We start from the raw sequence: 55,125 nt of genomic DNA, 5'->3' as shown, positions 1-55,125 counted from the left end.
AATCGCGATGATCAGGTAGGTGGCCGCAACGGCGTATCCATTGCCGAAGGCCATGGCGAAGGCGGCGACGCCGCCCATGACGCCCAGCGGAGATGCTGTGGCGATGACCATCGCTGCGATGTGTCCCACGCCGAGGTTGCCCGATAGTCGGCCTCCCGCTTCGGCGGGTGCCTGAGTCGTCTCGTCACTCATCGAGGCTCCTCGATGAGCTGTGGGTTCTTGTCATAGGGCGCTCCCATCGTTACTAAGTCAGTTGTATGACTGGTTCGGAGCATAAAGGTAATGCGATGTAGATCACAAGGGGTGCGGCGCGGATCGTGAATCTCGGTGGCCGATGTCGATCGACCGTCGACGGCGAGCGAGTGCGGCTCAATCTCAGCGAGCGCAGTGACACCGCCGCGGCACCTGTGCTCGGGCTCCTGACCCTCGTTGCTCGGGCAGGCCGGTGGGGGTGCGGAGGTCGCCGCTCGTGTCGTTGATCAGGTGATCGAAGAAGGCGGGGCGCGGGAGCTGTCCCAGTTCACCTGCATGTCCGCGATCGGGACGGTGCAGTTGAGGCCGCTGCCGCCCATCGCCCCGGACAGGGCCCAGGCGAAGCGCACGAAGGAGAAGAGCGAGACATCGGCGGTTTTGGCTTCACCCGCGACTATCCGGTCGAAGAAACCGGAGCGCTGCTTCAGCTCGGCTGCGATTTCATGCGCAGCATGGGCTTCTCGCAAGGCAGGATGAAGTTCATCGGAGGGCACCTGGCGCGCCCATTCGCTGGAACTGGCGGCGAGCGGCGTACGAGGCATCCGTCTATAGCCGATCGACCGGTGAGGATCGTCAACATCGTGACGTCCGCCGGCGCACGGGGCGGTACCTGATCAACCTGATACGCATGCGATGAGGTTGATCAGGTACCGCTCACGAGGGGCGGGCAAGGAGAGGTTGGGCTCCTACTCGGGTAGACCGGTGGGGGTGCAGAGGTCGCCGAGGTCCCCGCTGGTGTCGTTGATCAGATGGTCGAAGAAGGCCGGGGCGCGGGTGCTGTCCCAGTTCACCTGCATGTCCGCGATCGGGACGGTGCAGTTGAGGCCGCTGCCGCCCATCGCCCCCGACAGCGCCCACGCGAAGCGCACGAAGGAGAAGAGCGAGACATCGTCGCCGACAGCGAGCGAGCTGCCGGTGTCGACCGCGGCGCCGTAGTAGCGCAGCGGATTGAGGACGGTCCAGGGCGACCGAGCCTTGGCGCCGATCGCGCCGATCACCTCGCGCTGGGCCTCTCCGCGCGCGATATCGCCGGCGGCGTAGGCCTTGCGATTGCGTGAGTACGCGAGCGCGGTCTCCCCGTCGACGGTCTGACAGCCGGCCTCGATGTCGAGTCCGGAGTCCTCGTCCTGCAAGGCGTTCTCCGGGCACAGCTCGATGCCGCCCAGGGAGTCCACGACGTCCACCAGGCCCTCGAAGCCGATCTCGACGAAGCCGTCGATGTGAAGACCGGTGTTCTGCTCGATCGTCTGCACGAGCAGCGGGGCGCCGCCGAAGGCATAGGCCGCGTTGATCTTCGTGCTCCCGTGTCCGGGGATGTCGACGATCGAGTCCCGCGGGAACGAGGTCAGCACGGTGGGGCCCCGTCCCGTGTGCAGCACCATGATCGAGTCGGTGCGCCCGCGGGCCTCCTCGCCCGGACGAGCATCCGACCCGACGATCACGTAGTTCGATCCGCGCTGCCCATCGGGGCGATCGCCGTCCGGCGTCGCCGGGACCTTGGTGACCTGAGCCCAGGCGATGAAGGGCACGGCGACCAGGAAGGCGAGCCAGAGCACCAGCAGCAGCCACAGATAGCGCAGCTTGCCCCGCTTCTTGCGCGGACGTCCCGCCGAGCCGCTGCCCGACCCCGGCGGCGGCAGCTGCGGGGGCGGTAGATCGTCGCCGCCGCGAGGAGAGGGCTCGGGAGCGGACGACCGTCGGCGATCGTCCTCATAGAGCCAGTCGTATTCGCCGGAACGGCCGTCGGAGGACATGGGTCGAAAATAGCCGAGCCGGTGACGGGGGAGAAAAACACTGCTGTGCTCGGCGCGTCTCGTGGCCTCGCCCGCTCACGGCGTCGATACTGGGCGGGACCTACGGACCCTTCCCCACCGTAAGGACGACGATGTCGAACGTGCCCTCCAGCGTCATGGGCGGTAGCTACAGCGACCCCGAGGCCGCCACCTCCCGTATCCGATTCCGGCGCTCCCTCACCCTCGCGGCCATGTCGGTCGTGATGCCCGGATCGGCCCAGCTGGTGCACGGCAATCGCACCGTCGGCCGGATCGCCGTGCGGGTCTGGCTGGGTGTCCTCGCCCTTGCCGCCCTCCTCGCTCTCATCGCCCTCACCTCGCGTTCGATGCTCTTCGAGTTCGCCACCAACGGCCTGATCCTGGGGGTCGGCCGCTGGCTGCTCATCGCGGGTGCCGTCGCCTGGGCGGCCCTCATCGTCGACGCCTGGCGGCTGGGACGCCCGCGCGAGCTGCGCCGCGGTCACCGAGCCATCTCCGCGGGCGTCAACGGCGTGCTGTGCTTCGTGGTGGCGGGGGTCATGTTCTTCGCCGCGCACACCGTCTCGGTCGTGGACGGATTCGCCGGCGCGGTCTTCGCCTCCACCACCTCCGTCGATCCCCATGAGGGCCGGTACAACATCCTCCTGCTCGGATCGGACGCCGACGACGACCGCACGGGGATGCGACCGGACTCCATCAACGTCGTGAGCGTGGACGCCGACACCGGACGAGCCGTCATCATCGGCCTGCCGCGCAATCTGGAGAACGTCCCCTTTCCGAAGGACTCGGTGATGGGGAAGGAGTTCCCGAACGGCTTCGACTGCGACGACTGCTATCTCAACGGGGTCAACACCTGGGCCGAGGATCACGCCGATCTCTTCGACTCGTCCTCGCCGGGCATCGGCGCGACGATGGAGGCCGTCGAGGAGGTCACCGGGCTGAAGCTCAACTACTACGCGCTCATCAACATGCACGGTTTCGAGGGTCTGGTCGATGCCGTCGGCGGTGTGACGATGAACGTGCGCGAGCGCACCGCGATCGACGGCATCGGCAATCCGATCAGCGGTTACATCGAGGCGGGCGAGCAGAAGCTCGACGGCTACGAGGCCTTGTGGTACGCCCGCAGCCGGGTGCTCAACGACGACTGGTCGCGCATGGGCCGGCAGAAATGCGTCATGAACGCGATGGCACAGCAGCTGAGCCCGCAGACGGTGGTCATGAACATGCAGAAGATCGCCGACTCCGGCGAGGCGATGCTCGAGACCGATATCCCGCGTCAGGATCTCAACATCTTCATGGACCTGGTGCTGAAGACCCGGGGCGAGCCGATCTCCTCGGTCTCGCTCGTGCCGCCGGAGATCAACACCGGCGATCCGGACTATCCCAAGGTGCACCGGATGGTCGAGGACGCGATCGCCGTCGCCGAGGGCCGACCGGAGGCGACCTCGCTGATGGTGTCGTCCTCGCTCTCGATGGCCGATCCGAATCCCGAGACCCTGGACCCGCGCAAGGCCAATCAGACCGAGGACCTCGACCAGACGTGTTGATGGGGTTCAGGGACACCGCCGCCGGGGCGGTCGATCGGTGACTGGCACACTGGGCGACGACCCGGAACCGCCCGAGAGGAGCACTGCCCTGGAACCGCAGGACGTGCGCCCCGGCCGCCGCCGGATGTCCCCGGATCGTGCACTGCGCCGAGCCCTCTCGCTGATGGCCGCCACGATCATCTGGCCCGGCAGCGCGCAGTTCCTCGCCGGTGCGAGACGTCTCGGGCAGGTCGTGATGGGGCTCTGGGCGCTGGCCGTCGTCGGCTTCCTGGTGGCTGTCCTGGTGATCCGTCCCGAGCGCGAGACCTTGATCGGGTGGGTGACCGACCCGGCGACCCTCGACATCGCCCGCTTCGGCCTCGCGATCGTCACGATCGGCTGGCTGGGGCTCTTCGTGGACGCGTGGCGGCTCGCGGTGCTGCCCGGCCTCGACCTCCGGCGCATGGCGGTCGTCAGCGTGGTGAACATGGTCGTGATCGCCCTCGCGAGCGGCATCGTGACGGTCGGCTGGAACACGGTCTCCGCCTCCCGGCAGGTCGTGACGCAGGTCTTCGATGCGACCGAGACGACGCCTCCGCTGCAAGGCCGGTACAACATCCTGCTCTTGGGCGCGGACTCCGGCGACGGTCGCGAGGGACTGCGCCCGGACTCCCTGAACGTCGTGAGCATCGATGCCGCTACCGGGGACAGCGTGATGATCTCGCTGCCGCGCAACCTGCAGAACGTCCCCTTCCCCGAGGGCTCGCCGATGCGGGAGGCCTACCCCTACGGCTTCAACTGCGGCGAGGAGTGCCTGCTCAACGCGGTGCACACGGCGGGGGAGGACCGCTCGGACCTGTACCCGGACAGCGCTGACCCGGGGCTGGACGCCACGATCGACGCGGTCGAGGGTGCCACGGGTCTGACGATGAACTACTACGTGCTCATCAACATGGAGGGATTCGCGTCGCTGGTCGACGCCGTGGGTGGGATCACGGTGAACGTTCCCACCCCGATCGCCATGTTCGGTGAGACCGACCGCAAACGCGATGAGTACCTCCCCGCGGGACGGCAGAAGCTCGACGGCAATGAGGCGCTGTGGTTCGCTCGCAGCCGGATCCAGAGCGACGACTTCGACCGGATGGCGCGGCAGAAGTGCCTGATGGTCTCGATGCTCGACCAGCTCAGCCCGCAGACCGTGCTGCTGAACGCGGGGAAGATCGCCGACTCGAGCGCCCAGATGCTGGCCACGAATCTCCCGGGGTCGGAGCTCGCGGCCTTCGCCGATCTGGCGCTCAAGGCACGCGGGACGCAGATCGCCACGCTGTCGGTGGTGCCGCCGGAGTACAACACGGCCAATCCCGATTTCGCTCAGATCCACGCCGACATCCAGGCGCTCATCGACGGCACCGTCGAGACTCCCGCGACGCCCGATCCCGCCGACGAGACCGCCGAGCCGACAGAGCCGGATCCGACCGAACCCGGTGAGACCGAGCCGACCCCGGACGCCAATATCACCGACGACCTCGCCGCCGCCTGCTGAAACCGCGACCCCCGGGGCGGTGACTTACGCACGTCTCGCGCCCTTGGGCGGTGGGTTACGCACGTCTCGCGGCCGTTGAGGAGTGCGTAGGCCACCGCTCGCGTCGTTGAGGGGTGCGTAAGTCACCGCTCGCGCGGCGGGTCAGGGCAGCTCGGCGTTCTCCTGGGCCGCGATCCGCGCGCGGTCCTCGTCGCCTCCGCCGACCGTGATCACCAACGAACCGGCGCTGAGGCAGGCGGCGACGAGCGCGTCGATCTCCTCGCCGAGTGCCGGCGTGTCCAGCAGGAGACGGCGCCCGTCCGGTGCCGACTGGAGGACCTCGGCATGCGAGCGCCGAGTGCCGTCGAGGTCGACGGCGAGATCGTCGGGGCCGGGGGAGTCGATCGTCAGCAGCAGGTCGGGCTGCGGAGGCACGACCTCGGCGATGTCGATGAATCCCTCGGGGCGATCGGCGAAACGCGCACCCAGCGGGCGCAGCGAGGCGGCCAGGCGGATGGGCTCGTCGGCATCGAGATCGGGGCCGACGACGGCGATATCGGCGGGCTGATCGGTGACCACCGCGCCGGCCGTCCAGGCGGCGAGGGCCCACACCGGCCGTAGCCAATGCGCGGGCAACCCCAGGCGCAGCCGGGCACCGGCCTCGATCTCGAGCTCCTCGGTGAGATAGTTGGTCGCCTTGGCGACCCAGTTGCCGAGCGTGATGCCGCTCAACTCGACCCGCTCACCGGTGGCGAGGTCGTAGAACGTGATGAGCGGTTGAGGGCTCGCGGGGGCGAGCGAAGCCAGGGTCGAGGACACCTCTCGACCGTACAACCTGTGGACGACACGCCGAAGATATCCCCAGGATTGCTTTTCAGCTTGACGTTTGGCAGGACCACGGCTGTAATTTCAGGTATGTCATTCGAGGTTTGGCCACCGCCCAGCGATCCAGAGCTGGCCTGGCAGGAGCGTGCCCTGTGTGCCCAGACCGACCCCGAGTCGTTCTTCCCCGAGAAGGGCGGCTCAACCCGCGAGGCCAAGCGCGTCTGCACGACGTGCGAGGTCCGGGACGATTGCTTGGAGTATGCGCTCGCTCACGACGAGCGCTTCGGCATCTGGGGCGGTCTCTCAGAGCGCGAACGCCGCAAGCTCAAGAAGCGCGCCTGACCCACGGCGCGCTTCTTCGCCTCGTCCACTAGCCTCGGCTGGGTGGACGAGGAGGAACAGCTGCCCGCGTGGCGCAGTTCGCCACCGCGTGTCGTCGCCGTTCTGGTGAGTCGCCGCGGTGAGCGCTGGCTGCCCCAGACCCTGGCATCGCTGGCGCAGCTGGAGCATCTGCCCGCCGAATGGGTCGCCGTCGATGTCGCCCCCCAGGAGGACGCCTCCGGCACCCTGCTGCGCGAGGCCCTCGGTGACGCACACGTCGTCGAGGCGCCCGCGGGCACCGGTTTCGGTGACGCCGTCCGCCTGGGGCTCGAGCACGCGAGCGGCCCGGCGGAGTGGATCTGGCTGCTCCACGACGATGCGATCGTCGATCCCGGCGCCCTCACGGCCCTGCTCGACGAGGCCACGAGCGCCGAGGACATCGCCGTCGTCGGACCGAAGATCCGTGAGTGGCCCTCCCTCCAGCGCCTGCTCGAAGTGGGCCGCACGGTCACCGGCACCGGTCGACTCGAGACCGGGCTCGAACCGGGCGAGCCCGACGCCGGCCAGCACGACTGGCCCCGCGATGTTCTCGCGGTGAACACCGCCGGCATGTTGGTGCGGAACGACGCCTGGGAGCGGCTCGGCGGTCTCGATCCGGCGCTCCCGCTCTTCTTCGACGATGTCGACTTCGGCTGGCGAGTCGCTCGTGCGGGCCTTCGGACCCGCACCGCGCCGCCGGCGGTGATCTTCCATGCCGAGGCGTCGGCACGGCGCACACGGCGCCGTCGGGTCGTCGCAGGGGAGCAGCGTCGTGCCGCCGTCTACACGGTGCTGGCCAACGAGACCGGCTTCCGGTTCTGGTGGCAGTCTGTGCGCTTCGTCCTCGGTTCCTTGCTGCGGATGATCGCCGATCTGGTCTTCAAGGACACACGGGGAGCGCGTGGAGAGGCCGCCGCGCTCCGCTCGGTCTTCGCCGCCCCGCGACGCATGCGGGGTGCCCGCCGTGACCGCGCCGCGACCGCCACGGTCGCTCGGCGCGACATCCGGCACCTGTTCCCCTCCGCCTGGCTGCCGTACCAGCACGGCTGGGATGTCATGGTCGAGAGCGTCCAGGCGATGGTGCGGCCCGAGGCGGTCCAGACGCTCGGACGTCGTGCGTCGTCCCTGGACGTCCTCAACGAGGAGATCGTCGTCGAGGACGCCGATCGCTGGTACCGGCGGTACCCCTGGGCCACGACGCTGCTCGTGCTGGTCCTGCTCGCGCTGATCGCCGCCCGTGGTCTCTGGACGGGCAGCGTGGCCTCACCTGTGCTGCCCGCCTCGCCGGACTCGGTCGCGGACTGGTGGCGCGACCTGATGGCGCGCACCGTCGACGGCGCAGGCCTTCCAGCAAGCTCGTGGCCGGCCCCGTATCTTCCCGTCATCGCGCTGGTGGGGCTGCCCTTCGCCTTCGCCCCCGGGCTGTTGCCATGGACGATCCTGGTGCTCGCCGTGCCCCTCGCCGCCATGACGGCACATCGCTTCGGCCGGCTCATCACCGATCATCGCGTCGCTCGCATGATCTGGGCCGTCTCGTACGGCGTGCTGGTGGCGGGCACCGGTGCCGTCGCGCAGGGACGCCTCGGCACCGTCGTGGCGCTCGTGCTCGCCCCGCTGCTCGCGAATGTCGTCACCCACACCCTGGTGACTCCGTCGTGGACCCGGGCCGCTCAGGTCGGGCTCTGGCTGGCCGTGGTCTCGGTCTTCGCGCCGGCCGGCTTCCTCATCGCGATCGTCGCCATCGCGGGTCTGCTCATCGTCGCTCGCCTCCGACCGCCGCGCGAGCTCGTGGCCGGCGTCGTCGCGGCCGCGCTCGTGGCCGGCCCGTCGTGGTGGGCGCGGTTCCTGCACCCGTCGCTGTGGTGGTGGGAGGCTGGTGTGCCGCGCGGCGTCGACACCACCGCGCTGGACATCCTCGGGGGCCTCGGCGGCGGTCCGGGCGCCACGCTGCCCTGGCTCTCCTTCGGCGTCCTGGTGCTCGGTGTGCTCGCGCTCGTGCCCCGCGCCACGCGGTACGAGGTGAGTGTGAGCTGGGTCGTCGCTCTCAGCGGACTCGTGATCGCCGCCATCGGGATGCTCGTTCCGGCGGTCGCCGGTCCGCCGGGCTCATCGGCCTGGCCGGGCCTCGGGTCTGCGATCTGGATCGCGGGTCTCGGGACCGCGGCTCTTCTCGCTGCCGGCGAGATCGCCCGCTCGGGCCGCCGGGTCGCGCTCGGGCTCACCGTCCTCGCCCTGGTGTTCCCGCTGGGCGCCGGTGCGTGGTGGGTCGCTCGCGGTATCGAAGGGCCGCTGGCGTCGACGGCCGAGCCGACCGTTCCCGCCTACCTGGCCGATCAGGACATCACGACGCTGATGGTCTCGGGCGATATCGAGGACGGCGTCACGATCGACGTCGTCCACGGCCGGGGACCGCATCTCGGGCAGGAGACCGCCCGGCCCGCGCCGGACCGTCGCGACGACTTCGCCGCAGTGGTCGCTCGCCTCGTCGCCGAGCCATCGTCGGCCTCGGTGCAAGACCTGGCCGATGCCGGCGTCCAGGCGATCTACCTGCCGGACGCGAGCACCGACGCCGCCGTGCGGATCAGCGCCGCCCCGGGGCTCGCCCCGGCGGGCAGCGACCGGCCCGGCTCGCGCGTGTGGACCGTCGAGGTGGAGCCGTCCGATGACATCGACACCCCTGAGGCGTCGGCGGCGCGTCCGGTCCTCGTCGGAGTCTGGCTGCTCGGCTGGGGAGCCCTGGCCATCGGGGCGATCCCCGGCCGCGGCCGCGCCGAGCAGGAGGAAGAGCTGTGAAGATCCAGATCACCCCCCGTTTCCTGGCACCGGTGGTGGCGGCAGCCGTGATCGTCGTCGCCGCGGTGGTGCCCTCGGTGTCCCGCGACGCCGACGAACGGTCGCCCGAAACGCTCGACGTCGACGCGACCACCTACACCTGTCCGTCCGGCGACGGGCTCTCCGTGCTGGCAGGACAGGTCTCGCCGGGCGACTCCGTCTCGGCGCGCGCATTGCCCGATGACGCCGAGATCGCCGACCTGGAGAACCCGGCCGTCTGGAGAGCCGCCGGAAGCGCCGGCGAGGCGGTGGCCGTCACCCAGACGGGCTCGGGCTCGGGGGCGGCCGGCTTCGTCGCCGGGAACGCTGACGGCAGCGGCGACGGCCTGGTGGTCGCGCCGTGCGCCACGCGTGCCGATGACGACTGGTTCACCGGCCTCGGCGCGGTCGACGGACACGATTCGCAGCTCGTGATCGTCAACCCGGGCGATGGTCCCGCGGTCGTGCGGCTCTCCGCATGGGGGGAGTCCGGAGCCTTGGCGATTGCCGCTGACGACACCATCACGCTCGACGCCGGGGAGGTGCGGCGTGTCGCCGCCTCGGATCTCGCGGCGGCCGAGACGACCATGGCCGTCCGGGTGCAGCGTCTGCGGGGTGAGGCCACGGCCCAGGTCCTCGACGCGGGCAGCTCGGACGTCCGGGGCAGCGAGCTCATGACGGCCTCGGCGGCTCCGGCCCGCGAGGTGGTCGTCGCCTCGGCGGACGGCGAGGGGGCGAGAGCGCTCCTGATGACCAACCCGGGGGAGGAGACCGCGAACGTGCGGGTCTCGGCCCTCGGTGCCGACAACGGCACGTACGTGCTGGAGGGGCTCGACGACGTCCCGGTCGAGCCAGGCACCGTAGCGCGCGTCGATCTCCCTTCCGTGGACGCTCCGCTCCTGGTGAGCGCGGACCAGCCGGTCACGGCCACGAGCCGGTGGCAGGGGGAGAACGACCTCGCCCTCGGGACGAGCCTCACCGCGCTCGAGGACCGTGGCGCGCTCCTCCCGGTGGTCGGCGACACGCGTCTGACCGTGGCGAGCGCCGGGCGGGCCGGGCAGGCGACCGTCGAGGGCTTCGATACCGAGATGAACTCGCTCGGGGAGCAGACGCTGGACATCCCCGAGGGCGGCAGTCTCGCGATCGGGGCGGGCGAGGTCGCCGACGGAGCGGCCTATCTCCTGGTGACCGGTCCGGGGATGTATGCCCAGGCGAGATATGCCGAGGGGGACGGGATCGCCCTGGCACCCGTCCTCGCCGCACCCACGGCCGTGCTCGCGCCGCATGTCTCCTGGGGCGGACGCTGGCACTGACCGCCTGCGCAGTCCTCGGTGCCAGCGGTGACCTACGCACCTCACGACCCGGTGAGCGGTGACTTACGCACCTCTCACGGCCAGTGAGGCGTGCCTCAGGCACCGCTCTCGCGGTCGAGGCGTGCGTAGGTCACCGCTCCTGCGGGCGCGGCGACGGAACCGTCGACCAGGTAGGCCTCCATGGGCGGGGGCGTGTGAGACGGGCCACCGTCCGAGGTGCGGGAGGGTGGTCGCGATTTTCGCAACATCGGTCTAGCCTTATTCGCATGGGCCACGGACACCAGCACACGAGCGGCGTCCAGCACCGCGGTCGTCTCGCGGCCGTGCTTGCTATCGCGATCACCGTCTTCCTGGTGCAGATCGTCGTGGCGACCCTCACCGGCAGCCTCGCCCTCTTCGCCGACGCCGGCCACGTGCTCACCGATGCCATCGGCGTGCTCATGGCGCTCATCGCGATCACCATCGGGCAGCGCGGTGGCGGACGTGATGCCCGATCGTCCTACGGCTTCCATCGCGCCGAGGTGCTCGCGGCCGGAGCCAACGGGCTCATCCTGATCGGCCTGTGCGCGGTCATCGTGGTCGGTGCCGTCCGCCGGCTCAGCAGCCCGGTGGACATCGACGGGGGTCTCGTCCTGGCCGCCGGTGCCGTCGGCCTGGTCGCCAATATCGTCGCGCTGCTGCTGTTGCGCAGCGGGGCGCGGGAGAACCTCAACGTCCGGGGTGCGTATCTGGAGGTCCTGGGGGACGCGCTCGGCTCGATCGCCGTGCTGGTCTCGGCCGCGATCATCGTGGCGACCGGCTGGTCCGCGGCCGACCCGATCGCCTCGCTGGTGATCGCCGCGCTCATCGTCCCGCGGGCGATCTCGCTACTGCGGGAGGTCTGCGAGGTCCTGCTCGAGTCGGCCCCGCGCGGAGTCGACCTGGCGGCTCTGCGTGACCACATCGTCGGTATCCCCGGCGTGGTCGATGTCCACGATCTGCACGTGTGGACCATCACCTCGGGCATGCCCGTCATGAGCGCACACGTCGTGGTCGCCGAGTCGGTCGATCAGATGAGCGAGGCGCACGAGGTGCTCGACCGGCTCCGTTCCTGCCTGTCGGAGCACTTCGATGTCGAGCACTCGACCTTCCAGATCGAGCCATTGGGCCACGAGGACTCCGAGTCCCACGTCCACGTCTGAGCCGTCGCCCGTTCCGCCCCCAGGGCGGTGACCTACGCACCCCTCGGCGTTGGGGCGGTGACCTACGCACCGCTCGCGGCTCTCGAGGGGTGTCTCACCCACCGTTGCCCATCGCGAGAGGTGCGTAACTCACCGCTCGAGGCACGCTGGGTTGAGCGGCGGTGAGATGGACACCTCTCACGGACGCTGAGAGGTGCGTCGTCCACCGCCCGGGAGACCGAGAGGTGCGTAACTCACCGCCCCGGGGGAGGACGTGAGCGAGCCCACCTCGACCCCGATTTGTCTCCCTCATGGCGCCTATGTCAAGATAGACAAGTTGCCTCGGCATGGTCGTGGTGACGTATGCGCTCAGGGATCTCACACCTGGCGACGGCGCATACGTCGGATCCGCGCTCGTGCTCGTCCGGCCAGCCGAACCCTCCGGGGGGCGGAGCCGGTCCAACCACCTAACTCGAGAAGTGTGTGAATCTGCGCGCGGTAGCGCTGCGACACGCCCGACCTCGGGGGACGGAGAAGGAGCGCAACGGTTACTCCTCCCACCCGGGGGCGAGTGAAGCGAAGACGAACGTAAAGGACGAGCAGAGCATGGCGGGACAGAAAATCCGTATCCGGCTCAAGGCCTACGACCACGAGGTCATCGACTCCTCGGCGAAGAAGATCGTCGACACTGTGACCCGCACCGGCGCGAAGGTGGCCGGCCCCGTGCCGCTGCCGACGGAGAAGAACGTGTTCTGCGTGATCCGTTCGCCCCACAAGTACAAGGACAGCCGCGAGCACTTCGAGATGCGCACCCACAAGCGGCTCATCGACATCATCGACCCGACGCCGAAGACCGTCGACTCGCTCATGCGGCTCGACCTCCCGGCCGGTGTCGACATCGAGATCAAGCTCTGAGGAAGGACACGCACGCCATGAGCAGCACCATCAACGCGCGCGGTCTCCTCGGCCGCAAGCTCGGCATGACCCAGGTCTGGGACGCCGACGGCCGCGTCGTGCCCGTCACCGTCCTGGCGGCCGGCACCAATGTCGTCACCCAGATCCGCACCCGTGAGGCGGACGGCTACAGCGCCGTCCAGCTCGGCTTCGGCGAGATCGACGGACGCAAGGTCAACAAGCCGCAGTCCGGTCACTTCGCCAAGGCCGGTGTGACCCCCCGCCGTCACGTGGTCGAGATCCGCACCGAGGCCGTCGCCGACTACACCCTCGGCCAGGAGATCTCGCCGGAGATCTTCGCCACGGGCGACAAGGTCGACGTCACCGCCACCAGCAAGGGCAAGGGCTTCGCCGGCGTCATGAAGCGTCACGGCTTCGCCGGCGTCTCCGCCTCGCACGGCGCCCACCGCAACCACCGCAAGCCCGGCTCGATCGGCGGCTGCGCCACCCCGGGCCGCGTCTTCAAGGGTCTGCGGATGGCCGGCCACATGGGCACCGACACGGTGACCACCCAGAATCTCACCGTCCACTCGGTCGACGTCGAGAAGGGAGTCGTCCTGGTCAAGGGCGCCGTCCCCGGCCCCAAGGGCGCCCTCGTCGTCATCCGCAACGCCGCGAAGGGAGCCTGACCATGGCACAGACGATCGACGTCGACGCTCCCGTCGACATCTTCGACGTGCAGGTGAACATCCCGCTCATCCACCAGGTGGTCACCGCGCAGCTCGCTGCGGCGCGCCAGGGCACGCACGACACCAAGACGCGTGGCGAGGTCGCCGGCGGCGGCAAGAAGCCGTATCGCCAGAAGGGCACCGGCCGCGCCCGCCAGGGCTCGATCCGCGCGCCCCAGTTCGCCGGCGGTGGCATCGTGCACGGCCCGACGCCGCGCAACTACGAGCAGCGCACCAACAAGAAGATGAAGGCCGCCGCTCTGCGCGGGGCCCTCTCCGATCGTGCGCGCGCCGGCCGCGTGCACGTCGTGGAGTCGCTCATCACCGGTGACAAGCCCTCGACCAAGACGGCCCTGGCCACGCTGCGCGCGCTCACCGCTCGCCCCCGTGTGCTCGTGGTCGTCGAGCGCGAGGATCAGCTGACCGCCAAGAGCCTGCGCAACGCCGAGGCGATCGCCCTGCTGTCCTTCGACCAGCTCAACACGTACGACGTGCTGCTGTCCGATGACGTGGTGTTCACCCAGGCCGCCTACCAGGCCTTCGTCGAGGCCCGCTCCGCCGAGGGTGTCGCCACCCTCAAGCTGAGCGAGCTGGCCCAGGCCGCCCCCGCGGCCCCGGCGCCGCAGAAGGCCGCGAAGCCCGCTGCCGACGCGCCGGCAGGGGACGCCCCCGCGGGTGCCACCAAGACCCAGCCGTACGGCCCGGGCTCGAAGGCCCCCCTCGCGAGCGGCAACGCTCCGAAGGGCCACGAGATCAAGGGCGATGCCGCCAAGGCGTACTTCGTGCCGGGTGGCGCGGGCTACGACGCTGCCGAGCCGGAGGTCTGGTTCGACACCGCCGAGTCCGCCGAGGCCGCCGGGTTCGCCCCGGCTCAGGAGGAGAACTGATGAGCAGCCTGCACTCGCACGCGCGCGACATCATCATCGCGCCGATCGTCAGCGAGAAGACCTACATGCTGATCGACGACAACAAGTACACGTTCGACGTCCACCCCGACGCCAACAAGACGCAGATCAAGATCGCCATCGAGGAGATCTTTGACGTCAAGGTCGTCTCGGTGAACACGATCAACCGCAAGGGCAAGGCCCGCCGCACGCGTAACGGCATCGGCAAGCGCAAGGACACCAAGCGCGCGATCGTCAGCGTGGCACCCGGCCAGAGCATCGACATCTTCTCGAGCCCGAGCTGAGACGAGGACCATCATGGCTATTCGCAAGTACAAGCCGACTACGCCGGGCCGTCGTGGCTCCAGCGTCGCGGACTTCGCTGAGATCACCCGCACGACGCCGGAGAAGTCGCTGCTCGAGCCGCTGCCCAAGAAGGGCGGCCGCAACAACCAGGGACGCATCACCACGCGTCACCAGGGTGGCGGTCACAAGCGCGCTTACCGCATCATCGACTTCCGTCGCTACGACAAGGACGGCGTGCCGGCCAAGGTCGCTCACATCGAGTACGACCCCAACCGCACGGCGCGGATCGCGCTCCTGCACTACGCCGACGGCGAGAAGCGCTACATCATCGCTCCCGACGGTCTGCGTCAGGGCATGAGCGTCGAGGCCGGTGTCGGAGCCGATATCAAGCCCGGCAACAACCTGCCGTTGCGCAACATCCCCGTCGGCACCGTGGTGCACGCCGTGGAGCTGCGCCCCGGCGGCGGCGCCAAGATGGGCCGCTCGGCCGGCGCTCGCGTGCAGCTGGTCGCCCGTGAGGGCAACCGCGCTCAGCTGCGTCTGCCCTCGGGCGAGATGCGGTACGTCGACGTTCGCTGCCGCGCCAGCATCGGCGAGGTCGGCAACTCCGAGCAGTCCAACATCAACTGGGGCAAGGCCGGCCGCAAGCGCTGGAAGGGCGTCCGCCCGACCGTCCGCGGTGTCGTCATGAACCCGGTGGACCACCCGCACGGCGGTGGTGAGGGCAAGACCTCCGGTGGCCGTCACCCGGTCAGCCCGTGGGGCAAGCCCGAGGGCCGTACGCGCAAGCGCAAGGCCAGTGACCAGATGATCGTCCGCCGCCGCAAGACCGGCAAGCGCTGAGCCCGGCGTAGGAACTGAGGAAGAGACATGCCCCGTAGTTTGAAGAAGGGTCCCTTCGTCGACGGCCACCTCGAGAAGAAGGTGGACGCGCAGAACGAGGCCGGTACCCACAATGTGATCAAGACGTGGTCGCGTCGCTCGATGATCCTGCCGTCCTTCATCGGACACACGATCGCCGTGCACGACGGCCGCAAGCATGTGCCGGTGTTCGTCACCGACTCGATGGTGGGTCACAAGCTGGGCGAGTTCGCCCCGACCCGCACGTTCCGTGGCCATGAGAAGGACGACCGAAAGGCGAAGAGGCGATGAGTGCAGCTACTCGCGAGAACATCAGCGCTCGCCGTGAGCGTCTGCTGGGCGACGAGCCCGGCGCGTTCGCCGTGGCCCGTTTCGTGCGCGTGACGCCCCTCAAGGCTCGCCGTGTCGCGGACCTGATCCGCGGCGCCCGTGTCGAGGACGCGCTCGCCACGCTCCAGTTCGCGCCGCAGGCCGTGGCCCAGAACTTCTACAAGCTGGTCGAGTCCGCGGTCGCGAACGCCGAGACCACCGAGGGCCTCGACACCGACGATCTGATCGTCAGCGTCGTGACCGTCGACGAGGGTCCGACCATGAAGCGCTGGCGTCCGCGCGCCAAGGGTGCGGCCAACCGCATCCTCAAGCGCACGAGCCACCTGACCGTGGTCGTGCAGCCCGAAGACTCCATTTCGAAGAAGGGTGGGAACTGAGCTATGGGCCAGAAGATCAACCCGCACGGTTTCCGCCTCGGCGTCTCGACCGACCACAAGAGCCGCTGGTACGCCGACAAGCTGTACAGCAGCTACGTCGGCGAGGATGTCAAGATCCGCAAGATGCTCACCAAGGGCATGGACCGGGCCGGCATCAGCAAGGTCGAGATCGAGCGCACCCGCGATCGGGTCCGCGTGGACATCCACACGGCACGTCCGGGCATCGTCATCGGCCGCCGTGGAGCCGAGGCCGACCGCATCCGCGGTGACCTCGAGAAGCTCACCGGCAAGCAGGTGCAGCTGAACATCCTCGAGGTCAAGCAGCCCGAGATGGACGCCCAGCTCGTCGCGCAGGGCGTGGCCGAGCAGCTGAGCGGTCGCGTGCAGTTCCGTCGCGCGATGCGCAAGGCGATGCAGACCACGATGCGCTCGGGTGCCAAGGGCATCCGGATCCAGTGCTCGGGTCGCCTCGGCGGCGCGGAGATGAGCCGCTCGGAGTTCTACCGCGAGGGCCGCGTCCCGCTGCACACGCTGCGCGCCGATGTCGACTACGGCTTCTACGAGGCCAAGACGACCTTCGGCCGTATCGGTGTGAAGGTCTGGATCTACAAGGGCGAGGTCGCCGGCACGCGCGCTGAGCGCGAGGCCGAGGCCGCGAAGCGCGCTGCCGCCCCCGGCAGCCGCCGTCCCGGCCGCGGCAACCGCCGCCCCGCCCGTCAGGACGCCGCTGCTCCGCAGCAGGCGCCCGCTGAGAACGCCGCCTCGGCCGAGGCGGCTCCCCAGGGAGGGACGAACTGATGTTGATGCCCCGCAGGGTCAAGCACCGCAAGCAGCACACGCCCAAGCGGCGTGGCATGGCCAAGGGCGGCACGGAGCTCGCGTTCGGCGACTACGGCATCCAGGCGATCGAGGGACACTTCGTCACCAACCGTCAGATCGAGTCGGCCCGTATCGCGATGACCCGTCACATCAAGCGTGGCGGCAAGGTCTGGATCAACATCTTCCCGGACCGTCCGATCACCAAGAAGCCCGCCGAGACCCGCATGGGCTCGGGCAAGGGCTCGCCGGAGTGGTGGGTCGCCAATGTCAAGCCCGGACGCGTCATGTTCGAGCTGTCGGGCGTCAGCGAGGACGTCGCCCGCGAGGCGATGCGCCGCGCCATCCACAAGCTGCCGATGAAGGCCCGCTTCATCACCCGTGAGACAGGAGACCTGTGATGTCGACAACGACAGCCGCAGAGCTGCGCGGTCTCAGCGCCGACGACCTGGCGAGCAAGCTGAAGGAGGCCAAGGAGGAGCTGTTCAACCTGCGCTTCCAGAACGCCACCGGCCAGCTCGACAACACCGCGCGACTGAAGTCCGTTCGTCGCGAGATCGCCCGCATCTACACGGTCATCCGTGAGCGCGAGCTCGGCATCATCGAAGAGGTTGAAGCATGAGCGATGAGAACAAGAAGGAAACGACCGTGAGCGAGCGTTCGACCCGCAAGGTCCGCGAGGGCCTCGTGGTGAGCGACAAGATGGACAAGACCGTCGTGGTCAGCATCGAGGACCGCATCAAGCACCCGCTGTACGGGAAGGTCATGCGTCGCAACACCAAGCTCAAGGCGCACGACGAGGCCAATGCGGCCGGCGTCGGCGATCGCGTGCTCCTGGCGGAGACGCGACCGCTGTCGGCGACCAAGCGCTGGCGCGTCGTGGAGATCCTCGAGAAGGCGAAGTAGGAGACAAGCGATGATTCAGCAGGAGTCGCGACTCAAGGTCGCCGACAACACCGGTGCCAAGGAGATCTTGTGCATCCGGGTGCTCGGCGGCTCGGGCCGGCGGTACGCCGGCATCGGCGACACGATCGTCGCCACGGTCAAGGACGCCATCCCCGGCGGCAACGTCAAGAAGGGCGATGTCGTCAAGGCGGTCGTCGTGCGCACCGTCAAGGAGCGCCGTCGTCCCGATGGTTCCTACATCAAGTTCGACGAGAACGCCGCGGTGATTCTCAAGAACGACGGCGATCCGCGTGGCACGCGCATCTTCGGCCCGGTGGGCCGCGAGCTGCGTGACAAGAAGTTCATGCGCATCATCTCGCTCGCTCCGGAGGTGCTCTGAGATGGCAAGCATTCGCAAGGGTGACCAGGTTCGCGTCATCGCCGGCAAGGACAAGGGCGTCGAGGGCAAGGTCCTCGAGGTCCTGACCGACCGCGATCGGGTGATCGTCGAGGGCGTCAACCGGGTCAAGAAGCACCGCCGCGCGACGCAGGCCGGTGGCGAGGCGGGGATCATCACCGCCGAGGCCCCGGTCCACGTCTCGAACGTGGCCCTGGTCGTCGAGGTCGACGGCGAGAAGACCACCACGCGCGTGGGCTTCCGCCGCGACACCGTGACCAAGACCCGGCCCGATGGGTCGGAGTACGAGGCGGAGCGCAGCGTGCGCATCGCCACCAAGACCGGAAAGGAGATCTGAGTTCAGTGAGCACTGACACCGTCACGGCGCCGCGCCTCAAGGCGAAGTACCGCGAGGAGATCATTCCGGCGCTGCAGGAGCAGTTCGGGTACGCCAACCGCATGCAGATCCCGGGCCTGACCAAGATCGTCGTCAACATGGGCGTCGGTGAGGCGGCCCGCGACGGCAAGCTGATCGAGGGCGCGATCCGCGACCTGACCGCTATCACCGGTCAGAAGCCGCAGGTCACGCAGGCTCGCAAGTCGATCGCGCAGTTCAAGCTGCGCGAGGGCATGCCGATCGGCGCGCACGTCACGCTGCGTGGTGACCGGATGTGGGAGTTCCTCGACCGCCTGCTGACGCTCGCGCTGCCCCGCATCCGCGACTTCCGCGGTCTGTCGGCCAAGCAGTTCGACGGTCGCGGCAACTACACGTTCGGTCTGACCGAGCAGGTCATGTTCCACGAGATCGATCAGGACAAGATCGACCGCTCGCGGGGTATGGACATCACGGTCGTCACCACGGCGACCACCGACGATGAGGGACGCTCCCTCCTCAAGCTGCTCGGCTTCCCGTACAAGGAGAACTGACATGGCGAAGACTGGCCTGAAGGTCAAGCAGGCGCGCAAGCCCAAGTTCGCGGTCCGCGGATACACCCGCTGCCAGCGCTGCGGTCGTCCGCAGTCGGTCTACCGCAAGTTCGGCCTGTGCCGGATCTGCTTGCGGGAGATGGCCCACCGCGGCGAGCTGCCCGGCGTGACCAAGAGCTCCTGGTAACAACCAACCCACGACGCGACAGGTCCTCTCCCACCCGGATGCGGGGACGAGATGCGAAACCGGCGCGAGAACGGAAACACCACTCATGACGATGACCGATCCGATCGCGGACATGCTGACGCGTGTGCGCAACGGAAACCAGGCGTTCCACGACTCGGTGACGATGCCGCACTCCAAGCTGAAGGCTGGCGTCGCCCAGATCCTCAAGCAGGAGGGCTACATCACCGACTTCGAGATCGCCGAGCCCGGCGAGGGCGAGGTCAGCAAGCAGCTGACGATCACCCTCAAGTACGGCCCGCACCGCGAGCGCTCGATCGCCGGCATCCGCCGCATCAGCAAGCCCGGCCTGCGGGTGTACGCCAAGTCCACCAACCTGCCCAAGGTCCTCGGCGGACTCGGCGTGGCGATCATCTCGACCAGCCACGGCCTGCTGACGGACCGTCAGGCCACGATCAAGGGCGTCGGCGGCGAAGTCCTCGCCTACGTCTGGTGACGGGAGGAGAACGAATATGTCACGTATCGGCAAGCTTCCCGTTCCGGTGCCTTCGGGCGTCGACGTCACCATCGACGGCCAGACCGTCACGGTGAAGGGCCCCAAGGGTCAGCTCTCGCACACCGTCGCCGAGCCGATCACCGTCTCGCGAGCCGATGACGGCTCGCTCGCGGTGGATCGTCCCGACGAGGAGCGCAAGAGCCGGGCTCTGCATGGCCTCTCCCGCACGCTCGTCAACAACATGGTCATCGGCGTGACCCAGGGCTATGAGAAGAAGCTCGAGATCGTCGGCGTCGGTTACCGCGTGCTCTCCAAGGGCCCGTCGGAGATCGAGCTGAACCTCGGCTTCAGCCACCCGGTGCCGTTCACGGCGCCGGAGGGCATCACCTTCACGGTCGAGTCGCCGACCAAGCTCACGGTGACCGGCATCGACAAGCAGGTCGTCGGCGAGGTCGCGGCGAACATTCGCAAGATCCGCAAGCCCGAGCCGTACAAGGGCAAGGGTGTTCGTTACGCCGGCGAGCACGTCCGCCGCAAGGTCGGAAAGGCTGGTAAGTAAGCCATGGCAATCTCGATCAAGCACAACAAGCACCTCCGGGGTCGTCAGGCCTCGCGGGCTCGTCGTCAGCTCCGTGGCCGCAAGAAGCTGCACGGATCGGCCGAGCGTCCTCGCCTGGTCGTCACCCGTTCGAGCAAGCACCTGGTCGTCCAGGTCGTCAACGATCTCGAGGGCCACACCCTCGCGTCGGCGTCGACCATGGAGGCGGACCTGCGCGGCCTCGAGGGCGACAAGACCGCCAAGGCCCGTCGTGTCGGCGAGATCGTCGCTGACCGCGCCAAGGCCGCGGGCATCGACGCGGTCGTGTTCGACCGCGCCGGCAACAAGTACGCCGGCCGCATCGCGGCGCTCGCCGACGGTGCCCGCGAGGGCGGTCTGGAGTTCTGATGATCATCACCACCAACATGAGGAGTTCGGCATGAGCACGCGCCGTCAGGGCAGCGGACGCGGTCGCGGCGACCGCGGGGCCGACAAGTCCAACTACATCGAGAAGGTCGTCACGATCAACCGTGTCGCCAAGGTCGTCAAGGGTGGTCGGCGCTTCAGCTTCACCGCTCTCGTGATCGTCGGTGACGGTGACGGCATGGTCGGCATCGGCTACGGCAAGGCCAAGGAAGTTCCCACGGCGATCGCCAAGGGCGTCGAGGAGGCGAAGAAGAGCTTCTTCCGCGTCCCCCGCATCCAGGGCACGATCCCGCACCCGGTGACCGGCGAGAAGGCGGCCGGCGTGGTCTTCCTGCGTCCGGCTTCGCCCGGTACCGGCGTCATCGCCGGTGGACCGGTGCGCGCCGTGTTGGAGGCCGCCGGCGTCCAGGACATCCTGTCCAAGTCGCTCGGTTCCTCCAATGCGATCAACATCGTCCACGCGACGGTCGAGGCGCTCAAGACCCTCGAGTCCCCCGAGGCGGTCGCCGCCCGCCGTGGCCTCGATGTCGAGCAGGTCGCACCGGCCGCCTTGCTGAGGGCCGAGAAGGGCGAGGACACCAGCGCGTCCGCCGAGGCTGCCGCCGAGGTGGGTGCGTGATGGCCAAGCTCGAAGTCACCCAGGTCCGTTCGGCCATCGGCCGACAGCAGAACCAGCGCGCCACCCTGCGCTCGCTGGGCCTGCGCAAGATCGGCGACACCTCGACCGTCGAGGATCGCCCCGAGATCCGCGGCATGGTCGAGACCATCCCGCACCTGATCACCGTCAAGGAGGTGGACTGAATGGCGCCGCTGAAGCTGCACCATCTGCGTCCCGCCCCGGGAGCCAAGACCGCCAAGACCCGCGTGGGTCGCGGCGAGGCGTCCAAGGGCAAGACCGCCGGCCGCGGTACCAAGGGCACCAAGGCGCGCTACCAGGTCTCGGCAGCCTTCGAGGGCGGCCAGACCCCGCTCCACATGCGCCTGCCCAAGCTGAAGGGCTTCAAGAACCCCTTCCGTGAGGAGTACCAGGTCGTCAACGCCGGTCGTATCGGCGAACTGTTCCCCGAGGGCGGCGCCGTCGACGTCGACGCTCTCGTCGCCAAGGGCGCGGTCCGCAAGGGCGAGCGCGTCAAGGTGCTCGGCGGCGGCGATCTCTCGGTCGCCGTGCAGGTCACGGCGGACAAGTTCTCCGCTTCGGCCAAGAGCAAGATCGAGGGCGCGGGCGGTTCGATCACCGAACGGTGATCGGATGATCGTCTGAATAACGGCGGGATGTGCCATCGGCATGTCCCGCCGTTCTCGTCCCCTGTTAGAGTCAGCGTCTGTGCCCTGATCTACACATCAGGGCACTGCCATCACACGAGTCAGCACCTCGGTGCACGAGGAGGAATCCGGTGCTCAGCGCCTTCGTCAACGCGTTCAAGACACCCGATCTGCGGCGCAAGCTCCTCTTCGTGCTGTTCATCATCGTGCTGTTCCGCTTCGGCTCGATGCTGCCGGCCCCGGGCATCAACGTGCCCAATGTGCAGCAGTGTGTCGACCTCGCGGCCCAGAGCGAGCAGAGCAGCCTGTTCGCCCTCATCAACGTCTTCTCCGGTGGCGCGCTGCTGCAGTTGACGATCTTCGCGCTCGGCATCATGCCGTACATCACCGCGAGCATCATCCTGCAGCTGCTGGTCGTGGTCATCCCACGACTGGAGGCCCTCAAGAAGGAGGGGCAGGCCGGGCAGACCAAGATCACCCAGTACACCCGTTACCTCACGGTCGGGCTGGCGATCCTGCAGGCGACCGGCATCGTGGCGCTCGCGCGCAGCGGTCAGCTCTTCGGCGGCATCCAGTGCGGTGACCTGCTGTACCGCCCGGACAATGTCGCGGCCTTCCTCCTCATCGTCACGGTGATGGTGGCCGGCACGACCGTCATCATGTGGTTCGGCGAGCTGATCACCGATCGTGGTGTCGGCAACGGCATGTCGATCCTCATCTTCTGCCAGGTCATCGCCACCTTCCCCGGTGCCATGTGGCAGATCCGGCTCCAGAACGGCTGGACCACCTTCACGCTCGTCACGCTGGTCGGTCTCGTCATCGTCGCGGCGGTCATCTTCGTCGAGCAGGCGCAGCGCCGCATTCCCGTCCAGTACGCCAAGCGGATGGTCGGACGACGGATGTTCGGCGGATCCTCGACCTATATCCCGATCAAGGTCAACCAGGCCGGCATCATCCCGGTCATCTTCGCCTCGAGCCTGCTGTACATCCCCGCGCTCGTGGCCAACTTCAACCCAGGCGAGTCGTGGTCGACCTGGATCCAGGACCATTTCGTACGCGGCGACCACCCGTACTACATGATCACGTTCTTCCTGTTGATCGTGTTCTTCACGTACTTCTACGTCTCGATCACGTTCAACCCGAACGAGGTCGCGGACAACATGCGCAAGTACGGCGGCTTCATCCCCGGCATCCGTGCGGGCCGGCCGACCGAGGACTACCTCGCCTACGTGCTCAGCCGGATCACCGCACCGGGTGCGACCTATCTCGGGCTCATCGCGCTCATCCCGATGGTCGCGATCGCCCTGCTCGGTGCGAGTCAGAACTTCCCGTTCGGTGGTACCTCGATCCTCATCATCGTCGGCGTCGGTCTCTCGACGGTCCAGCAGATCGAGAGCCAGCTCCAGCAGCGCAACTACGAAGGGTTCTTGAAGTAATGCGTCTTGTCATCATGGGTCCGCCGGGGGCGGGCAAAGGCACGCAGGCCGAGGCGCTGGCGCGCCGTATCGAGGGTGCTCACATCTCGACCGGTGACATCTTCCGCGACAATGTCTCGCGGCAGACCGAGCTCGGCCGGACGGCGCAGCGCTACATGGACGCGGGGGAGTACGTCCCCGACTCGGTCACCAATGCGATGGTGCGCGATCGTCTGGCGCAGCCGGATGCCCGTGACGCCTTCCTGCTCGACGGCTACCCGCGCACGCCGGATCAGGTGGCCGAGCTGGACTCGATCCTGTCGGACCTCGGGACACAGCTCGACGCGGCGCTGGCGCTGACCGTCGACCCCGAGGAGCTCATCGCGCGGTTGTTGAAGCGCGCAGAGACGAGCGGGCGCAGCGATGACACGGAGGACGTCATCCGGCACCGCCAGGAGGTGTACACGGCCGAGACCGCTCCGCTGCTGAACGTCTACCGCGAGCGGGGTCTCCTCGTCGAGGTCGACGGCATGGGCAGCGTGGACGAGGTCGCGGCCCGGATCGACGCCGCCCTCCCGAAAGCCTGACCGCGCGGCCTCAGCGGTACTCAACGAGGGCGGGAGCTGAGATGTTCGGGCGGGGACGGATCGAGACCAAGAGCGATGCCGAGCTGGTGCTCATGCGGCAGGCCGGGCTCGTCGTGGCGCGCACGCTGCAGTCACTGCGCGATGCCGCCGCGCCCGGCGTGACCACGGGCGAGCTGAACGATTTCGCCCACGAACGCATCCGCGAACAGGGTGCGACCTCGAACTTCCTCGGGTACCACGGCTTCACCGGCGTCATCTGCACGTCCGTGAACGAGGAGATCGTCCATGGCATCCCCGGCGACCGTGTCCTGCGCGATGGCGACGTGCTGTCCATCGACTGCGGGGCGATCGTCGACGGCTGGCATGGCGACGCGGCGATCACGGTGGAGGTCGGCACCGTCTCCGATGCGGCCGCCGAACTGTCCCGCGTGACCGAAGCGGCGCTGTGGGCCGGTATCGCGGCGATGGCCACGGGCGCGCGGGTCGGCGACATCTCCCACGCCATCGAGTCGAGCATCGACGCGGCCGGCGACTACGGCATCACCGAGCCGTTCACCGGACACGGGATCGGCCGGGAGATGCACATGGACCCCGACGTGCCCAATAGCGGACGTGCCGGCAGGGGGCCTCGGCTGACCGAGGGCGTGACCCTCGCCATCGAGCCGATGGTGACGCTGGGCTCGGCACAGGCGCGCATCTTGGAGGACGGCTGGACCGCCGTGACCCCTGACAGCGTCCTGGCCGCGCATTGGGAGCACACGGTGGCGCGCACCGGCTCCGGCGTGTGGGTGCTGACCGCCGAGGACGGCGGCGCGGCGCGGCTCGGTGAGCTCGGCGTGCCCTTCGGCGCGCTCTGACCCCGGCGTCGATCAGCGATGATCGACAGGCTCCGGGCCGCGAGTGGCCGTATGCTGACCTCGGCTGAGGAGGTCTCATGGCGCGAGGCGTACGCCGCCGCGCGGCGGTCGGAGCGGGACTCGTCGGCGCACTCGTCTTCGTCGAGTTCGTGAGCGGCGTGCTGCAGGGGTATTACACGCCGCTGCAGACCGACATCGCCCGGCATCTGGGCGTCGGCGATGCCGACCTCAACTGGCTGGAGGCCGCCCAGCTGCTCGTCTCGGCGCTCGCGGTGCCCGCCCTGTCCAAGCTCGGCGATCTGTGGGGACACCAACGCGTGCTGCTGTGGTCCTCGGCCGTCGTCGCGGTGGCGAACTGGGGGATCGCCTTCTCCTCGGACTTCGTGGTCTATCTGATCTTCTGGGCGATCCAGGGGGTCTTCACCGTCTGGCTGCCCCTCGAGGTCGCCCTGATCTTCCTGCGTAGCCGTGGCCTGGCCGACCGGCCGTCGGCCACGCGCCGGGCCACGGGCGTGATCGTCGCGGCCCTGCAAGCCGGTGCGATCGCCGGTGCGCTCGGCGCGGGGCTCGCCGCGGCGCTCCTCGAACCGCTGTGGGCCCAGCTCGCGGTGCCGGCCGCGCTGAGTGTCCTCGTCGTCGCGGTGATCCACTGGGGTGTCGAGGCCGAGCACGAGCGTAGGGGCGGCGTCCTCGACGGGCCGGGGCTGCTGCTGGTCAGCGCCGCGCTGCTGTGCGTCGTGGGCGGCCTGTCGTTGGTCCGTATGGTCGGTATCGCCTCCTGGTGGCCCTGGGTCGTGCTCGCCGCCGGGCTCGTGCTGCTCGTCCCGTTCATCCGCTTCGAGCTGCGGGCGCCCGATCCGCTCATCGATGTTCGCGTCATGACCAAGCCGGCGATGTGGCCGGTCCAGGCCACGGCGATGCTGTTCGGCGTCTCGATCCTCGGAGCGCAGATCCCGCTGACCACCTTCGCGCGGACCGATCCCGCGGAGCACGGATTCGGCCTCGGGCTCACCGCATCGCAGCTGTCGCCCATCATCGGCGGCTATGTGCTGTCGATGCTGATCGGAGCGCTGCTGTTCGCCCGCGTCACGGCGGTGCTGACGCCGCGTCTGTGCCTCATCGTGGCGGCGGTCGTCGTGGCGATCGGCTACGGCGGCCTCGTGCCGTTCCACGACTCGGTCCTGCAGCTGCTGGCCTGCATGGTCGTCGCGGGCCTCGGCTCCGGCGCGCTCGTCGCCGCGCTGCCGGCGGCTGCTGCGTCGGCCGCCCCCGAGAACCGCACCGGCGTGGCGACCGGGCTCACCAACTCGGCCAAGACCATCGGCGGCTCGGTCGCGTCCTGTGTCTTCGGGGTGGCTCTCGCCGCGGGTGCGACCGAGACGGCGGCGTCATTGCGCGGGTACTACACGGTCTGGCTGATCTGCGCGGGTACCGCTGTGATGGCCGCGGTCCTGCTGACCTTCGTGCCGAGACTCGCCTTCGCCGATCCGGCGCGCTTCGAGGAGGTCGCACCATGACATCGCCCGCTGAACGACTGGCCCGCCTGATCGCCTGCCGTACGGTCTCAGCACCCGACGAACGCGAGGAGGCGGCCTTCGAGGAGTTCCGTGCCGTGCTGGCGGAGCTCTATCCGTTGATCCACGAGCGCCTCGAACGTACCGAGCTCGAGGGCGGCGGGCTGCTGTTCCGGTGGCCGGGTGCGGCCGATGAGCGCCCGGTCGTGCTCATGGCGCACTACGATGTGGTCCCCGCGCCGGCCGAACAGTGGTCCGGTGATCCGTTCGCGGGGATCATCGACGGTGGTCGAGTCATCGGTCGTGGAGCACTCGACGACAAGGGGCCGCTCGTCACGATCGCCGAGGCGGTCGAGACGCTGCTGTCCGAGGGGTTCACGCCGGAGCAGGACGTCTACCTGTCCTTCGGAGCCGACGAGGAGGTCTTCGGCACCGGCGCAGCCCGGGCGGTCGACCACCTCGAGCGTGCGGATGTGCGGCCCTGGCTGGTGTCTGACGAGGGCGGCGCCGTCGTGGAGGACGCATTCCCCGGCGTTCAGGGTCGCCTGGCGATGATCGGGATCGTCGAGAAGGGCACAGTCGATGTCGAGCTGCTGGCCCGAGGGGGAGGGGGCCACGCGTCGACTCCGGCCCCGAGAGGCGCGACGGCCCGGCTGGCGCGGGCGATCGTGCGACTGGAACGCCACCCGATGCCACCACGGCTCACCGAGCCCGTCCGGCTGATGCTGCGGACGATGTCCCAGCGGATGCGCGGGCCGCAGGCCGGCCTGTTCGCCCGTGTCGACCGCTTCGCCCGTCCGCTGGCCGAGCTGCTGGCGCGCGCCGGGCCCGAGACGGCCGCCATGGTGCGCACCACCACGGCGGTCACCCGGCTCTCGGGAAGCCCGGCGCGCAACGTGCTCGCCACCGAGGCCCGCGCCACGGTCAACGTCCGACTGCTCGTGGGGGACACGAAGGCAGCTCTGGTCGAGCGACTCGAGAAACTGTTCCGCGGTCTCGACATCGAGATCGCCGGTGTGGACGGCGAGGACCCGCCACCGGTCTCCAGGACCGACAACGATGCCTGGCGCACCATGGTCGAGGCGCTGGCGGCGACGATGCCCGATGTCCTGGCCGTGCCCTATGCCCAGACCGGGGGTACCGACAGTCGCCATTTCACCCGCATCTGCGACTCGGTCTACCGCTTCGCGCCGCTCACGATGAGCCGTGAGCAGCGCGATTCGATCCACGCCCCGAACGAGTTCGTCGAGATCGAAGCGCTCGACCACGGCATCGCCTTCTTCCGAGCCCTCCTCACGGGGTTGCGCTGACCCCCGGAGCGCGCAGCGGCGCGCCATCTCGGCGGATCGACCCGATTTGAGTCCAGCATGGCGGCCTGCGTATGATAGGGAGTCGGCCTCGTCAGCCGCGTCCCTTCCTGCCCTCAGGCCGGTGGGGCACGTGTGTGCCGGGGTCTGGTCGACGTAGTCAACCGAAGAAGAGGTCATGGCGAAAAAAGAAGGCGTCATCGAGATGGAGGGCGCGGTCATCGAAGCCCTGCCGAACGCGATGTTCCGCGTGGAGCTGGCCAATGGCCACAAGGTCCTCGCGCACATCTCGGGCAAGATGCGTCAGCACTACATCCGTATCCTCCCCGAGGATCGGGTCGTGGTGGAGCTGTCGCCCTATGACCTCAGCCGCGGGCGCATCGTCTACCGCTACAAGTAAACCCGTCACGTTCGTACCGAAGAGAGAGTTTCTCGATGAAGGTCAACCCGAGCGTGAAGAAGATCTGTGACAGCTGCAAGGTGATCCGTCGCCACGGCCGCGTCATGGTGATCTGCTCTAACCCGCGCCATAAGCAGCGCCAGGGCTGATCGCGGCTTCTTCACCGTGAATCACATCGTCTGACGGCTCGTCCGCTCCGCGCGGACGCCACCCCCGGCGCGAAGGCCGGGGCCCGGCTCGAGGGAGGACCCCTCGTAAGGCGGCCGGGATGCCACGGACGTCCATACCTTCGCTGAATGAAAGGAAATGCCACCATGGCACGCCTCATCGGAGTGGATCTCCCGCGCGAGAAGCGCATCGAGATCGCACTCACCTACATCTTCGGCGTCGGCCGCACGCGCGCCGCCGAGACCCTTGCCGCCACCGGCATCGACCCGAGCACCCGTGTGCACGAGCTCGACGACGACCAGCTCGTCGCCCTGCGCGACCACATCGAGGGCAACTACCAGGTCGAGGGTGACCTCCGCCGCGAGATCACCGCCGACATCCGTCGCAAGATGGAGATCGGCAGCTACCAGGGTCGCCGTCACCGGGCCCACCTGCCGGTCCGTGGCCAGCGCACCAAGACCAATGCCCGTACGCGCAAGGGCCCCAAGCGCACCGTCGCCGGAAAGAAGAAGTGATCTGACGATGCCTCCCAAGAGCAATGCAGGCGCCAAGAAGGTGCGCCGCAAGGAGAAGAAGAACGTCGCGCAGGGCCAGGCCCACATCAAGAGCACGTTCAACAACACGCACGTGACGATCACTGACCCGAGCGGTCAGGTGATCTCCTGGGCCTCCGGCGGAACCGTCGGGTTCAAGGGCTCGCGCAAGTCGACGCCCTACGCCGCCGGCATGGCCGCCGAGGCCGCGGGCCGTCAGGCGATGGAGCACGGCATGAAGAAGATCGACGTCTTCGTCAAGGGCCCCGGTTCGGGCCGTGAGACGGCGATCCGGTCGCTCAGTGGCGTCGGCCTGGAGGTCGGCACCATCTCCGATGTGACCCCCACGCCGCACAACGGCTGCCGTCCGCCCAAGCACCGTCGTCTCTGACGCCTCGATTTTCTAGGAGTTTCACCCATGGCCCGTTACACCGGACCTCTCACCAAGAAGTCGCGCCGTCTCGGCGTCGACCTCGTCGGTGGGGACAAGGCCTTCGAGCGCCGTCCGTACGCGCCCGGCCAGCACGGCCGCGCCCGCGTCAAGGAGTCGGAGTACCGCACCCAGCTGCAGGAGAAGCAGAAGGCGCGTTACACCTACGGCGTGCTGGAGAGGCAGTTCCGCAAGTACTACGAGAATGCGCACCGCAAGCCCGGCAAGACCGGTGACAACCTGCTCGCGCTGCTCGAATGCCGTCTCGACAACGTCGTCTACCGCGCCGGTCTGGCGCGCACGCGACGTCACGCTCGCCAGCTGGTGACCCACGGTCACTTCCTGGTCAACGGCGTCAAGACCAATATCCCGTCCTTCCAGGTCTCGCCGCACGACATCATCGACGTGCGTCCCAAGAGCCTGGAGATGACGCCGTTCATCGTGACGCGCGAGACCCACGACCAGGACACCGTCCCGGGCTGGCTCGATGTCTCGCCGGAGCGGGGCCGGATCCTGGTGCACCAGAAGCCGGTGCGCGAGCAGATCGTCGTCCCGATCCAGGAGCAGTTGATCGTCGAGTTCTACTCGAAGATCTGATTCACCCCTTCCCTCGACCCGAGCCGTCAAATAGTGGGCGGTTCGGAAAGGAACAGTCACCATGCTGATCGCCCAGCGCCCCGTCCTGACCGAAGAGTCCGAAGGCGACTACCGTTCGCGGTTCGTCATCGAGCCCCTCGAGCCCGGATTCGGCTACACCCTCGGCAACTCGCTGCGTCGCACGCTGCTGAGCTCCATCCCGGGTGCGGCCGTCACCTCGATCAAGATCGACGGTGTCCTGCACGAGTTCTCGACCATCCCCGGCGTCACGGAGGATGTCACCGAGATCATCCTCAACCTGAAGAACCTCGTCGTCTCCTCGGAGAACGACGAGCCGGTGGTCATGTACCTGCGCGCCGAGGGCGCCGGAGACGTCACCGCCGCGGCCATCACGCCGCCGGCGGGTGTCGAGGTGCACAACCCCGACCTGCATGTCGCGACCCTCAACGACAAGGGCCGGCTCGAGATCGAGCTGGTCGTCGAGCGGGGCCGTGGCTACGTGTCGGCGGCGCAGAACAAGACCGGCGAGGAAGAGATCGGCCGTATGCCGGTCGACTCCATCTACAGCCCGGTCCTGAAGGTCACCTACAAGGTCGAGGCCACCCGAGTCGAGCAGCGCACCGACTTCGACAAGCTGATCATCGACGTCGAGACCAAGCAGTCCATCCTGCCGCGTGACGCCATCGCGTCGGCCGGATCGACCCTGGTCGAGCTCTTCGGCCTGGCCCGTGAGCTCAACGTCGAGGCGGAGGGCATCGACATCGGCCCGTCGCCGGTCGACGAGGCGATGGCCGCTGATCTGGCCCTGCCGATCGAGGACCTGGACTTCACGGTTCGCTCGTACAACTGCCTCAAGCGCGAGGGCATCCACACCGTGGGTGAGCTCGTCGGGCGCAGCGAGCAGGATCTGCTGGACATCCGCAACTTCGGCTCCAAGTCGATCGACGAGGTCAAGGCCAAGCTGGCCGAGATGGGCCTGTCCCTCAAGGACAGCCCCGCCGGCTTCGACCCCAGCGCGGTCATCGACACCTACGACGACGATGCGAGCTTCGCCGAGGACGAGCAGTACTGATCTGCTCGCCGCGCGCTGATTCTTTGAAACGGAGAACTGACAATGCCCACCCCCACCAAGGGAGCCCGTCTCGGCGGTAGCCCCTCGCACCAGCGTCTGATCCTCGCCAACCTGGCGCAGTCGCTGTTCGAGCACGGCAAGATCACCACGACGGAGGCCAAGGCTCGCCGCCTGCGTCCGTACGCCGAGCAGCTCATCACCAAGGCCAAGACCGATTCGCTGGCGAACCGTCGCCAGGTGCTCAAGGTCATCCGCGACAAGGGTGTCGTGCACACCCTCTTCACGGAGATCGGTCCCGACATGGCCAACCGTCCCGGGGGTTACACCCGGATCACGAAGATCGGTCCGCGCAAGGGCGACAACGCCCCCATGGCCGTGATCGAGATCGTCGAGGGCGGCTTCACGCCGACCCCGAAGGCCGAGAAGTCCGCCCCCAAGGCCGAGGCCGCTCCGGTGGCCGCCGAGGAGGCTCCTGCCGAGGAGACCGCCGAGGTCGAGGAGGCGCCGGTGTCCGGTGAGGCCGAAGAGGCCGCTGCGGACGAGGCCCCGGTCGAGGACGCTGAGGAGTCCGCCGACGACAAGGCCTGAGGCCATCTGACGAGAGGCCCGGAACCCGTGAGGGTTCCGGGCCTCTCGCCGTCTCCCGGTCCTGTCGTCGCTCGGGGGCTCTCGAAGGCCGACTTGAATCCGAATTCGAGTTACATTATGGTGTGATCCCATGCCGACCTCATGCCAAGAAGGGTCCGTGTCCGAGGACATCCACGACAGTGCCGAGGTCCCCTCGAGCATCGTCGAGAACGGATGTGAGGCATGAGCTACGAGACCTATCCGGCAGGGAGCCCTTATCCGGGCGAGGTGGCGCCCACGGTGCAGGAATCACGACCGGCCTGGCCCGCGCCTCGCACCGCACCTGACGGCGCCCCGAATGTCGTCACCATCGTGCTCGACGATCTCGGCTACGCCCAGATCGGTTGTTTCGGCGGCCTCGGAGGGCGCATCGAGACACCGCACCTGGATCGTCTCGCCGCCGAGGGACTGCGCTTCCGCAACTTCCACGTGACACCGCTGTGCTCACCCACCCGCGCCGCGCTGCTGACCGGGCGCAATGCCCACGCGGTGGGGGTGGGATCGATCATGGAGTACGCCACCGGCTTCCCCGGCTACAACACGATGATCCCCGATGAGACGGCCATGACGCCGGCGATCCTGCGTGAGCACGGATACTCCACGATGGCGCTCGGCAAGTGGCACCTCACCCCCGATGCCGAGAACGGCCCGTGGGGGCCCTTCGATCGCTGGCCGCTGGCCAAGGGCTTCGATCGCTTCTACGGCTTCCTGCCCGGAGAGACCTCGCAGTGGGCCCCGGAACTGTGGCGCGATCACCACCGGGTCGAAGCTCCCGCGGGTCCCGAGGACGGCTATCACCTCAGCGCGGATCTCGTGGACACGGCGTGCTCGTGGATCGACGAGCAGAATGCGGTCACCCCTGACAAGCCCTACTACCTCTATCTGGCCTTCGGGGCGATGCACGCTCCGCATCACGCTCCGCGCGAGTGGATCGAGCGGTACCGCGGGTGTTTCGACGAGGGCTGGGATGTGATCCGCCGCGAGACCCTCGAGCGCCAGATCGAGCTCGGGGTCGTACCGCCCGACACGCGGCTGGCCGATCACAATGACGGAATCCGGCCCTGGGACTCGTTCAGCGCACAGGAGCAGCGGGTGCTCTGCCGCCAGATGGAGACCTTCGCCGGATTCCTCGCGCACACCGATCACCAGATCGGACGCCTCGTGGAGATGCTGCGCGAGCGGGGGGACCTCGACGACACCGTCCTCGCGGTCGTGGCCGACAACGGCGCGAGCGCGGAGGGCGGACCACACGGGCTGTTCCATGAGCTGAGCTACTTCAACCGCTCGCCCGAGGACATCGCGGAGATGGACCGCCGGCTCGACGAATGGGGCGGCCCGACCAGCCACCCGCACTACGCCGCCGGATGGGCCGAGACCGGGAACACCCCGAATCGCTGGTACAAGACCACCTGCCACGAAGGCGGCACGCGCGTACCGCTGATCGTGCACTGGCCGGCGGGTATCGCCGACCCCGGCGCGGTCCGTCAGCAGTACGGCCACGCCATCGACCTGCTGCCGACTCTCCTGGACCTCGCCGACATCCAGGTGCCGCAGACGGTTGCCGGGGTGGAACAGCGTCCCTTCGATGGTGCCAGCCTGCGTACGGCGATCACCGAGGCGAGCGGGGAGCCGAGCCGCAGCGTCCAGTACTTCGAGTGCTTCGGGCACCGAGCGGTGTGGCGCGACGGGTGGAAGGCCGTCGCCCTGCACGTCTCCTCGACCCACGCGTTCCGCGTCGGCATGGACCCCGCGCTGGCCCACGACGGCGACTATGACCGGGACATGTGGGAGCTGTACCGCGTCGACGAGGACTTCTCCGAGACCCGCGACCTCGCGGCCGAGGAGCCGGAGCTGCTGCGCGAGCTGGTGGACCTGTGGTGGTCCGAGGCCGAGCGCAACCAGGTGCTTCCGCTGGACGACCGCGGTTCGGTGCGGTTCAACGAGCCGCGCCCCCAGGCGACACTGCCGCGTGAGGTCTACACCTACAGCTCGCGCGTCATGCTCGGGCGTAGCTCATCTCCGGATCTGCGCAATCGCACCTTCTCGGTGACGGCGGAGATCGACTGGGAGCCGGGTCAGGAGGGAGCCGTCGTCAGCTACGGCAACTTCGCGGGAGGCTTCAGCCTGTTCGTCCTCGACGATCGGCTGCACGTCGCCTTCGCCTACTTGGGCCGGCAGGAGTTCGCGGCCGCCGATGAGGTGCCGCTGAGTCCGGGCCGTCACGTGATGGGCTTCGCCTTCGAGCGCACCGACGATCACGTCGGGACGGTCCGGGCCTTCCTCGACGGCGAGGAGCGGGTGCGGCTGGAGCAGGTGCGCACCAATCCGATCCTCTGGTCGGCGGGCCAGGGCCTGCAGGTGGGCGGCGATAGCATCTCATCGGTCTCGCGGGCCTATCGGTCCCCCTTCGACTTCCGCGGTGACGTGCGCTCGGTGCGGATCGGGCTCGACGAGCAGGCGACGGTACCCGGCGACGACGGCCGCATCCTCGCCGTCCAGCAATGACATCCCCTCGGCGACAGGAGAGACGATGACCGACATCCGCGGTGCCGAGGTCGAGCAGATCGAGGTGACCATCCGGTGAGCGTGACGAGCATCCCCGATGCGCTGTGGACGGGAGCCGCGATGGCACCTGAGCAGCCGGCGGTCCGAGGTGTCACCCGGGCGCAGACCTATCGAGAGCTTCGCGATGCCGCGGGCGTCTTCACCTCCGGCCTGCGCGAGCGGGGCGTGGGCCGGGGCGACCGGATCGTGCTGATCGCCCCGACCGTGCCGGAGTTCGCGCAGGCCTATGTCGGCGCGTTGGCCGGCGGGATCGTCGTCGTTCCGGTCAACACGATGGCGACCGCGCACGAGATCGACTACATCGTCCGCGACAGCGGTGCCACCCTGCTGCTGGCCTGGCATGAGTGCGACACGTCGGCGAGGACGGCGGGGGAGTGGTCGGACCTTCCCGTGTGGACCTTCGACGAGACCACCGCCGACGGGGCGCGCGACGCCTCCGGGCTCCCACGGGAGGCGATGACGGGCGACGAGACGGCGGTGCTGCTCTACACATCGGGCACCACGGGCAAGCCGAAGGGCGTCCGGCTGACGGGCGACAACCTGTTGACGGCGGCGCAGGTCGTGGTCGAGCGGGTGGGGATCACCCGCGATGACCGCCTCGGGACCGCCCTGCCGCTGTTCCACGTGTTCGGTCAGGCCGTGTGCCTCAATGCGGCGCTCGTCGCGGGTGCGCCGATCTCGCTCCTCAGTCCGTTCACCGGCGAGGCCATGCTGGACCTGATCCGTCGCGATCGGCTGACCGTGGTCAGCGGTGTCCCGACGATGTGGAATGCCATGCTGCACGCGGGTGGGGAGCACGGCCCCGAAGACTTCCAGGAGCTGCGCGTGGCCACCTCGGGTGGCGCGGCGCTCCCCGCCGAGGTGCTCCGCGCCTTCGCCGAGAAGTTCGGGTGCACGATCCTGGAGGGATACGGCCTCACCGAGACCACGGCGCTCGCGACCTTCAACCAGCTCGACCGCGAGCAGCGCGCGGGCACGGTCGGCGTCCCGATGCCGGGTATCGAGGTGCGGGTGTGCGACGACCAGGACGCGGACGTGCCGGTAGGCGAGGTCGGGCAGGTGCTGGTGCGCGGCTTCAGCGTCATGGCCGGCTACTGGAACCGTCCCGAGGCCGATGCCCAGGACCTCGCCGGCGGCTGGTTCCACACCGGCGACCTCGGCCGACTGGACGAGGACGGCTATCTGACGATCGTCGACAGGGTCAAGGACCTCATCATCCGCGGCGGCTACAACGTGTACCCGCGGGAGGTCGAGGAGGTGATCTACGAGCATCCCGATGTCGTCGAGGTCGCGGTGATCGGGATCCCCGATGATCGATATGGTGAGGAGGTCGCCGCGGTGATCGCGCTTCGGCCCGGTTCCGCTCTCGACACGACGGAGCTCCGGCTCTGGGCCAAGGAGCGGCTCTCGGCCTATAAGGTGCCGCACGAGGTGCGATTCGTCGACACCCTGCCGAAGGGCGGCACCGGCAAGATCCAGAAGCGAGCACTCGACTGGTCGACGCTCGCCACGAATGTCAGGAGGTGAGCGGTGACCGCGGACCGGACCCCGCTCCCCACCTCCGGTCGTTTCGCGGCTCCCCAGGATCGGGAGTTCCCCACGACGTCCCGTGGCCGTCGCACCCGCGAGGCCTTGGTGAAGGGGGCGCGCACGGTCTTCGCCCGTGACGGCTTCCTCGACTCGCGACTGGTGGACATCGCGACCGAGGCCGGTATCGCGGTGGGCTCGTTCTACACCTACTTCGCCAGCAAGGAGGAGGTCCTCCTGGCCGTGCTGGAGAATGTCAACGAGGGCATGTTGCATCCGGTGATGGAGGCGGCCTCGGTGGAACATGCCAGCCTCGCGGATCGGATCCGGGCCTCCCATCGGGCCTTCCTGCGCGGCTATCGGGAGAATGCGGACCTGATGCGCCTGCTGGAGCAGGCCAGCGCGATCGATCCGGAGTTCGCCCAGTGGCGTCTCGCCCGCGATACCGCCTTCGTCGAGGTGAATGCCCGGTGGATCGCTCGGCTACAGGAGGACGGGCTCGCCGATGCCGAGCTGGACGCGTGGCTGATGGCGGCCGCTTTCTCGGCCACCATCGGGCGCCTGGCGTACTCCTGCTATGTGCTCGGCTCGGAGCGCGACGACGAGGACATGGTGGAGACCTGTGTGCGGATCTGGGTGCGCACCCTGCGGCTCGAGACATCGGCGGCCGAGCGGTGAGCGCGTGCTGCGCTCCCGGCACGGGGCCGGGCACGAGTGTCGCGTTGAGCGCGCCCGCACCCGATCGGCGATCCACGCGCGGGCAGCTGCGGGTCCCCGCCGGGTCCTTCCTCATGGGGGATCCCTTCGACGAGGGCTATCGCGACGACGGCGAGATACCGGTGCACGAGGTCGAGCTGCCGGCCTTCCACCTCGACGCGACGGCCGTCACCAATGCGCAGTTCGCGACCTTCGTCAAGGCCACCGGGTACCGGACCGAGGCCGAGGAGCTGGGTGTCTCGGCGGTCTTCCACCTGGCGTTCGAGGGGAACCCGGCCGATGTGGTGCAGCGCGTCGCGGAGGCTCCCTGGTGGTTGGCCGTCGCGGATGCCTGCTGGCGGGCGCCTGAGGGCCCAGGATCGGATATCGCACGACGACAGAACCATCCGGTCGTGCATGTGACCTGGAACGACGCGCAGGCGTATTGCGCGTGGGCGGGCAAGCGCCTTCCCACGGAGGCCGAGTGGGAGTACGCGGCGCGTGGGGGCCTGGCACAGGCGCGTTTCGGATGGGGGGATGAGCTCACACCCCGTGGCCGGTGGCGCTGCAATATCTGGCAGGGTCGATTTCCGGTCGAGAACTCCCTGGACGACGGCTTCCTGACGACGGCTCCGGTGAAGTCCTATGCGCCGAATGACTACGGACTCTGGCAGATGAGCGGCAACGTCTGGGAGTGGTGCGCCGACTGGTTCTCGGCCGACTACTACGCCCAGTCGCCCGTCCAGAGCCCGCGAGGACCGGAGGCGGGCGACCGGCGGGTCATGCGCGGCGGCTCCTATCTCTGCCACGACTCGTACTGCCACCGCTATCGGGTCGCCGCTCGATCGGCCAATACCCCCGATTCGGCATCGGCCAATACGGGGTTCCGCTGCGCCAACGACGGTGAACCAGGTTAGTCCACTGGACTAACCTGGTCCTATGAGCATCACCGTCAACATCCACGAGGCCAAGACGCAGATGTCGCGGCTCGCGCGTGCCGTCGAGGCAGGGGAGACCGTCATCGTCGCCCGTGCCGGCACGCCGATCATGGAGTGGCGGTCGGTGCGACCGCGAGTGCCGCTGTTCGGCTCGCGGCCGGGTCTGTTCGGAGATCGCTGGGAGGAGGCCTTCACTGAGGAGGCGGACGCCGAGGTCCGTGCGATGTTCGATGAGGATCTCGGGCTCGATGATCCTGCTTGACACGCATCTCATCGTCTGGCTGACGGAGGGTGATAACAGGCTGGGGCCGGAAGCCGCCGAGGCCATCGGGACTCGGCATCCAGCCTATTACTCGGCGATCAGCGTCATGGAGCTGCAGATCAAGGCGATGCGAGGAAAGCTGCGCATGCCCGAGGGTCTCTGCTCGATCCTCGACGATGTCGGGCTCCGGCAGCTGTCCTGGGTCGGTGAGCATGCCGAGGCGATGGGGGAGCTCCCCGAGCTCGCCGGACACGATCCCTTCGACCGTGCGCTCGTGGCGCAGGCGGCAGCCGAGCAGCTGGCCTTCCTCACGGCCGATCGGCGACTGCTGGCGCTCGGGCGGCCGTGGATCCTCGACGCCAGCCGCTGAGCCTCACGGGCGGAGGTCGAGCCGCATCAGCACACGGGGGAAGCCGTTGAGCACCGAGTCCGTGTCGGCGGCGTGGGTGAAGCCGGCGTGCTCGAAGAGTGCCCGTGTGCCCACATAGGCCATCGTGAGATCGACCTTCTCGCCCCCGTTGTCGACCGGGTAGGCCTCGACCGCCGGGGCGCCTTGGGACCGGGCGAAGTCCACCGCTCCGGCCACGAGGTCGTGGCTGATGCCCTGCCCGCGGTGGCCGGGGCGGACCCGCACGCACCAGAGCGACCAGACATCGAGATCGTCGACGTGGGGGATCCGGCGGTTCGTGGCGAAGCTCGTATCGGCGCGCGGATGGATGGCCGCCCAGCCGGCCACCTCGTCGCCGTCGTAGGCCAGCACCCCGGGTGGTCCGCCGGCCATCAGCTCGCGGACGCGGTCCCCGCGTGCGGGACCGGAGAGCGAGCGGTTGACCCGTCCTGGCACCCGGTAGCTCAGGCACCAGCAGACATTGGCATCGGGCCGTTTGGGCCCGACCATCGTGGCCACGTCATCGAAACGCGTGGCGGGTACGACTCTCACCAGCTCAGCATCGCAGACATCCGGTCCCTGACTTGTGCGTGATGCAGCTCTCATCCTAGGGTGGCCTTTGACGGTGGCGTCAACGTCAACGCTCGAGACGAGGAGAAGGAAACCCGATGAAGAGACCGACCATGTCGCGCTGGGAAGCGGGACTGTTGCTGGGAATCGTGGTGTACGCCGTGGTCGCCTATCTGCCGTGGACGCACGAGACGACGCTCGCGCGCGTCAGCGTCTTCGCGTGGATGATGTTCGGGCTGATGATCGTCGCCCCGCTGCTCGGGCTCATCGTGGCGCTGGCCGACAAGGACGGTGAGTGAGCATGGCCATCGCGATCGTCGTCCTCTACTTCCTGGTCCTCGTCGTCATCGGTGTCATGGCCCACCGTCGGGTGAAGGGTTCCACCGACGAGTTCTTCGTCGCCGGGCGTAGCCTCGGCACGTTCACCAACTCCTGGGCCTTCCTGGCCTCGCTGGCCAGCGGCGGCTCGGTCCTCGCGACCGTGGGCACCGGACTGGCACTCGGCTGGCCCTATGGGTCGGCCCTCCTCGCCGGCGCGCCGGTCGGCTTCGTCGTCGCGTCGATCCTCGTGGCGCGCCCGTTGCGCCAACTGGGGCGCTACACGGTGCCGGACTACTTCCGCTGGCGGTACAACAGCAAGATCATCGCCTGGACCGTGCCGATCATCATCGTGCTGGCGAGCTCGGCGTATATCGTCGCCCAGCTGAAGGGCGCCAGCATCGTGGCCACCTATGTGCTCGGCGTGGACTACCGGTGGGGGCTGTGGGGTGCGGGCATCGCCTTCGTGCTCTACGTGGCGATCGGCGGCTTCCTGTCGGTCACCTGGAATGACATCTTCCAGGGCATCCTCATGGTCGCGGCCGTCGCGGGATTCGCGGTCGCGGTGCTGACGGCGATGGACGGCTACGGTGCGAGCTACAACGAGGCGATGGACCGGTTCCCGAACCTGGGCGCCTTCGCCGCGCTGCCCATGGCCTCCTATGTCGGAGCGCTGGTGACCTGGGCCGCGGCCATCTCGGTCACGCCGCACGTCATCATGCGGGTGTACTCGTCCAAGGACGTGCGGTCGGCGCGCATCTCGCTCAATGTGGCGATGCTGATCTTCGGTGCCATGATGCTGATGATCACCTTCGTGCTGACACCGGGCGCGGCCGTCCTGATGGGCGATATCGACCTCTCCGATCCGGACGCCGTCTTCTTCGCTCTCTCGGAGACCGTGCTCAATCCGCTGATGCAGGGCATCATCGCCGCCGCGGTCCTCGCCGCGATCATGTCGACGACGGCCGGCCTGCTGATGGCCTGTAACTCGGCCGTGGCGCACGACATCTACGCGACCTTGCTCAAGCCCGATGCCAGTGAGAAGTCGATCGTCCGCGTGGCCGGAGCGACCACATGGGTCATCGGTCTGATCGCGATCGTGCTGGCGATGAACCCGCCGGAGTTCCTGGTGGTGCTCTACACCGCGGCGGTCGGCCTGCTCGCCGCGTCGTGCTTCGCCCCGATGGTGCTCGGCATCTGGTGGTCGAAGGCCACAACCGCGGGGGCCACCGCCGGCCTGCTGGTCGGGTCGATCTCCTTCGCCGTCGCCTTCATCGGATTCGACATGCCGGCCTCGTCCGAGGTGCTCATCGGCCTGCCGCTCTCGATCGTCGCGATGGTCGTCGTGAGCCTCGTGACCAAGCCGGCCGAGCACGAACATGAGTCCGAGGAGGACAGCGCACCCGTCCACGTGTGAGCCGGCCGGAAACACGGGAGGGGTCCGTCGCCATGGTGACGGACCCCTCCCGTGTTGCGTCGGCGCTCCACCCCGCCCTTGGCGGTAGACCCTCAACCTTTCCGCCACGCCGCCGGTAGCTGATCAACCTTTCGCACGTGACGGCGGTAGTCGGTCAACCTTTCCTGGCCCGAATGGGGTTGCTGCCCTACCGCCGCTCACCGGCGGGTGCGGTGAGCGGAGTGGCGGGCACGGTGGCGGGGTGGCGGTAGGGCAGCAACGTTATCCGCGTCCGATGGGGTTGACCACCTACCGCCACCGCGAGGGAAGGGTTGACCAGCTACCGCCGGTGCCCGGAAGGGAAAAGGTCGGCCGCCCCTCGTGGAGGGACGGCCGACTCGGAGCTGAGCTGCTCAGCGGTTGAGGGCCGCGGCATCCTCGGCGAGCTCGTGCTTGCGGACCTTGCCGGTCGCGGTCATCGGCAGGGCGCCGACGACCTTGACGAGCGGCACCTTGTACGTCGCCATGTTCTCGCGGCTCCAGGAGACCAGCTCCTCGGCCGTCACCGTCGCCCCCTCCGCCGGCAGCACGAAGGCCACCGGACGCTGGCCGGAGTCCGGATCATCGGTCGGGACCACGGCCACGGACTCCACCAGCGGATGCTGGGCGAGCAACACCTCGATCTCGGCGGGGAACACGCTCATGCCCTTGACCTTGATCATCTCCTTGCGGCGGCCGAGGTAGTGCAGCAGACCCTGCTCGTCGATGCGGCCGTTGTCGCCGGTGTGGATCCAGCCGTCGACGAGCTGATCGGCCGTCGCCTCAGGGTTGCGCCAGTAGCCATCGGTCACCGAGGGGCTGCGGACGATGATCTCGCCGACCTCGCCCAATGACAGGGGAGTCTGGGTGCCGAACTCGACGACCGCGATGTCGGTCCCCGGCACCGGCAGGCCGCAGAATACCGGCTCGGCCAGGAGATCCTCGTCGTCGGTCGCGAAGCCGTAGGGCACGCAGTCGATCGTGTGGGTCTCCGTCATCCCGTAGGACGACTCGCGCAGCGTCCCGCTCGACGGCGCTGCGGCGGCCCAGTCGGCGCGCACCTGCGGAGTCATCTTGCGGACGAAGGACACGGCCTGGGGGTCGACCAGCGACGACAGGTCGCGCTCGCCGATATCGGGGCGCGCCATCAGCTCCAGGTAGTTCTCCACCGTGCCGGTCATGACGCTGACGCCGAAGGCCTCGATCGCGTCCAGCGTCGTCGCGGCGTCCCAGCGCGCCATCAGCACGCTCGTGCCGCCCAGCACGAAGGGCAGCAGGATGCCGAGATCCTCGCCGGCGATCCAGAAGATCGGCAGATAGCACAGGCTGGTGAAGCCGGGCTCGGCGGAGAGCTGGGTCGCCGTGGTCGCCGACGCGGCGGTGTAGAGCATGTGCCGCTGGGTGTGCTGGCAGCCCTTCGGCAGGCCGGTCGTGCCGCCGGTGTAGTTGAGCGCGGCGAGGGCATCGAGGTCGCCGTCGTCCCCGGTGAACGGCTCATGGGCGATGGCATCGGCCCATCCGTCCTCGACGATCAGTACCGGCACCGGGCTGTCGAGGCGGGGCTGTACCTCCTCCACGGTCGACGCGAGCGCACGGTTGGTGAGGACCAGCCCTGGTTCCGCATCGCGCAGCTCATGGGTGAGCTCGGCCGGGGCGAACATCGGGTTCACGGGGACGTGCACGGCACCGAGGCGCAGGATGGCCAGGAAGGCGATGACGAACTCGGGGCTGTTGCCGAGGTAGACCGCGACACGGTCCCCGCGCGAGATGCCCTGGTCCGCCATCCACCCGGCGAGCCGGCGATGCAGGTCGTCGAGCTCGGGATAGGTGAAGGCGGTGCCTTCGAAGGTCAGTGCCGTGGTAGCGGGACGCTGCGCGGCCCAGTGGCTGACGTGGGCCGGGATGGTGATCTCACCGGCCGGGTAGACGACGTGATCGGGGATCTCGGCGGGACGGCGGCGTGCCTGCAGCTGTCGTAGATCGGCGATGTAGGAGTCGAGATCGGTGGTGCTCACTGGTCGCTCGCTCATGGGGGAGTCCTCTCTCACCAGGTGTCGATATAGCGGGTGCCGCGTTCGGCGGGGGTGTGCTGGCCGAGGGTCGCGAGGATCCACCGCCGTGAGTCGGCGGGGTCGATGACCTCGTCGAACTCGTGCTTCATGGCGCCGTTGATGGCCTTGCCGGTCTCATAGTGCTCGTCGATCAGCTGCTGATAGCGGCGCTCACGCTGGCCGGGATCGGTGATCGCGTCCAATTCCTTGGAGAAGCCGAGGCGCACCGCTCCTTCCAGGCCCATGCCGCCGATCTCTCCGGTGGGCCACGCGATCGTCGCGATGGTGGCCATGAAGCTGCCGGCAGCCATCGCCTGGGCTCCGAGCCCGTAGCCCTTGCGCAGCACGATCGTCATGACCGGCACTCGCAGATGGGAGGAGATGACGAACAGTCGGCTGAAGTGGCGGACCGTCGCGGTCTTCTCCGATTCGGGCCCCACCATGAAGCCCGGGGTGTCGCAGAGCGACACGACCGGGAGGCCGTGCGCATCGCACAGCTGCAGGAAACGGGCCATCTTGTCGGCGCCGTCGGCGTCGATCGCGCCGCCCAGGTGGGCCGGGTTGTTGGCGATCAGGCCGACTGCCCGGCCTTCGATCCGCACCAGGGCGGTGATGGCGCCAGGGGCGAAGCCGGCGCGCAGCTCCAGCACGGAGTCGTCGTCCGCGAGGAGCTCGATGAGCCGGCGGATGTCGTAGACCTGCTTGCGGTTCTCACCGATGGCATGACGCAGCCGGCGCTGGTCGGCGGCAGTCCACTCGGCGGTCCGGCCGGTGAAATAGGAGAGATAGCGCTGTGCGGCCCTGATCGCGGCGGTGTCGTCCTCGACGAGGATGTCGACCACGCCGTTGGCGGACTGGACGTCCATCGGACCGATGTCCTCAGGGGAGAACTGGCCGAGGCCGCCGCCCTCGATCATCGCGGGACCGGCCATGCCGAGGTTGGCGTCCTCGGTGCCGATGATGACATCGCAACAGCCCAGTAGGGCGGCGTTGCCGGCGAAACAGCGGCCGGTGACGATGCCGATCGTCGGCACCAGCCCGCTCAGGGAGCCCATCGCGGCGAAGGTCGTCACATTGAGTCCGGCCGCGGAGATGTCGGAGGTGTCCGTGTCGCCGGGGCGCCCGCCGCCGCCCTCGGCGAAGAGCACCAGCGGCACCTCGCGCTGTCGGGCGACCTGGATCATCCGGTCGGTCTTCTTGTGGTTGTAGTACCCCTGGGTGCCTGCCAGCACCGTGTAGTCGTAGGCGAGTACGGCGCAGTCGACCTCGTCGATCCGGGCCAGGCCGGTGATGATGCCGTCCGCGGGGGTGTTGGCGATGAGGTCGTCGATATCGCGCCGGCTGCGTTGTGCCGCGACCGGGAAGGTGCCGTATTCCAGGAAGCTCTCGGCGTCGACGAGGGCGTCGATGGACTCGCGGGCGGTGAGGTGGCCCTTGGCGTGCCGTCGTGCCACCGCCTCGGGGCGGGCGGCGTCGCGGGTCTGGGCAACGCGGTCGCGCAGCTCGGCCAGATCGGGCCGGACGTGGTCGAGGTCGTGCTCGGCGGCCTCCTCGTCGGCATCGTGCTCGGCGGCCTCGCTGATGTCGAGGCGTGCGATCAGCTGGCCGGCGGCGACCTGCTCACCGACGTGCACCAGCACCTCCGTCACCGTGCCGGGTGCGCCCGCGGTCACCGGGTGCTCCATCTTCATCGACTCCAGGGTCACGATGCTGCGCCGTGGTCCGACGCTCGTGCCGGGCTCGACATCGACCGAGAGGACGGTGCCACCGAGGGGAGCGGCCACCTCGCCGGCGGTCGCGGGGGCGTCGGGGGCCTCGTGGGCGAGCCGCTCGTCGAGGTAGGCGGTCGTCATCGTGCCCTCGGTGACCACAGGGTCGATGAGGATCTCGCGCAGCAGCCCGATGTTGGTGCCGACGCCGTCGAGGACGAGGCCGTCGAGGGCCTTGACGGCATCCGCGCAGGCGGCCGCGAAGTCCCCCTCGGTGACCGTGACGACCTTGGCGAGGAGGGAGTCGAAGGTGCCGTCGACGACCGTCCCGGTGGTCACATAGGTGTCGACGCGCGCGCCGGTGGGCAGTTCGACATGCTCGATCGTGCCCGTCGTCGCGCTCAGCGTGCCGTTCACCACCTGTTCGGCGTTGACCCGCGACTGGATCGCGAAGCGGCCGGCGGGCGGCGCGACCATGCGGTCGGCGACCCCGAGATCGCCCAGTGTGCGGCCGGTGGCGACCTGGAGCTGGAGGGTGACCAGGTCGGTGCCGAGCAACTCCTCGGTGATCGTGTGTTCGACCTGCAAGCGGGGGTTCGCCTCGATGAAGACGTGATCGAGCTTGCCGGTGCGGACGAGCTCGTCGGCATCGACGAGGAATTCGACGGTGGCGAGTCCGCGGTAGTCCAGCGGGTCGAGCAGTGCGAGCGCGTCGGCCATGAGGCGCTCGCGATGCGCATCCGTCAGCGCCGGGCTCGGAGCGATCTCGAGGACCTTCTGGTGGCGACGCTGGACGCTGCAGTCGCGTTCGGCGAGCGCGGCGGTGCGGCCCTGGCCGTCGCCGATCACCTGGACCTCGATGTGCCGGGCGGCCGGCATCAGCCGCTCGGCGTAGACATCGCCACGGCCGAAGGCGCGCTGTGCCTCCGAGGAGCAGCGCGCGACGGCGCTCTCGAGCTCTTCGGGATCGGTCACCGCGCGCATGCCGCGGCCGCCGCCCCCCACGACCGCCTTGACCATGACGCCGGCCGGATGCTTCGCCAGCAGGTCGGCGATCTGTCCGGTGTCGGCGGGGGAGGGGGTCGAGGCCAGCACGGGCACGCCGACCGACCGCGCGTGGTCGCGGCTGGCTCCCTTGTCGCCGAAGAGCCGCAGCGCTCCGGCGTCGGGACCCACGAAGACGAGGCCCGCGGACGCGCAGGCCTCGGCCAGCTCAGGGCTCTCGCTGAGGAATCCGTAGCCGGGATGGACGGCCTCGGAGCCGGTCTGGCGGGCAGCCTCGATGATCGCGCCGACGTTCAGGTAGCCGCTCACACCGGAGTCCGGCAGCCGGTGGGAGGACGGGTCCAGGGAAGGCTCGCCGGCAGCGTGCACGTGCTGCGGGACCCATCCGAGGGAACGGACCGCACGGGCGATACGGACGGCGATCTCGCCTCGGTTGGCGATGAGGACCTTCATTGCGGACTCCTGCTGCTCGTGATGTCGACCACTGTGAGCATACCGCCGTTGACGTCAACGTCAACGGCTAGTGTGGGTCCATGTCGAGTACCGGGTGGACCACGCGCGAGGCGCATGATCGAGTCGACTCCCCGCGGCGGGCCGAACTGCTGACGGCGGCGCGGTCGGTCTTCGAGCGATTGGGCTACGGGGCGGCGACCATCGCGGACATCACCGCGGAGGCGGGTGTCAGCCGGGCGACCTTCTACGTGTACTTCGCCTCGAAGGCCGAGGTCTTCGCGGTCCTGGCCGAGCAGGTGCGCGATGCCTTCCTCGAGGCGCAGCACGTGAGTGCGGCGGAGGACGACGACATCCTGGCCGTCCTCCGCCGCACGACGGGCACCACGCTCGAGGTGGTCGTGGAGTACCGCTCGCTGATCGTGGTGCTCGACCACCAGTCGCTGGCCGATGAGGACATCGCGCGGGTCTGGAATCCGATCCGTCGCAGCGCCCGGGAGCGCACCGCCCGTTATCTGCAGCGGGCGGTGGACGATGGCCGGATCGACCCCGTCGCCGATCCGCAGATGCTCGCCTTCATGGGTGCGGGGATGAACGACGAGCTGGCTCCCTTGATCGCCGCCGGTGAGCTCACCCCCGACGAGGTCGTCGAGCGGATCATGGGCATCTGGGAGGCGGTGCTGCGTCAGCGGCGCCGGTGATCCTCAGCGCGGATGCTCGGTGAAGCGGCCGATCGACTCGGCGACGCAGATCGGCTTGTCGATGCCCTCGGCCTCGAAGTACTGGGTGGTCACGATCTGCGCGGCGTCATCGCCCGCGCGGTCCACGCGGGTCACGGTCGCCCGCATCCGCACGCGGCTGCCGACCGGGCGGGGGTGGGGGAACCGCACCTTGTCGTAGCCGTAGTTGAGGCTGTGCAGGAAGCCGTCGAAGGCCATCAGCTCCTCCATCATCGCGGGCCCGAGGGACAGCGTGAACAGGCCGTGGCCGATGGTGCCGCCGAAGGGCCCCTCCGCGGCGCGATCGGGATCGACATGGATCCACTGATGGTCGCCGGTGACATCGGCGAACCGGTCGATCTCGTCCTGGGTCAGCGTGTGCCAGGCGGACGGGCCGAGCTCGGTCCCGACGAGGGCCTCCAGCTCGGTGATGGTCGTGGGGCGCAGGGGTGCGGTCATGGATCCTCCTGTGTTGAATGTGAGTTCAAGTTTGACATAGGTGGCGAGCCACGTCACACTCGATCGCGGCGGTGCAGTCCGCCGTGATCGGACTGCCGTCGCCCGAGGAGAGGGGTTCTGAGTGGACAACGCGCGCGACCTGAGGGAGCGGGTCGACGACCTGCTGTTCCAGCACGATCCAGGACGGCTGTCCACCGAGGAGTTCCTCGGCGCACGCTTCGATGCCGGACTCGCCTGGGTGCACTTTCCCGAGGGCCTCGGCGGGCTGGGGCTTCCCCGGGAGCTGAACGCCATCGTCGAGGAGCGCCTCGCCGAAGCGGGCGCGCCCGCGCCCGATGCCTCCCGCAACGGGATCGGCCTGGGGATGGCCGCGCCCACGCTGCTCGCCTTCGGCACCGAGGAGCAGCAGCGCCGCTACCTGCGACCGCTGTTCACCTGCGAGGAGATCTGGTGCCAGCTGTTCTCCGAGCCCGGGGCGGGGTCGGATCTCGCCGCTGTCGCCACCCGCGCCGTACCCGACGGCGACACCTGGGTCGTCGACGGCCAGAAGGTCTGGACCTCCGGTGCTCACAACGCGCAGCGCGCGATCCTGGTGGCCCGCACCGATGTGCACGTGCCGAAGCACGCCGGCCTCAGCTACTTCGTCGTCGACATGTCCGATCCCGGCCTGGACGTCCGGCCGCTGCGCCAGATCACCGGCGAGGCCGAGTTCAACGAGGTCTTCCTGAGCGGCGTCCGGGTGCCCGATGCCGACCGGATCGGTGCGGTCGGCGAGGGCTGGAAGGTCGCCACGACGACCCTCAACAACGAACGTGTCGCGATCGGCGCCGGGGCCGATCGGGAGGCCGGCCAGATCGGTCTCGTCGCGCGCCGCTGGCGCGAGGAGCCGGAGCTCCGCACCGCGGCGGCCCACGAGGAGCTCCTGCGCTGGTGGGTCGAGTCGGAGGTCACGCGCATCGCCGGTGAGCGGGTGCGGCAGCAGCTCGCGGCCGGTCAGCCCGGACCGGAGAGCTCGGCGATGAAGCTGGCCTTCGCCCAGCAGGCCCAGGCCATCACCGGCTTCGCCCTCGAGCTCGACCCCGATGCCGGCCTGCTGTACGACGACTGGACGATGGTCCGCTCGGTCTCCGCGTCCTTCCTCGGGCGCGAGCCGGGATTCCGCTATCTGCGCGCCAAGGGCAACTCGATCGAAGGCGGCACCAGCGAGATCATGCGCAATGTCATCGCCGAGCGGGTGCTCGGCCTGCCCGCCGAACAGCGCCCCGACAAGGGCGTCCCCTTCAACGAGGTGCCGCGATGAGCGAGCGTCAGCGAGTGAGTCATCGGTGGGGTGTCATGCCGGCGCCTCGCTACCGTCTTTCCTTCTGCGAGGTGCTGGCATGAGCGATCTGCTGTACTCCGATGTCGAGCTGTCGCTGCGCGACAGCGTCCGCGCCGCGCTCAAGCGTCGCGCCCCGCAGGAGGCCACGGCCCTTCTTTACGACGATCCGTCCGCCGATCGGTCGGCGGCCTGGGACGCGCTCGCCCGCGACCTGGGGCTCGCGGGTCTCCTGATCTCCGAGGACCACGGCGGCGCCGGTGCGAGCGCACGGGAGGCCGCCGTGGTCCTCGAGGAGATCGGCCGCGCGGTCGCGCCCGTGCCGTTCCTGACCAGCGCGGTCATCGCCACGACGGCTCTCGCGGTCGCCGGCGACGAGACCGTCCTGCCGCGGCTGGCGGCGGGCGAGGTCACGGCCGTGCTCGTGCTCCCGTGGAGCGCCCGGGCCGGTGCCTGGCAGGCCGGAGAGCCGGGTGCGGACATCGGCCCGGTCGCCGGGGCCCTCGATGCCGATCTCTTCGTGGTGCCCGTGGCGGGCGACGACGAGCTGGAGCTGCGGGTCTACTCCCGCGACGAGGTCGAGACGACCGCGCTGACCTCCCTCGACATGAGCCGTCAGCTGGCGACGGTCCGGACGAAGGGCGACGGCCGTCTCGTCCTCGGCGGGACGAGTGCCGTCCAGGCGGTCGACGAGGCGCTCTCCACCGGACAGGCGCTGCTGGCCAGCGAGCAGTACGGCATCGCGTCCTGGTGCCTCGAGGCGACCGTGGACTACGTCAAGACCCGTATCCAGTTCGCCCGGCCCATCGGCTCCTTCCAGGCGATCAAGCACCGGCTGGCGGATCTCTTCCTCCAGGTCACCCAGGCCGGGGCGGTGGCGCGCTATGCCGCCGACACGCGGGCACGTGGCGACGAGGACGCCGCCACGGCACAGGCGCTCGCGCAGGCCTACTGCTCCGATGTCGCCGTCCATGCCGCCGAGGAGGCCTTGCAGCTGCACGGTGGCATCGGCATGACGTGGGAGCATCCCGTGCACCTCTATCTCAAACGAGCCAAGGCCGATCAATTGGCGCTGGGCACCCCCGCCGTCCACCGCGCCGATCTCGCCGATCTCGTCGACCTGCCCGCCTGACCGACTAGGAGCATCCATGGACCTCGATACCCTCTTCTCCCTCGACGGGCGCACGGCCATCGTCACCGGTGGCTCGCGCGGCATCGGCAAGATGATCGCCGAGGGCTATGTGCGTAGCGGCGTGCGCGTCTACATCACGGCCCGCAAGGCCGACGAATGCGAGGCCACCGCCCGCGAGCTGTCGGAGCTGGGCCACTGTGTGGCGCTGCCCGGTGATATCTCGACGACCGAGGGCATCGCCGATCTCGTCGCGCGGTACGGCGAGCTCGAGGACTCCCTGGACATCCTCGTCAACAACGCCGGTGCGGCCTGGGGCGCACCCTTCGCGGAATTCCCCGAGTCCGGCTGGGACAAGGTCATGGACTTGAACGTGAAGACGCCGTTCTTCCTCACGCAAGCGCTCGCTCCGTTGTTCGCCCGGCGCAATGGCGATCATCTGGCCAAGGTCATCAACATCGCCTCGATCGACGGCATCTCGCTCAACCCGCAGGAGACGTACTCCTATCACGCCTCGAAGTCCGCGGTCATCCAGCTGACGCGGCGGATGGCGGTTCGGCTCGTCGAGGACGGCATCGTGGTCTCGGCGATCGCGCCGGGCGCCTTCGCCTCGCGGATGAACCAGGATGCCCGCGATCGTGCCGACGAGGTCGTGACCGGTGTCCCCTCGGGACGTATCGGCACGCCCGAGGACATGGCGGGTGCCGCCATCTACCTGGCCTCTCGTGCGGGTGACTACGTCGTGGGCTCGACTCTGGTCGTCGACGGCGGTGTCACGCACGCCCGCTGAGCGATGCGGTCGCCCGGCTCGGGCAAGATGGGTGCGGTGCGCCGCCGGACGGCGTGACGAGCAAGGAGGCGCGCGTGGCTGAGGACGACAACCGACGGACACCGGTCACCCCACGGGGTGCCCGGACCCGGCAGGCGCTCATCGACGCCGCCCGGGTCGTGTTCGAGCGCGACGGCTATCTCGACGCGCGGCTGACCGACATCACGGCGGAGGCCCGCTGCTCGACAGGGTCGTTCTACACCTATTTCACCAGCAAGGAGGAGATCTTCGCCGCCGTCATGGAGATGACGAAGAACGAGATGCTCCATCCGGGGGTGTCGAGGGTCAGTGAGGACGACGACCCGGTGGCGGTGATCGCGGCCAGCAACCGGAGCTATTTCGAGAGCTACCGCCGCAATGCCAAGCTGATGCAGCTGCTGGAGCAGGTGGCCAATGTCGATCCGCGGGTGCGGGAGGTGCGCCAGGAGCGCGCGCGGGCCTTCGTGGAGCGCAACGCCCGCAGCATCGCCGACCTGCAGGAGCGCGGGCTCGTCGACCCCGACCTCGACTCGCTGGTGGCCTCGTGGGCGCTGTCGAGCATGGTCAGCCGACTAGCGTTCAGCGCCTTCGTCCTGAAGGAGATCCCCGATGGCGATCACCTCGTCGACACCTGCACCCGGTTGTGGTGCAATGCGCTGCGCCTGTGACGGGTGAGACATGAGCGAGGGGCGGCGGGGATGACTCCCCGCCGCCCCTCGTGATCGGGCTGGACGTCAGCCGGCCGCGACGCTCTCGCGCATCCGCTTGAGCTCGCCGCGGGCGATGGTGCGCTTGTGCACCTCGTCGGGTCCGTCGGCGATCCGCAGCGTCCGCTGGTGCGCGTAGAAGCCCGCGAGCGGGACGTCATCGGTGACGCCGGCGCCGCCGTGCACCTGGATCGCCCGATCGATGATCTTGAGGGCCACCTGCGGGCCGGCGACCTTGATGGCCGCGATCTCGGTCCGCGCCTTCTGGTTCCCGACGGTGTCCATCAGCCAGGCGGTCTTGAGGGTCAGCAGTCGGATCATCTCGATATCGATGCGGGCCTCGGCGATCCAGTCCTGGATATTGGAGCGGTTGGCCACCGGCTCGCCGAAGGTGACGCGTTCCTGCGCGCGGCTGATCATCAGGTCCAGTGCGCGCTCGGCCATGCCGATCGAGCGCATGCAGTGGTGGATCCGCCCCGGCCCGAGGCGCGCCTGGCTGATCATGAAGCCGTCGCCCTCGCCGGCCAGCAGCGCCGTTGTCGGCACCCGGACGTCCTCGAAGAGAATCTCGGCATGACCCTCGCGGTCCTGGTAACCGAAGACCGGCAGCCCGCGCACGATGGTCACCCCGGGGGTGTCGAGCGGCACCACCATCATCGACTGCTGGCGGTGGGTCGCCGCCTGCGGATCGGTCTTGCCCATGACGATGAGGACCCGGCAGTTCGCGTGTAGCGCATTCGAGGCGAACCACTTGCGCCCGTTGAGCACGTACTCGTCACCGTCGCGGGTCATCGAGAGCTGGACATTGGTGGCATCGGAGCTGGCGACGGCCGGCTCGGTCATGCAGAAGGCCGAGGCCATCTCGCCCGCCAGGAGGGGCTTGAGGTACTTCTCCTTGTGCTCATCGGTGCCGAAGAGCTGGAGCACCTCCATGTTGCCGGTGTCGGGGGCATTGCAGTTGCAGGCCTCGGGGGCCAGATGCGGGCTCCGGCCCATGATCTCCGCGAGCGGGGCGTAGTCGAGATTGCTGAGACCGGGCGAGCCCCACTCCTCGTTCTGGTGGGGGTGGAAGAGGTTCCACAGGCCACGCGAGCGGGCCTCGGCCTTGAGCTCCTCGAGCACCGGCGGGTGGAAGTTCGGATTGCCCGACTCGGCCATCTGCGTGTGATAGACGCTCTCGGAGGGGTAGACGTGCTCGTCCATGAAGGCGAGCAGCTTGTCCTGATATTCGCGGCTGCGCTCGGAGAAGGTGAATTCCATGGTGTTCCTCTCGGTCGCCGGCGATCTTCGCCGGCTCGGGGTCAGGGGGTGTGCCAGCCTCGGGGGAAGGTCGGCGTCTGCTTGTCGACGAAGGCGCGCACGGCGGCGATGTGATCGGCGGTGAGCCCGGTCTGCTTATGGCGGGGCACCTCGGCGTCCATCGAGGAGTCCAGGTCCACCAGTGGTGCCTCGAGCAGATTGAGCTTCATGCCCTCCAGCGCGTGCGAGGGGCCTTCGGCGAGCTGCCGTGCGAGCTGTGCGGTCCGTTCGTCGAGGTCGTCCTCCTCGACGAGCCAGTTCAGCAGTCCGAGTCCGGCCGCCTCCTCGCCACGCACGCGGGGGGAGAGGAACATCAGCTCACGGGCCTTGGCGGGTCCGACCAGGTGATGCAGCAACCAGGCGGCGCCGAAGTCTCCGGCCAGTCCGACCCCCGCGAAGGCGGTCGCGAAGACGCTGCGCGGTGTGCCGATGCGCAGGTCGGCCGCGAGCGCCAGTCCCAGGCCGGCTCCGGCCGCCGCGCCGCCGATCGAGGCGAGCACCGGCTTGGGAAAGCGGTGGAGGGCACCGACGGTGCGTCGCTGGTGTTCCTGCTGAGCCCGGATCGCGTCGGGATCGACCTGCTCGGCGCCATTGCCCTCACCGCCGCGCTCATCGAAGTCGCGGACATCGCCGCCGGAGCAGAAGGCTCGCCCCGCGCCCCGGATGACGACGGCGCCGACGTCGGACGAGGTGCTCATCGCGTCGAGCGTCGAGGCGAGGCCCTCGATCATCTCCACGGAGAGAGCATTGCGCCGATCGGGGCGGTTGAGGGTGATCGTCCCGACACCGTCGGCGATCTCGCTGAGGACGTGCGGCTCCTGCTCCATCGGCCTGCCTTCGAAAAATAAGATGAGTTCAAGTTCAACTTGGACGGTAGTCGCCCGGCGCGGTATCGGTCAAGACGGTGTCCGGGTCGCTGCTCAGGGGCGGGTGACCGAGAGGATGCGGAACCCCTTCGCGCTCGCCTCGCGACGGGTAGGGAAGCCCTGCTGCTCCAGCCAACGCTGCAGGGAGTCGGCGCCGAGGTTCTTGCCCACCACCAGTCGCGCCTCACCGGAGCGGGACAATCGCGGCAGCCAGGTCAGCAGCAGCTCGTGCAGCGCCTCCTTGCCGATGCGGATCGGGGGATTGGACCAGATCGCATCGAAGGTCACGTCGGCCGGTACCTCGTCCGGGCGGGCGGCACGCACCGCGAGCGCGTGGCGCTCAGCATTGCGGCGGGTCAGGTCGAGCGCGCGCTCGTTGACGTCGACGGCCCAGACGTCGAGCCCCTCTCCGGCCAGGGAACAGGCGATCGGGCCCCAGCCGCAGCCGAGGTCGAGGACGGTGGCCGGGGCGAGCGGGGGCGTGCTGTGCTGGAGCAGCAGGGCGGTCGCCTTGTCCAGCGCGCCGTGAGCGAAGACCCCGCCGGAGGTCGTGTAACGGCGCTCGGTGCCCCATACGGTGACCGTCGTCTCGCGCTCGTCGGCCGCCGACGACGGGTCGGCCTCGAAGTACTGCTCACCCACCGTCCCAGCCTAGGCCGTGCGCCCCGCGGCCACCTGGGGCGGTGTGTGGTCAACCAGGCGGGCCGGCGCCGGTGGTTGGTGGCTCACCACTCGATCGGCGGGCGGGGGACCGGCGGTTGATGGCTCACCGCCCCCGGGTTGGCGTCAGCGAGTTTCGTGCTCGGCGAGCCAGGCCTTGCGGACCCGTGGCTTGGCGACGGCCAGCCACGCATCGGTCAAGAGCTCGCGCAGTTCGTCGGCGTCGGCCTCTCCCGGGCGGACGAGCACAGCATTCGTGCCGAACTTCCGGAAGTGGTCGATCGTGTAGTACGGCGCATCGGGATCGCCGAGCAGGGCCTCGAGCTCATCCGGGGCGACCTTGAACGCTATCGAGCCGGGACTGTCCGGGGTATCGCGCCACCAGGCGACCAGCACACCTCCGGCCTTCACCGCCGGCATGTTCCAGGTGGTCGTGAGCTCGGTCGAGGGGAACTCCAGCAGGTAGGCCACGATCTCGTCCCAGGTCATGGCTCAGTGTGGCACCGACTGCGCCCAGCGGTCGAGGAGCTCGCGTTGCCCGGCGACGATGCGCTCGCCGGCCTCGGCAGGGGAGAACCAGGCGACGCGGTCGACCTCGGGGAAGTCCTGTTCCTGTCCGGATCTCGGTGGCCAGACCATCGTGAAGGTGCCGGGGTTGATCGTCGCCGGATCGAGATCGTGCTCGACCGCCCAGGCGTGGACGATCTTGCGGGACTGCCGGATCGTGCCGAGCGGGATGTAGGGTCCGTCCGGTGCCGGCAGGCCCAGCTCCTCGGTGAACTCGCGTAGCGCGCACGCCAGCGGCTCCTCGTCCGACTCGATCTCGCCCTTGGGGATCGACCACGCTCCGGCGTCCTTGCGCGACCAGAAGGGCCCGCCCATGTGCCCGAGGAGGATCTCGGCGATGTCCGCCCGCCGGCGGTACAGCAGCAGCCCGGCGCTCTCGACGGTCATGAGCGGCTCACGGCCGCCCGTCGCGGCGCTGTCGTGCCTCGGTGACCCGCGCGGCGAGGCCGTCGGCATCGGGATACCGCACCTCTTCGAGGACGAGGCCGTGGGCGGGCATGACCTTCACGCGCGGGTCACGTTGCCCCGCAGCCAGGATCTCGGCGGCGAACTCGGGCGGGTACCGGCGCTCGCCGACGGCCACGAGGCAGCCCATGAGCGAGCGCACCATCGAGTGGCAGAAGGCATCGGCGCGCACGGTCGTGGCGAGGGTCTCGCCGCCTCGAACGGTCCGCAGATCCAGCAGCGTGCGGATCGTGGTCGCCCCCTCGCGCTGTTTGCAGAAGGCGGCGAAGTCGTGCTCTCCGAGCAGGTGCCGCGCGGCGGCGTTCATCAGCTCGACGTCCAGCGGTCGCGGTTGTGCCACGATCATCCCCCGGGCCAGCGGATCGGGTCCCGCCGGATGATCGGTCATCCGATAGACATACCGACGCTCGAGGGCGGCGAAGCGCGCGTCGAAGTGCTCGGGCGCCGCCGTGACGGCCTTGATGCGGATGTCCGGGGGAACGATGCGGCGCAGCCGGCGTTCCAGGACTCCGGGATGGGAGTCGACATCGACGTGCGCGACCTGCCCTCTGGCATGCACGCCCGCGTCGGTGCGGCCGGCGCAGGTGACGGTGGGTGTCTCGGGCAAGCGCAGCACGGTGCCGAGGGCGGTCTCCAGCTCTCCTTGCACGGTGCGCAGACCCGGTTGCGTGGCCCAGCCCTTGAAGCCGGTCCCGTCGTAGGCCAGGTCGATCCGCATCCGCACCGGTCCAGTGTAGGGACGCGTCGTGGCAGTCACGTGAGGGCCTGAGACGCGGGGGGGGGGGGGGGGGGGGGGGGGGGGGGGGGGGGGGGCCGCCCCCCCCCCCCCCCCCCGCGGGGGGTGGGGAGGGAGG

Annotated in this window: 66 protein-coding genes (1 of these 66 only partly in view); 52 read left to right on the top strand and 14 right to left on the bottom strand. The window is 68.9% G+C overall.

Annotated elements, in window-relative coordinates; translation table 11 throughout:
* From JL108_RS01530 to JL108_RS01520, 3 genes are all read right to left on the bottom strand, one after another.
* On the bottom strand, positions 1-192 hold the start of the coding sequence (locus JL108_RS01530) for an APC family permease (protein ID WP_205196586.1). Its footprint begins 1,266 nt before the window's first position; the window shows 192 of its 1,458 coding nt (coding positions 1-192); the start codon lies at positions 190-192; its stop codon lies beyond the left edge, outside the window.
* Positions 193-479: 287 nt separating this feature from the next.
* The gene (locus JL108_RS01525; RefSeq protein ID WP_205196585.1) at positions 480-794 is read right to left on the bottom strand and encodes a hypothetical protein; all 315 of its coding nucleotides are present in this window, start codon (positions 792-794) and stop codon (positions 480-482) included.
* Positions 795-938: 144 nt separating this feature from the next.
* A complete protein-coding gene (locus JL108_RS01520; RefSeq protein WP_205196584.1) occupies positions 939-2,006 on the bottom strand; it encodes an LCP family protein in 1,068 nt (355 codons plus the stop codon).
* Positions 2,007-2,137: 131 nt separating this feature from the next.
* Between JL108_RS01520 and JL108_RS01515 the strand changes: the two genes are divergently transcribed.
* A complete protein-coding gene (locus JL108_RS01515) occupies positions 2,138-3,571 on the top strand; it encodes an LCP family protein (RefSeq protein ID WP_143911371.1) in 1,434 nt (477 codons plus the stop codon).
* A 37-nt stretch (positions 3,572-3,608) separates the two neighbouring features.
* On the top strand, positions 3,609-5,093 hold the full coding sequence (locus JL108_RS19675; protein WP_205196583.1) for an LCP family protein: 1,485 nt from the start codon (positions 3,609-3,611) through the stop codon (positions 5,091-5,093).
* A gap of 141 nt (positions 5,094-5,234) precedes the next feature.
* Here JL108_RS19675 and JL108_RS01505 read toward each other — a convergent pair whose 3' ends face one another.
* Positions 5,235-5,891: a TIGR03089 family protein gene (locus JL108_RS01505; protein WP_205196582.1), complete on the bottom strand. Its 657-nt coding sequence runs from the start codon at positions 5,889-5,891 to the stop codon at positions 5,235-5,237.
* A gap of 96 nt (positions 5,892-5,987) precedes the next feature.
* Between JL108_RS01505 and JL108_RS01500 the strand changes: the two genes are divergently transcribed.
* The 43 genes from JL108_RS01500 to JL108_RS01290 all read left to right on the top strand — a co-directional run bounded on the left by JL108_RS01500 (position 5,988) and on the right by JL108_RS01290 (position 37,718).
* On the top strand, positions 5,988-6,239 hold the full coding sequence (locus tag JL108_RS01500) for a WhiB family transcriptional regulator (RefSeq protein WP_185972933.1): 252 nt from the start codon (positions 5,988-5,990) through the stop codon (positions 6,237-6,239).
* 42 nt (positions 6,240-6,281) lie between these two features.
* Complete coding sequence (locus JL108_RS01495) at positions 6,282-9,050, top strand: glycosyltransferase family 2 protein (protein WP_205196581.1); 2,769 nt, start codon at positions 6,282-6,284, stop codon at positions 9,048-9,050.
* Positions 9,047-10,381, top strand: a complete 1,335-nt coding sequence (locus JL108_RS01490; RefSeq protein WP_205196580.1) for a DUF5719 family protein — start codon at positions 9,047-9,049, stop codon at positions 10,379-10,381. The genes JL108_RS01495 and JL108_RS01490 overlap by 4 nt, the downstream gene beginning before the upstream one ends.
* 266 nt (positions 10,382-10,647) lie before the next feature.
* Positions 10,648-11,562, top strand: a complete 915-nt coding sequence (locus JL108_RS01485) for a cation diffusion facilitator family transporter (RefSeq protein WP_205196579.1) — start codon at positions 10,648-10,650, stop codon at positions 11,560-11,562.
* A 585-nt stretch (positions 11,563-12,147) separates the two neighbouring features.
* Positions 12,148-12,456, top strand: a complete 309-nt coding sequence (gene rpsJ / locus JL108_RS01480) for a 30S ribosomal protein S10 (RefSeq protein ID WP_087624403.1) — start codon at positions 12,148-12,150, stop codon at positions 12,454-12,456.
* A gap of 17 nt (positions 12,457-12,473) precedes the next feature.
* The gene (gene rplC, locus JL108_RS01475) at positions 12,474-13,124 is read left to right on the top strand and encodes a 50S ribosomal protein L3 (RefSeq protein WP_143911377.1); all 651 of its coding nucleotides are present in this window, start codon (positions 12,474-12,476) and stop codon (positions 13,122-13,124) included.
* A gap of 2 nt (positions 13,125-13,126) precedes the next feature.
* A complete protein-coding gene (gene rplD, locus JL108_RS01470; protein WP_205196578.1) occupies positions 13,127-14,050 on the top strand; it encodes a 50S ribosomal protein L4 in 924 nt (307 codons plus the stop codon).
* On the top strand, positions 14,050-14,352 hold the full coding sequence (rplW, locus tag JL108_RS01465) for a 50S ribosomal protein L23 (protein WP_087624400.1): 303 nt from the start codon (positions 14,050-14,052) through the stop codon (positions 14,350-14,352). The genes rplD and rplW overlap by 1 nt, the downstream gene beginning before the upstream one ends.
* Positions 14,353-14,365: 13 nt before the next feature.
* Entirely contained in the window at positions 14,366-15,196 is an 831-nt protein-coding gene (gene rplB, locus JL108_RS01460) for a 50S ribosomal protein L2 (protein ID WP_143911379.1), read from the top strand.
* 27 nt (positions 15,197-15,223) lie between these two features.
* Positions 15,224-15,505: a 30S ribosomal protein S19 gene (gene rpsS / locus JL108_RS01455; protein ID WP_143911380.1), complete on the top strand. Its 282-nt coding sequence runs from the start codon at positions 15,224-15,226 to the stop codon at positions 15,503-15,505.
* Positions 15,502-15,921, top strand: a complete 420-nt coding sequence (rplV, locus tag JL108_RS01450) for a 50S ribosomal protein L22 (RefSeq protein WP_143911381.1) — start codon at positions 15,502-15,504, stop codon at positions 15,919-15,921. The genes rpsS and rplV overlap by 4 nt, the downstream gene beginning before the upstream one ends.
* A gap of 3 nt (positions 15,922-15,924) precedes the next feature.
* Complete coding sequence (gene rpsC, locus JL108_RS01445) at positions 15,925-16,719, top strand: 30S ribosomal protein S3 (RefSeq protein ID WP_143911382.1); 795 nt, start codon at positions 15,925-15,927, stop codon at positions 16,717-16,719.
* The gene (rplP, locus tag JL108_RS01440; RefSeq protein ID WP_087624395.1) at positions 16,719-17,138 is read left to right on the top strand and encodes a 50S ribosomal protein L16; all 420 of its coding nucleotides are present in this window, start codon (positions 16,719-16,721) and stop codon (positions 17,136-17,138) included. Before rpsC ends, rplP begins: the two co-directional genes overlap by 1 nt.
* Positions 17,138-17,359, top strand: coding sequence for a 50S ribosomal protein L29 (rpmC, locus tag JL108_RS01435; RefSeq protein ID WP_087624394.1), 222 nt, complete (start codon positions 17,138-17,140; stop codon positions 17,357-17,359). Before rplP ends, rpmC begins: the two co-directional genes overlap by 1 nt.
* Positions 17,356-17,643 (top strand): 30S ribosomal protein S17, encoded by a 288-nt coding sequence (gene rpsQ / locus JL108_RS01430; RefSeq protein WP_143911383.1) that lies wholly within the window; start codon positions 17,356-17,358, stop codon positions 17,641-17,643. Before rpmC ends, rpsQ begins: the two co-directional genes overlap by 4 nt.
* Before the next feature lie 10 nt (positions 17,644-17,653).
* Positions 17,654-18,022, top strand: a complete 369-nt coding sequence (gene rplN / locus JL108_RS01425) for a 50S ribosomal protein L14 (RefSeq protein ID WP_143911384.1) — start codon at positions 17,654-17,656, stop codon at positions 18,020-18,022.
* 1 nt (position 18,023) lies between these two features.
* Entirely contained in the window at positions 18,024-18,377 is a 354-nt protein-coding gene (gene rplX / locus JL108_RS01420) for a 50S ribosomal protein L24 (protein ID WP_143911385.1), read from the top strand.
* A gap of 5 nt (positions 18,378-18,382) precedes the next feature.
* Positions 18,383-18,946 carry a 50S ribosomal protein L5 gene (rplE, locus tag JL108_RS01415; RefSeq protein ID WP_143911386.1) on the top strand — a complete coding sequence of 188 codons (564 nt, stop codon included), beginning with the start codon at positions 18,383-18,385 and terminating at the stop codon, positions 18,944-18,946.
* A gap of 1 nt (position 18,947) precedes the next feature.
* A complete protein-coding gene (locus JL108_RS01410) occupies positions 18,948-19,133 on the top strand; it encodes a type Z 30S ribosomal protein S14 (protein WP_087624390.1) in 186 nt (61 codons plus the stop codon).
* Between the two features lie 85 nt (positions 19,134-19,218).
* Positions 19,219-19,626, top strand: coding sequence for a 30S ribosomal protein S8 (gene rpsH / locus JL108_RS01405; protein ID WP_143911387.1), 408 nt, complete (start codon positions 19,219-19,221; stop codon positions 19,624-19,626).
* 16 nt (positions 19,627-19,642) lie between these two features.
* A complete protein-coding gene (gene rplF / locus JL108_RS01400; protein WP_143911388.1) occupies positions 19,643-20,185 on the top strand; it encodes a 50S ribosomal protein L6 in 543 nt (180 codons plus the stop codon).
* A gap of 3 nt (positions 20,186-20,188) precedes the next feature.
* Complete coding sequence (gene rplR / locus JL108_RS01395; protein ID WP_143911389.1) at positions 20,189-20,572, top strand: 50S ribosomal protein L18; 384 nt, start codon at positions 20,189-20,191, stop codon at positions 20,570-20,572.
* Positions 20,573-20,603: 31 nt separating this feature from the next.
* Positions 20,604-21,209 carry a 30S ribosomal protein S5 gene (rpsE, locus tag JL108_RS01390; RefSeq protein WP_205196577.1) on the top strand — a complete coding sequence of 202 codons (606 nt, stop codon included), beginning with the start codon at positions 20,604-20,606 and terminating at the stop codon, positions 21,207-21,209.
* Positions 21,209-21,391, top strand: coding sequence for a 50S ribosomal protein L30 (gene rpmD, locus JL108_RS01385; protein WP_143911391.1), 183 nt, complete (start codon positions 21,209-21,211; stop codon positions 21,389-21,391). The genes rpsE and rpmD overlap by 1 nt, the downstream gene beginning before the upstream one ends.
* Positions 21,392-21,835 (top strand): 50S ribosomal protein L15, encoded by a 444-nt coding sequence (gene rplO, locus JL108_RS01380; protein ID WP_205196576.1) that lies wholly within the window; start codon positions 21,392-21,394, stop codon positions 21,833-21,835.
* Between the two features lie 149 nt (positions 21,836-21,984).
* Positions 21,985-23,289, top strand: a complete 1,305-nt coding sequence (secY, locus tag JL108_RS01375) for a preprotein translocase subunit SecY (RefSeq protein ID WP_143911393.1) — start codon at positions 21,985-21,987, stop codon at positions 23,287-23,289.
* On the top strand, positions 23,289-23,855 hold the full coding sequence (locus JL108_RS01370; protein ID WP_205196575.1) for an adenylate kinase: 567 nt from the start codon (positions 23,289-23,291) through the stop codon (positions 23,853-23,855). The genes secY and JL108_RS01370 overlap by 1 nt, the downstream gene beginning before the upstream one ends.
* 41 nt (positions 23,856-23,896) lie before the next feature.
* On the top strand, positions 23,897-24,712 hold the full coding sequence (map, locus tag JL108_RS01365) for a type I methionyl aminopeptidase (protein ID WP_205196574.1): 816 nt from the start codon (positions 23,897-23,899) through the stop codon (positions 24,710-24,712).
* Positions 24,713-24,789: 77 nt separating this feature from the next.
* A complete protein-coding gene (locus JL108_RS01360; protein WP_205196573.1) occupies positions 24,790-26,229 on the top strand; it encodes an MFS transporter in 1,440 nt (479 codons plus the stop codon).
* Positions 26,226-27,536 carry a M20/M25/M40 family metallo-hydrolase gene (locus JL108_RS01355; protein ID WP_205196572.1) on the top strand — a complete coding sequence of 437 codons (1,311 nt, stop codon included), beginning with the start codon at positions 26,226-26,228 and terminating at the stop codon, positions 27,534-27,536. Before JL108_RS01360 ends, JL108_RS01355 begins: the two co-directional genes overlap by 4 nt.
* A gap of 175 nt (positions 27,537-27,711) precedes the next feature.
* On the top strand, positions 27,712-27,933 hold the full coding sequence (infA, locus tag JL108_RS01350; protein ID WP_087624380.1) for a translation initiation factor IF-1: 222 nt from the start codon (positions 27,712-27,714) through the stop codon (positions 27,931-27,933).
* 35 nt (positions 27,934-27,968) lie between these two features.
* Entirely contained in the window at positions 27,969-28,082 is a 114-nt protein-coding gene (rpmJ, locus tag JL108_RS01345; protein ID WP_087624379.1) for a 50S ribosomal protein L36, read from the top strand.
* Positions 28,083-28,247: 165 nt separating this feature from the next.
* Complete coding sequence (gene rpsM / locus JL108_RS01340; RefSeq protein ID WP_143911398.1) at positions 28,248-28,616, top strand: 30S ribosomal protein S13; 369 nt, start codon at positions 28,248-28,250, stop codon at positions 28,614-28,616.
* Positions 28,617-28,623: 7 nt separating this feature from the next.
* Complete coding sequence (gene rpsK, locus JL108_RS01335; RefSeq protein ID WP_087624377.1) at positions 28,624-29,025, top strand: 30S ribosomal protein S11; 402 nt, start codon at positions 28,624-28,626, stop codon at positions 29,023-29,025.
* Positions 29,026-29,052: 27 nt separating this feature from the next.
* Positions 29,053-29,661, top strand: coding sequence for a 30S ribosomal protein S4 (gene rpsD / locus JL108_RS01330; RefSeq protein ID WP_143911399.1), 609 nt, complete (start codon positions 29,053-29,055; stop codon positions 29,659-29,661).
* A gap of 61 nt (positions 29,662-29,722) precedes the next feature.
* Positions 29,723-30,733: a DNA-directed RNA polymerase subunit alpha gene (locus tag JL108_RS01325; protein ID WP_143911400.1), complete on the top strand. Its 1,011-nt coding sequence runs from the start codon at positions 29,723-29,725 to the stop codon at positions 30,731-30,733.
* A 42-nt stretch (positions 30,734-30,775) separates the two neighbouring features.
* Entirely contained in the window at positions 30,776-31,321 is a 546-nt protein-coding gene (gene rplQ / locus JL108_RS01320; protein WP_205196571.1) for a 50S ribosomal protein L17, read from the top strand.
* 222 nt (positions 31,322-31,543) lie between these two features.
* Positions 31,544-33,865 carry an arylsulfatase gene (locus tag JL108_RS01315; protein WP_205196570.1) on the top strand — a complete coding sequence of 774 codons (2,322 nt, stop codon included), beginning with the start codon at positions 31,544-31,546 and terminating at the stop codon, positions 33,863-33,865.
* 75 nt (positions 33,866-33,940) lie between these two features.
* Positions 33,941-35,452, top strand: coding sequence for a long-chain fatty acid--CoA ligase (locus tag JL108_RS01310; RefSeq protein WP_205196569.1), 1,512 nt, complete (start codon positions 33,941-33,943; stop codon positions 35,450-35,452).
* A gap of 3 nt (positions 35,453-35,455) precedes the next feature.
* Positions 35,456-36,130, top strand: a complete 675-nt coding sequence (locus JL108_RS01305; protein WP_205196568.1) for a TetR/AcrR family transcriptional regulator — start codon at positions 35,456-35,458, stop codon at positions 36,128-36,130.
* A gap of 44 nt (positions 36,131-36,174) precedes the next feature.
* Entirely contained in the window at positions 36,175-37,065 is an 891-nt protein-coding gene (locus tag JL108_RS01300) for a formylglycine-generating enzyme family protein (RefSeq protein WP_240190492.1), read from the top strand.
* A 22-nt stretch (positions 37,066-37,087) separates the two neighbouring features.
* On the top strand, positions 37,088-37,348 hold the full coding sequence (locus JL108_RS01295; protein ID WP_205196567.1) for a type II toxin-antitoxin system Phd/YefM family antitoxin: 261 nt from the start codon (positions 37,088-37,090) through the stop codon (positions 37,346-37,348).
* Entirely contained in the window at positions 37,335-37,718 is a 384-nt protein-coding gene (locus JL108_RS01290) for a type II toxin-antitoxin system VapC family toxin (protein WP_205196566.1), read from the top strand. The genes JL108_RS01295 and JL108_RS01290 overlap by 14 nt, the downstream gene beginning before the upstream one ends.
* 3 nt (positions 37,719-37,721) lie before the next feature.
* Here the strand turns inward: JL108_RS01290 and JL108_RS01285 are convergent, their stop codons facing one another.
* Complete coding sequence (locus JL108_RS01285; protein ID WP_307837147.1) at positions 37,722-38,288, bottom strand: GNAT family N-acetyltransferase; 567 nt, start codon at positions 38,286-38,288, stop codon at positions 37,722-37,724.
* A 116-nt stretch (positions 38,289-38,404) separates the two neighbouring features.
* On the opposite strand from JL108_RS01285, the gene JL108_RS01280 reads away from it, so the two are divergent.
* Positions 38,405-38,605, top strand: coding sequence for a hypothetical protein (locus tag JL108_RS01280; protein ID WP_205196564.1), 201 nt, complete (start codon positions 38,405-38,407; stop codon positions 38,603-38,605).
* Between the two features lie 2 nt (positions 38,606-38,607).
* Positions 38,608-40,041, top strand: a complete 1,434-nt coding sequence (locus JL108_RS01275) for a sodium:solute symporter (RefSeq protein ID WP_240190497.1) — start codon at positions 38,608-38,610, stop codon at positions 40,039-40,041.
* Between the two features lie 392 nt (positions 40,042-40,433).
* On the opposite strand, the gene JL108_RS01270 is transcribed toward JL108_RS01275, so the two are convergent.
* Positions 40,434-42,089, bottom strand: coding sequence for an AMP-binding protein (locus JL108_RS01270; protein WP_205196562.1), 1,656 nt, complete (start codon positions 42,087-42,089; stop codon positions 40,434-40,436).
* Positions 42,090-42,103: 14 nt separating this feature from the next.
* A complete protein-coding gene (locus tag JL108_RS01265; RefSeq protein ID WP_205196561.1) occupies positions 42,104-45,277 on the bottom strand; it encodes a carboxyl transferase domain-containing protein in 3,174 nt (1,057 codons plus the stop codon).
* Positions 45,278-45,357: 80 nt separating this feature from the next.
* Between JL108_RS01265 and JL108_RS01260 the strand changes: the two genes are divergently transcribed.
* Positions 45,358-45,975: a TetR/AcrR family transcriptional regulator gene (locus JL108_RS01260; RefSeq protein ID WP_205196560.1), complete on the top strand. Its 618-nt coding sequence runs from the start codon at positions 45,358-45,360 to the stop codon at positions 45,973-45,975.
* A gap of 3 nt (positions 45,976-45,978) precedes the next feature.
* On the opposite strand, the gene JL108_RS01255 is transcribed toward JL108_RS01260, so the two are convergent.
* On the bottom strand, positions 45,979-46,452 hold the full coding sequence (locus JL108_RS01255) for a MaoC family dehydratase (protein WP_205196559.1): 474 nt from the start codon (positions 46,450-46,452) through the stop codon (positions 45,979-45,981).
* 121 nt (positions 46,453-46,573) lie between these two features.
* Between JL108_RS01255 and JL108_RS01250 the strand changes: the two genes are divergently transcribed.
* From JL108_RS01250 to JL108_RS01235, 4 genes are all read left to right on the top strand, one after another.
* The gene (locus JL108_RS01250) at positions 46,574-47,752 is read left to right on the top strand and encodes an acyl-CoA dehydrogenase family protein (RefSeq protein WP_205196558.1); all 1,179 of its coding nucleotides are present in this window, start codon (positions 46,574-46,576) and stop codon (positions 47,750-47,752) included.
* Between the two features lie 79 nt (positions 47,753-47,831).
* Entirely contained in the window at positions 47,832-48,902 is a 1,071-nt protein-coding gene (locus JL108_RS01245) for an acyl-CoA dehydrogenase family protein (RefSeq protein WP_205196557.1), read from the top strand.
* A 16-nt stretch (positions 48,903-48,918) separates the two neighbouring features.
* A complete protein-coding gene (locus JL108_RS01240) occupies positions 48,919-49,689 on the top strand; it encodes an SDR family oxidoreductase (protein ID WP_143911415.1) in 771 nt (256 codons plus the stop codon).
* Positions 49,690-49,763: 74 nt separating this feature from the next.
* Positions 49,764-50,375 (top strand): TetR/AcrR family transcriptional regulator, encoded by a 612-nt coding sequence (locus JL108_RS01235; RefSeq protein WP_143911416.1) that lies wholly within the window; start codon positions 49,764-49,766, stop codon positions 50,373-50,375.
* 66 nt (positions 50,376-50,441) lie between these two features.
* On the opposite strand, the gene JL108_RS01230 is transcribed toward JL108_RS01235, so the two are convergent.
* The 6 genes from JL108_RS01230 to truA form a co-directional block, all read right to left on the bottom strand.
* Positions 50,442-51,674, bottom strand: a complete 1,233-nt coding sequence (locus JL108_RS01230) for an acyl-CoA dehydrogenase family protein (protein WP_143911417.1) — start codon at positions 51,672-51,674, stop codon at positions 50,442-50,444.
* A gap of 41 nt (positions 51,675-51,715) precedes the next feature.
* Entirely contained in the window at positions 51,716-52,540 is an 825-nt protein-coding gene (locus tag JL108_RS01225) for an enoyl-CoA hydratase-related protein (protein WP_205196555.1), read from the bottom strand.
* A gap of 93 nt (positions 52,541-52,633) precedes the next feature.
* Positions 52,634-53,221, bottom strand: coding sequence for a class I SAM-dependent methyltransferase (locus tag JL108_RS01220; protein WP_205196554.1), 588 nt, complete (start codon positions 53,219-53,221; stop codon positions 52,634-52,636).
* Between the two features lie 144 nt (positions 53,222-53,365).
* On the bottom strand, positions 53,366-53,728 hold the full coding sequence (locus JL108_RS01215) for an MmcQ/YjbR family DNA-binding protein (RefSeq protein ID WP_205196553.1): 363 nt from the start codon (positions 53,726-53,728) through the stop codon (positions 53,366-53,368).
* A 3-nt stretch (positions 53,729-53,731) separates the two neighbouring features.
* Entirely contained in the window at positions 53,732-54,193 is a 462-nt protein-coding gene (locus JL108_RS01210; RefSeq protein WP_240190491.1) for an NUDIX domain-containing protein, read from the bottom strand.
* A 7-nt stretch (positions 54,194-54,200) separates the two neighbouring features.
* Positions 54,201-54,989, bottom strand: coding sequence for a tRNA pseudouridine(38-40) synthase TruA (gene truA / locus JL108_RS01205; RefSeq protein WP_205196603.1), 789 nt, complete (start codon positions 54,987-54,989; stop codon positions 54,201-54,203).
* Between the last annotated feature and the right edge of the window lie 136 nt (positions 54,990-55,125).

It is taken from the genome of Aeromicrobium sp. YIM 150415, from assembly GCF_016918125.1.
In the GTDB taxonomy this organism is placed as follows: Bacteria; Actinomycetota; Actinomycetes; order Propionibacteriales; family Nocardioidaceae; genus Aeromicrobium; species Aeromicrobium piscarium.
This window is presented reverse-complemented; position numbering and strand designations above follow the sequence as displayed.

Coding starts and splice junctions, on each gene's coding strand:
- JL108_RS01525 (WP_205196585.1), bottom strand. CDS start 794: ATGCCTCGTACGCCGCTCGCCGCCAGTTCCAGCGAATGGGCGCGCCAG.
- JL108_RS01520 (WP_205196584.1), bottom strand. CDS start 2,006: ATGTCCTCCGACGGCCGTTCCGGCGAATACGACTGGCTCTATGAGGAC.
- JL108_RS01515 (WP_143911371.1), top strand. CDS start 2,138: ATGTCGAACGTGCCCTCCAGCGTCATGGGCGGTAGCTACAGCGACCCC.
- JL108_RS01500 (WP_185972933.1), top strand. CDS start 5,988: ATGTCATTCGAGGTTTGGCCACCGCCCAGCGATCCAGAGCTGGCCTGG.
- JL108_RS01485 (WP_205196579.1), top strand. CDS start 10,648: ATGGGCCACGGACACCAGCACACGAGCGGCGTCCAGCACCGCGGTCGT.
- rpsJ (WP_087624403.1), top strand. CDS start 12,148: ATGGCGGGACAGAAAATCCGTATCCGGCTCAAGGCCTACGACCACGAG.
- rplC (WP_143911377.1), top strand. CDS start 12,474: ATGAGCAGCACCATCAACGCGCGCGGTCTCCTCGGCCGCAAGCTCGGC.
- rplD (WP_205196578.1), top strand. CDS start 13,127: ATGGCACAGACGATCGACGTCGACGCTCCCGTCGACATCTTCGACGTG.
- rplW (WP_087624400.1), top strand. CDS start 14,050: ATGAGCAGCCTGCACTCGCACGCGCGCGACATCATCATCGCGCCGATC.
- rplB (WP_143911379.1), top strand. CDS start 14,366: ATGGCTATTCGCAAGTACAAGCCGACTACGCCGGGCCGTCGTGGCTCC.
- rpsS (WP_143911380.1), top strand. CDS start 15,224: ATGCCCCGTAGTTTGAAGAAGGGTCCCTTCGTCGACGGCCACCTCGAG.
- rplV (WP_143911381.1), top strand. CDS start 15,502: ATGAGTGCAGCTACTCGCGAGAACATCAGCGCTCGCCGTGAGCGTCTG.
- rpsC (WP_143911382.1), top strand. CDS start 15,925: ATGGGCCAGAAGATCAACCCGCACGGTTTCCGCCTCGGCGTCTCGACC.
- rplP (WP_087624395.1), top strand. CDS start 16,719: ATGTTGATGCCCCGCAGGGTCAAGCACCGCAAGCAGCACACGCCCAAG.
- rpmC (WP_087624394.1), top strand. CDS start 17,138: ATGTCGACAACGACAGCCGCAGAGCTGCGCGGTCTCAGCGCCGACGAC.
- rpsQ (WP_143911383.1), top strand. CDS start 17,356: ATGAGCGATGAGAACAAGAAGGAAACGACCGTGAGCGAGCGTTCGACC.
- rplN (WP_143911384.1), top strand. CDS start 17,654: ATGATTCAGCAGGAGTCGCGACTCAAGGTCGCCGACAACACCGGTGCC.
- rplX (WP_143911385.1), top strand. CDS start 18,024: ATGGCAAGCATTCGCAAGGGTGACCAGGTTCGCGTCATCGCCGGCAAG.
- JL108_RS01410 (WP_087624390.1), top strand. CDS start 18,948: ATGGCGAAGACTGGCCTGAAGGTCAAGCAGGCGCGCAAGCCCAAGTTC.
- rpsH (WP_143911387.1), top strand. CDS start 19,219: ATGACGATGACCGATCCGATCGCGGACATGCTGACGCGTGTGCGCAAC.
- rplF (WP_143911388.1), top strand. CDS start 19,643: ATGTCACGTATCGGCAAGCTTCCCGTTCCGGTGCCTTCGGGCGTCGAC.
- rplR (WP_143911389.1), top strand. CDS start 20,189: ATGGCAATCTCGATCAAGCACAACAAGCACCTCCGGGGTCGTCAGGCC.
- rpsE (WP_205196577.1), top strand. CDS start 20,604: ATGAGCACGCGCCGTCAGGGCAGCGGACGCGGTCGCGGCGACCGCGGG.
- rpmD (WP_143911391.1), top strand. CDS start 21,209: ATGGCCAAGCTCGAAGTCACCCAGGTCCGTTCGGCCATCGGCCGACAG.
- rplO (WP_205196576.1), top strand. CDS start 21,392: ATGGCGCCGCTGAAGCTGCACCATCTGCGTCCCGCCCCGGGAGCCAAG.
- JL108_RS01370 (WP_205196575.1), top strand. CDS start 23,289: ATGCGTCTTGTCATCATGGGTCCGCCGGGGGCGGGCAAAGGCACGCAG.
- map (WP_205196574.1), top strand. CDS start 23,897: ATGTTCGGGCGGGGACGGATCGAGACCAAGAGCGATGCCGAGCTGGTG.
- JL108_RS01360 (WP_205196573.1), top strand. CDS start 24,790: ATGGCGCGAGGCGTACGCCGCCGCGCGGCGGTCGGAGCGGGACTCGTC.
- JL108_RS01355 (WP_205196572.1), top strand. CDS start 26,226: ATGACATCGCCCGCTGAACGACTGGCCCGCCTGATCGCCTGCCGTACG.
- infA (WP_087624380.1), top strand. CDS start 27,712: ATGGCGAAAAAAGAAGGCGTCATCGAGATGGAGGGCGCGGTCATCGAA.
- rpmJ (WP_087624379.1), top strand. CDS start 27,969: ATGAAGGTCAACCCGAGCGTGAAGAAGATCTGTGACAGCTGCAAGGTG.
- rpsM (WP_143911398.1), top strand. CDS start 28,248: ATGGCACGCCTCATCGGAGTGGATCTCCCGCGCGAGAAGCGCATCGAG.
- rpsK (WP_087624377.1), top strand. CDS start 28,624: ATGCCTCCCAAGAGCAATGCAGGCGCCAAGAAGGTGCGCCGCAAGGAG.
- rpsD (WP_143911399.1), top strand. CDS start 29,053: ATGGCCCGTTACACCGGACCTCTCACCAAGAAGTCGCGCCGTCTCGGC.
- JL108_RS01325 (WP_143911400.1), top strand. CDS start 29,723: ATGCTGATCGCCCAGCGCCCCGTCCTGACCGAAGAGTCCGAAGGCGAC.
- rplQ (WP_205196571.1), top strand. CDS start 30,776: ATGCCCACCCCCACCAAGGGAGCCCGTCTCGGCGGTAGCCCCTCGCAC.
- JL108_RS01315 (WP_205196570.1), top strand. CDS start 31,544: ATGAGCTACGAGACCTATCCGGCAGGGAGCCCTTATCCGGGCGAGGTG.
- JL108_RS01295 (WP_205196567.1), top strand. CDS start 37,088: ATGAGCATCACCGTCAACATCCACGAGGCCAAGACGCAGATGTCGCGG.
- JL108_RS01290 (WP_205196566.1), top strand. CDS start 37,335: ATGATCCTGCTTGACACGCATCTCATCGTCTGGCTGACGGAGGGTGAT.
- JL108_RS01280 (WP_205196564.1), top strand. CDS start 38,405: ATGAAGAGACCGACCATGTCGCGCTGGGAAGCGGGACTGTTGCTGGGA.
- JL108_RS01275 (WP_240190497.1), top strand. CDS start 38,608: ATGGCCATCGCGATCGTCGTCCTCTACTTCCTGGTCCTCGTCGTCATC.
- JL108_RS01270 (WP_205196562.1), bottom strand. CDS start 42,089: ATGAGCGAGCGACCAGTGAGCACCACCGATCTCGACTCCTACATCGCC.
- JL108_RS01265 (WP_205196561.1), bottom strand. CDS start 45,277: ATGAAGGTCCTCATCGCCAACCGAGGCGAGATCGCCGTCCGTATCGCC.
- JL108_RS01260 (WP_205196560.1), top strand. CDS start 45,358: ATGTCGAGTACCGGGTGGACCACGCGCGAGGCGCATGATCGAGTCGAC.
- JL108_RS01255 (WP_205196559.1), bottom strand. CDS start 46,452: ATGACCGCACCCCTGCGCCCCACGACCATCACCGAGCTGGAGGCCCTC.
- JL108_RS01245 (WP_205196557.1), top strand. CDS start 47,832: ATGAGCGATCTGCTGTACTCCGATGTCGAGCTGTCGCTGCGCGACAGC.
- JL108_RS01240 (WP_143911415.1), top strand. CDS start 48,919: ATGGACCTCGATACCCTCTTCTCCCTCGACGGGCGCACGGCCATCGTC.
- JL108_RS01230 (WP_143911417.1), bottom strand. CDS start 51,674: ATGGAATTCACCTTCTCCGAGCGCAGCCGCGAATATCAGGACAAGCTG.
- JL108_RS01225 (WP_205196555.1), bottom strand. CDS start 52,540: ATGGAGCAGGAGCCGCACGTCCTCAGCGAGATCGCCGACGGTGTCGGG.
- JL108_RS01215 (WP_205196553.1), bottom strand. CDS start 53,728: ATGACCTGGGACGAGATCGTGGCCTACCTGCTGGAGTTCCCCTCGACC.
- JL108_RS01210 (WP_240190491.1), bottom strand. CDS start 54,193: ATGACCGTCGAGAGCGCCGGGCTGCTGCTGTACCGCCGGCGGGCGGAC.
- truA (WP_205196603.1), bottom strand. CDS start 54,989: ATGCGGATCGACCTGGCCTACGACGGGACCGGCTTCAAGGGCTGGGCC.